The organism is Bacteroides sp. HF-162 (assembly GCF_015679285.1).
GTDB classification, from domain to species: Bacteria; Bacteroidota; Bacteroidia; order Bacteroidales; family Bacteroidaceae; genus Bacteroides; species Bacteroides uniformis.
The window spans coordinates 4,265,955-4,323,625 of the sequence record NZ_CP064937.1; the positions used below are offsets into that span (position 1 = coordinate 4,265,955).

Consider the following 57,671-nt stretch of genomic DNA (forward strand, 5'->3'; position numbering starts at 1 on the left):
AGTAATCAAGCCTGCTGCTTCACTATTGCCAATAGTATTACCAGTCTGGATTGACTTGGAATAGCTTGCAATTGCACCAAAACTAATCTTATTCAACCAATTTCGTGATTTCGTGTCCAGTAATACATTATTGTAATTCAAGCGTACATTGTAGCGTTCATAATCAGCATGTCCTTTAGCATAAATACCTTCTTGCTTTACATAACCGAAAGAAGCATAATAGGTAGAGTTGTCCGTACCTCCACTCAACGAAACCTTGTGGTTCATAATAGGAGCATTCTTGTTCTGTAGTTCCTTTTGCCAGTCGGTATTGACGCTGGAAACAGTCGGGAAATAAGGGTCTTTACCTGCATTGGCAGCCATTTCATTCATCAACATCTGATAATCCGCACTACCCAGCAAATCCACCTTCTTGGAAGGATTCTGAATACCATACGTAAATTCATAGTTCAAAGTAGCCTTCCCTTTAGTACCCTTCTTCGTAGTTATCAGCACAACACCGTTAGCACCACGGGCTCCGTAAATAGCGGCGGAAGCTGCGTCTTTCAGCACTTCAATAGACTCAATATCAGAAGGATTCAAATGACTGATACCACTTTCAGACGGCATGCCGTCTACTATATAAAGCGGATCGGAGTTGTTGACCGTACCGGTACCCCGAATACGAATCTTTGATTCCGCACCGGGCTGACCTGAATTAGAGATAATCTGTACACCGGAAACTTTACCTTTCAAAGCATTCTGAATATTTGTAGGATTACCTTTATCCAACTCTTCACTGGTAACACGGCTCACAGCAGACGAAAGTACACTCTTCTTTTGTACACCATAGCCTACTACAACTACCTCGTCCAGCAACTCAGAAGAATCAGTAAAACGGACTTTCAGATTTGTATCTGCAGCAGTCAGTTTATACTCAATAGGCTCATAACCGATAAAGGTGAAGACCAACACATCACCCACAGAAGCTTTCAGACTGAAATTCCCATCAATATCCGTCACAGTACCCACAGCCGGATTACTTTTCATACTGACATTAGCACCCGGAACCGTTTCTCCGGAAGGATCATAAACGATACCCTGCACATTAATTTGTTGTGCGAAGAGCTGCAAAGTGCAACTGAGAATGCAAAGCAGCAAAAGGACTCTTTTTCTTTTCATGATAATAGTATTAGTTTATAAAATAGAAAGTTATTCATATTGTATTGATACAAATTCCAATACTTCGATAAGCGAAATTACGTACTAAACAAGAAATGGAAGTTGAATATTTCTCATAAGGAGTTCATTTACTAACACATCCATAAAAAACGTTTTATTTTAAACTTAAAGTGATAAAGTTTAAACCCATAAAAAAACGGATACGTTTCTGTACGTACCCGTTTTCTTCCAAATCCATTGATTATAAAAAGTATTACCTTTCTAAAGTCCAGTTAATGGCATTTCTGAACATGGTCGTAAACCCTTCCGTTTCGTACAACTTACTACTATGCCCTATCTGGAAATAAACATTGCGTGCCTTTTTGCTTTCATTGACCCAAACCACCGGATGATCGCCCATCTTGATGTCCGATGCAGGCGTGTAGCTCGATTCGTCTACATTGGCTAGTACATGTACATTGGGGCGCGGACTCTTGTCATAAGTATACCACTCGTCATCGGGCACCACGAAAGAGGCCGGAACATCCTTCATTACCGGATGCTGTTTATCTTCCACAATCAGCGTACCGTCGGCCAGCGGAGCTATGTAGTTCTTGAAACGTACACCACCCATGAAATCAGAGAACCATTGCCACATGGGATAACCGTCAAACTCGCCCAGCAAAGTAGCATGATGGAAACCGATCCAGCCGCCACGGCCTTCTTCTATATACTTGACGAATGCATCTTCCGCTTCCTTCGGCCAAGTATAAGGCGGGAAATCCAATTGAATAACCAAGCTGAACTGCGACAAGTAAGCCTCTGTTACGTTCCTGGCATTGTTTATCTCGGTAATACTGAAATTCCCCTTTGCACCTTCGGCCGCCAACCACTTCAAGCCGGCATCCGTAAATCCTCCGTGCTGTCCACCACGTTCCGTCAACACCAGTACCTTCGCCTTGTGCGGCTTGCCCAATAGGTTTTCTGCTACCGTACGGCGCAAATCACCCTGCTCATTATCTCCGCTATAATCCCAATACATGCCTCCCAGCAAATCTTTATCCAGAATATACTGACACTTGATGGCAAGTGAACGGGGATTCTCAAAACCAAATACCAACGTATCATTCTTATCGGCCAGATAAGGCACTTGAGCCACCTCATCCCACTTTTCAGTATATTGGGTATCCGTATTCCCTACCTTATTATAGTCTTGGAAGCTGGGATAACCGTCACCTCCACGACCATAGAAGGGCATACCCATCACCAGCTTGGAAGGCGGTACGCCCGCTTTCAAGTGTGCAGTAACGGCACCGTCCGAAGTAATGTCACCGCTATGTCCTGACGGATAAAGCGCCGAATGGTGCTTGGGAGCAGAAGCCATGTCATAAGCCATGATATTCACAAAATCGACGGAAGGCAAGATAGCCTTGAAGTCAATGTAACGGGCAGAAGCTACGGTGGCAAGTGTCAGTTCCTTTTCATTGCCGATGGCAGCTCTGATATCCTGCATCAGAAGTGTAAAATTCTCCGTATCGTCCGGTGACGAGGATATATTTGCCATAGAGCTGGTGGGATATTCCCAATCGATGTCAATGCCATCCAAAGCGAACTTCTTCACCACACGGTCACAGTCCGCGGCAAAAGCACGGCGATATTCATCATTGGCAGCCATCTCACTGAAACGTCCGCTTCCCCAGCCGCCGATGGAAAGCAGCACTTTCAGTTCCGGCTTCTGTTTCCTCAAATCAACAATCTGTTTCAAACGTTCCTCATTATCAATCTTGACACCGTTAAAGCTCTCGTTTACATGACCGAACGCATAGTTGATATGCGTCATGTACTGCGGATCGGGCATCACCTCACTCCACGAAGTGACATAAGCAACCACAACCTTTGAATCGCGGGAAGCCGCAACGACCTCTTCTCCCGACTTAACGCTACCGCATGAAACCAATACGCCCAAAGCGGCAGCCATCATCATTTTAATTTTTTTCATAAGTACTATCTTTAATTACAAATTATCGCAGGTCTGACGGACCCGTGAACCTATCAATGCATAATACAGCATAAACGCTTCTCCAAAAAGAACGATGAACCATGACCATCTCCAGCCTCCAAGAACATCGGCAAGCACTCCTTGCAACAAGGGCAATATGGCACCGCCTACCACTCCAATCATGAACACACCGGAAGCCACCGAAGTGTATTTTCCCAAATGGGCAACGGACAAGGTAAAGATAGCTCCCCACATGATGGAATGGAACAGACCTACTGCCGTGAGCAGCCACGGATTATTCAGAAGAATGGCCAGTAGGGCGAGTAGTCCTGCCGATACCGTAGTAACCGTCAACTGCACGCGGGGAGAAATTCTGCTCAGGCTGCTCCCCACCAGGCGGCCCACAAGCATACCACCCCAATAGAGCGTAGCCATCAGTGCCGGAGAAGCATAATCCATCTCGATGGCGTACAGATTGATATTGGCCCCGATACAGACTTCCACTCCTACATAAAAGAAGATAGCCACCACGCCCAATGTCAGATGACGGAAGGACCATACACTTTTTTCCAGCTTTTCTCCCTTCTCTACCCTGGTTCCTTGGATATCGGGCAAAGACAATTTCATCAACAACAATACAATCAAAGAAATAACAGCCATCAATGCCAGGAACGGAACCATCAGCTGGTCAATCTGAATGTCCTCCATAGACAGACCGCCGAACACGACACCGGTCACGAAATAAGGAGCAAGCGTAGTTCCCACAGAATTGGCGGAACCGCCTATAGCCAAACGCTGAATGGACTGGGTACCCTTGACATGGCAAGCCGTCAGATAAGGATTTATAACCACTTGCAGAATGGTGGCCGAAGCCCCTACCACGAAAGAACCCAGTAAGAAAATCAAGAACCCTCCAGGGATAACATTATTTCCTGCATGCCAATTCGCTTCAGGAAAGTGTACTGTGAAATAGGAAGAGGCAAAGAACAAACCAAGTCCCACAATCATCACCAGCAATCCACGCATCAATGTTCCTTTATATCCGTATTTGCTAATCCACGACGAGCCTACCCCTCCACAAACCGGATAAGCAAGGAACCAGGAGAAAGTAATCAAAGTAGCAAAAGTATTTTTTAACCCGCCCACTTCCGAAAGAAAAGTTTCTTTCAGAGGACCCTGAAACTGAGTATTGGCAGTCGTAAGGAAACCTACAATAAAGAACAAGAACACCATCGTGATGAATGGCCCCATATAGTTTATTTGTTTTTCTTGTTGTGTCATAGTATTTTGATTATTAATTCAAATAATTAGTTATCAGCCGCCTGCAAGGCGACTTAGCAGTTAAGCATGCTTGCCGCCGCCTCATCCAGCAGAAATTCACAGTTGGGATGAAGCTGAAGGATGGAAGCAGGAACATCTGTTGTCACAGGCCCTTCAAGCATCCGCTTGACAATATCCGCTTTATTAGTCCCTTTGGCAACCAGTACAATCCGGCGTGCCTGCATAATGTTCTTTATTCCCAAAGTAGCCCCTCCCAACTCTTTATCGGGAGGAGTACCCGTTTCTCTACGGATGCGTTCTTCCAGTTCCACATTCATCCGGGTCACCCATGCTTCACCGCCAAAGGGAGATTCCGGCTGGTTGAATCCCAGATGTCCGTTCTCACCCAACCCTAAAATCAGCAAATCAATGCCGCCACGGTTCGCAATTTCCTGCTGGAAATCCCTGCATGACTGTTCAAAATCACCAGAAATGGTAGGCAGCATCAAGAAATTCTCTTCCTTGATGCCCAATGTATCCATCAACTCCATTTTCAGCATCGTGTAGCATGCTCCGGCATATTCGCGCGGCACATTCGTTACCTCATCCAATCCGAAGAAAGTAACGGTATCCACCTTAAACGGATATTTAGTATAGATTTCTCCCACCAACCGATGAAGATTACCGGTAGTACGTCCCGTCGAAAGTCCTATCACACTCTCCGGTTCATTCAACATCTGCCCGATGATGCGCCATGCAGCCGTGCAGTCAAACTCCTTTTCATTCTTTGTTATTGTTATTTTCATATTCTTAATCATTAATTCCTAATCACATGTTCATCGCCACCGCACCGGCCCCCAGAAGCCCGATAAATCCGGGATTCAGTTTCGTAATGACAACCCCGTTGCTGACAAAACGCATGGTCGTAGGATGAAGTTTCTCCAGAATCTTCTCGTGCATATACCCGTCGGCCACAATGCCTCCACCCAACACCACCGTGTCCGGGTCAATCACACGTACCAGATTCATGATAAGATTGGCAAGCGCCTCAGCTGCATTCTCCACCAGCACCGTACAGAGAGGGTCACCTTTCTGACTAAGTGCAAACACCTCACTCACAATCACCCGTTCCCCTTTTTCAGCCGGAATATGCAGGCCGGTCTCATACTGGTTGCGGAGCAGACGGGCACAATTGTCAAAACCTATGCCGGCAGCAATCGCCTCCACACAGTCCATCCGTCCACAACCGCATTTAATGCCTATGTTCACACCTACACGCACGTGTCCCACTTCGCCGGCATTGAAATGGCTGCCACGGATTTGTCTCCCATTTATCACCGTACCCACGGCAATGCCTGTACCTACATTTACGTATATAAAGTTTTTGGAAATTTGTCCGAATCCCCAGACACGTTCGGCTCTTGTAGCGCTCTTCACATCATTGTCTATATGGCAAGGCATGCCATATATATCCGACAGTTCCTTTGCCAACTCAATCCGCTGTGTCCTGCTCGGGTCAATCTGCAGCCAGACACCTTCGTTGGAATCTACACGCCCTATCAGCCCAACACCCATCGCTACCGGTTTCTGGTCATACCAGCCCACGGTACGGATATAATCATCGAGCGACGACTTGATGATTTCCAGCGCAGCCTGCTGATTAAAGTAACCGGAGTCATATTTCTTATACCTCAAAATGTTGCCACGGCTATCCATTTCGCCAATCAGCAACTTCGTGCCTCCTAAATCAAGACCTAAATACGTTTCCATTTTTTATATGCGTTTTTTAATATTGTTTACTGTCCACAATATTACGCACTATCAGGGAGACAAGGGTTTATTCTCTGACAAAAAAGGTTTAATACTTGTCAGCAGTGGTTCAAAAGCAGTCTTCATGGCTCTAAATTTTGCTGGGACTGGTACCAAACTGCTTTTTGAAGCATGTACTGAAATATTTCGGGTCAGAAAATCCGACCATATTCGCCACTTCCCCTATCGAATATTTCCGGGAAACCAGCAGCTCTTTTGCCTTGTTCAAACGGACAATGCGGATGAAGTCATTCGGTCCCTGCCCGGTCAGCGTCTTTATCTTATTGTAGACAGAAGTGCGGCTCATGCCCAGCATCCGGCAGAAGTCATTGATGGAGAATTCCGAATCGGACAACTCCTCCTCAATCACTTTCATAACCTTGTCCAGGAACTCCTTGTCCAACTGGCTGGTATAGTCTGTCTCTTCGGGCTGCGCATCCATCGCCAACACGGTTTCGCGCAAATGCTGCCTATTCTGAAGAATATTCCTGATACGCACTTTCAGCACAGACAAGTCGAAAGGCTTGATGATGTAGTCATTGGCACCGGCCTCCAGTCCGAAGATGATATTTTCCCTCTCACTCAGTGCGGTCAGTAATATAATAGGTATATGGCTTGTATCTACCGATGACTTCAGAATCCGACACAATTCATCACCTTCCAGTACCGGCATCACAATGTCCGAGATAATGATATCAGGATTGATTTCCCTTGCCGTCTCCAATGCCTTTCCGCCGTCGGGCACGGCAACTACCTTATATTCGGAAGACAAGCTGTCCACCAGATACTCCCTCATATCCGCATCGTCCTCCGCCAGAAGAAGGACATTCTTCCCGGCACGTTCCGTTTCTTCATGCACAGCCCCGGTAGCGGCCTGAGCTTCTTCCCGGCCGTCAGCCTTCGCTTCCACCGCCACGCTCGCCTTTATCCTCTGCGGGAAAGTTACCGTAAACGTAGTTCCCTGCCCTTCCACGCTACTGAAAGAGATAGTGCCGTGATGCTGTTTCACAATGCGGCGCGTAATCATCAGACCGATACCCGAACCGGTTTCCTCAAAGTTCATGGCATTCTGGGCTCTATAATATTCGTGAAAAATATTGCCCTGCTCCTCTTTCGGAATGCCGATACCCGTATCCTTCACTTCAATAGTCCACTTCTTTCTTGCAGTCTTCACCAGTATATGGATGACTCCCTTCTCTGTATACTTCAAGGCATTGGAGAGCAGATTGTCTATGATATGATCCATCTTCTCCCGGTCAATCCAAACCTTGGGCATATCCGGCTCCACCTCCAACTCTATCCCGACGCTCTTCTGCATGGCGGCTAAGTGAAACTCCGCCATTTTTTCCTCCAGATAAGCCTTAATGTCGTATGGAGAAACCTTCAGACACTCCTCGGCATGCAGTTCCGTTTTCTGCAACTCAAGCAGTTGAGTAATCATTCCCATCAGTTTTTCCACATTCTTCATAGCCACCGCAACGGTTTTCTTACCCTGCTCCGGAAGTCCCTCCTGCGCTTCGAGCTCGCTCAGCGGAGCCTTTATTAAAGTAACCGGTGTACGGATATCATGGGCTATACTGATAAAGGAACGTATCTTGTCCCTTATACGCCCTTCGTTCACCTTATGCCTCCTATACTGCACAAACATGCAGACAAAGACAGACAACAAAATGAAATAGATGAACAGCGCCCACCACGAAACCCAGTAAGGGTTATGAATGACAATGTCCAGACTTCTTTCTCCCACCTGTTGCCCGGTGTATTTATCAAATGCCCGCAAGCGGAATACATACTTACCGGACGAGAGATTCATATAGCTCACGTTCCGCACTGAATTGGAGTGTTCCCACTCTTCATTGTGATTTTCGAGCCTATACTCATACCTGATACGATGCGGGACTGCAAAGTTGATGGCAGAGAAGGAAATTGAGAAGGAGTTTTGATTATACTTCAAATCTATTTTCCGGGTATCATTGATATTCGTTTGCAAAAGAGAGCCTTTCATTCCCGCTTTGACCGATTCATAAAGCAGTTTAAAGTCTGTCAGAATCAGCTCAACGGGTGCATGAGTCCCCAAGTCCAAAGACGGGAGAAAGGAAAGAACCCCTTCTGCAGTACCGAAAGCAAGACATCCATTCTTCAACTTAAGGGCAGCATTCGGGTTGTAATATCCCCAGCTGACATCCAAAAAATCATTGGCACTGATGATAATATCCCGGGAGCAGTCCAAGCAATACAATTCCTTCTCCGTACTGAACCAGATACGCCCTTCGTTATCCTCCAGCAGGCTGTTGATGGAATTGGAAACCAGATTGTCATCTACGGTATATGCATGCGCCTCTTTCCCATCCGGACCAACACGTATAAGGCCTTCCCCGTCTGTCGCCAGCCAAATATCACCGGATGAGGACTGCATCAGGCAACGGACAGGATAATGCAGAGAGATGTCTCCAAACGTCTGATGCCACTGCGTGTCTCCCGACTTCTTATCAAAGACGGCCAACCCGCTGCAACCGGCAATCAGTAATGAGCCCCCCTTACCCGGCTTTATGTCACCTATGCAATCAATCGGGTAATATGTATAAGTATCCGTCCGTATATCGTAACGGGTAAACTCTCCTTCAATACCACCGAACCAGACATAATCCCCTTCCGCATAAATGGCATAAACATAGTCGGTGGCCATTCCCTTCTCCGGATGTGCATTTCTTTTCTCTTTCTTCTGTACCCGTCCGGTCTGTTTATCAATACAATAGACACCGATACCATAGCCACCTACCCAGATGTTTCCCCCGGAGTCTTCGGCAAGCGCCAATACCACTTTGCCACTATATTCCGTACCGTCCAGATAGTGGGTCCATTTGCGTGACCGAGGTTGATAGAGGCTGACGCCGTTGTTTGTACCATACCAATAATCTCCCTCCGAGTCCTGAAACATCACATTTACATGGTCCGACTTCAGGGAATTATCATTATTGCGTTCGTGCCTGATTCTATAGACATCCGGCATCTCCGGATCCAGATAGCTGATGCCATTCGTAGAAGTGCCAATCCATACAACTCCGGATTCATCCACACAAATATCGGATACCGTATTACCACTCAAGCTTTTGTCATCATCCCCGTTATTCATATAATGGTTCAAAAGTTCTCCGGTAGCGACATCCATGCAAAAAACACCTGCACCGTCGGCTCCCACCAGCAGCAAATTATCCTTTGTCCTTGCAAACGAACGGATAGGTACATGAGGAATCCGGTCATTCAAGGAATGTATTTGCCCTTCGGGACCGTCAAGCACAAATACGCCGTTTGAAAAGGTACCGATGAACAGCTTCGCTCCGAAGACATAGAGCGATTCCACATGCATCTCTGTATGCAGGTCAACCGGCCTCGTCTCAAAAGACGAAGAACCTGCCGCTCCTGCCTTCGTCAGCCGGAAGACACCCTTGTCGGTGCCTGCAAAAAACACTTCATCTTCCATTTGGACCATGCAACGGACAGATTGCCCCTTCAATCCGGCAAAAGACAGTCCTGCACTTTCTTCCCAAGAATAAAGCCCCTTCGACATACACAACCACAAACGGTTTTCGTCATCAAACAGCATATTATACAATACCGGAGAAGGCAGGTAATCGGCCAAGTCCACACGCAATTGGAAAGAGTCCGTCAGTTTGTTGTATGCATAGATTTTTCCATTCTTCAATGCAACCCAGACAATACCCTCCTTATCACACATCATGGTAGTGGAAGACTGGATATTGTCCCTGGAATCAACCATTCCGTCCAGCTTGTAATGCTTGATTTCATTCCCGTCATAACGATCTATCCCGACATGAGTATACACCCAGACAAATCCGGCTGAATCCTTGTTTATCTGGAATACTTGCCGACTGCCCAATCCCTCCTTGATACCCAAGGTGCGGAATGAACCGGCAAACAAGTCAGCGGACAAAAAAACGAACACCCATAACAGCAGAAATGTACATGCAACGGATTTATATGGAAACGGATATGGAGCAGACATAGGTCATATATTGTTTTTCGGATGCAATATTACGCATAAATATAAAAAAAACGGTCGAAAAACTATCCGAATAGGTTCGATTTCTATTACTTTTGCCTTCCGAAACCAACAAATCATGAGAAGCCATGCTCAGTAAGTTCAAATTAAACCAGCTCTATTTCAAGGACACACAGTTTGCCAACCTCATGACACGGCGCATTTTCAACGTCCTTCTGATAGCCAATCCTTACGATGCTTTCATGCTGGAAGATGACGGCCGCATCGACGAAAAGATATTCAATGAATACACTTCGCTCTCCTTGCGCTACCCTCCCCGTTTCACGCAGGTTTCCACTTGCGAGGAGGCGCTGACACAGCTGTCCTCCATCTCTTTCGACCTCATCATCTGCATGCCGGGCACGGGAGACAACGACAGCTTCGACGTGGCACGATACATCAAAAACCTGTATGAACAGATTCCGATGGTGATACTTACCCCTTTCAGCCACGGCATCACCAAGCGTATTGCCAATGAAGACCTCAGTCCCTTTGAGTATGTGTTCTGCTGGCTGGGAAACACCGACTTGCTGGTTTCCATCATCAAGCTGATAGAGGACAAGATGAACCTGGAGCACGACGTCAACGAAGTGGGTGTGCAGCTCATCCTGCTGGTGGAAGACGGCATCCGCTTTTACTCCTCCATCCTGCCCAATCTGTATAAATTCGTATTGAAGCAGAGCCAGGAATTCTCTACTGAAGCACTGAATGCCCACCAGCGCACACTGCGCATGAGGGGACGTCCCAAAATTGTACTGGCACGTACCTATGAAGAAGCCTTTGGCATCTACCAAAAATATAAGAATAATATATTAGGTGTCATCACCGACGTACGCTTCCCCCGCGTAGAACGGGGCGAGAAGGACGGACTGGCCGGTATCAAGCTCTGTGCCGCCATCCGCAAGGAAGACCCGTTTGTACCCCTTATCATACAGTCCAGCGAATCGGACAACGTAGCGTATGCAGCCAAATACGATGCCGCCTTCATCGACAAGAATTCCAAAAAGATGGATGTGGACCTGCGCCGTATTGTATCAGACAATTTCGGCTTCGGCGACTTTATCTTCCGCAACCCGGACACGCTGGAAGAGATTGCCCGCGTAAAGAATCTCAAAGAGCTGCAGAACATTCTTTTTGCTGTTCCGGCAGAATCATTCCTTTACCACATCAGCCGCAACCACGTCAGCCGCTGGCTCTACTCACGTGCCATGTTTCCCGTGGCAGAGTTCCTGCGGCCCATCACCTGGAATAGCTTGCAAGACGTGGATGCCCACCGTAAAATTATCTTCGAGGCTATCGTGAAATACCGCAAGATGAAAAACCAGGGAGTAGTGGCAGTCTTCAGGCGCGACCGCTTTGACCGATACTCCAACTTTGCCCGTATTGGCGACGGTTCGCTGGGAGGCAAGGGGCGCGGACTGGCTTTCATCGACAACCTGGTGAAGCATCACCCCGAGTTCGAAGAGTTTGAGAATGCCCGTGTCGCCATCCCCAAGACCATCGTGCTCTGTACCGATGTGTTCGACGAGTTTATGGATACCAACAATCTGTATCAGATAGCCTTGTCCGATGCCGACGATGACGTCATCCTGCGCTACTTCCTCAAAGCAAAGCTGCCCGACCGCCTGGTGGAGGACTTCTTCACCTTCTTCGACGTGGTGAAGTCGCCGCTTGCCATCCGTTCGTCCTCGTTGTTGGAAGACTCGCACTACCAACCCTTCGCCGGCATCTACAACACCTACATGATTCCCTATCTGGACGACAAGTACGAGATGCTGCGCATGCTGAGCGATGCCATCAAGGGAGTATATGCTTCGGTCTACTTCCGCGACTCGAAGGCATACATGCAGGCAACGAGCAACGTTATCGACCAGGAAAAGATGGCTGTCATCCTGCAAGAGGTAGTGGGCAACCAGTATGGTGACCGCTACTACCCCAGCATGTCCGGTGTGGCACGTTCGCTCAACTACTACCCCATCGGCGACGAGAAGGCAGAAGAAGGTATCGTCAATCTGGCGCTCGGTTTAGGTAAATACATCGTGGACGGTGGCATGACGCTCCGCTTCTCGCCCTATCACCCCAACCAGGTGCTGCAAACCAGCGAAATGGAGATTGCCCTCAAAGAGACTCAGACCCGCTTCTATGCCCTCGACCTGCGCAATGCCGGTCACGACTTCTCCATCGACGACGGCTTCAACCTGCTGAAACTGCACGTCAAAGAAGCGGAAAAGGACGGAGCACTGAACTACATAGCCTCCACCTACGACCCTTACGACCAGATTATCCGCGACGGGCTTTATCCCGGCGGACGCAAAGTCATCACCTTTGCCAACATCCTGCAACACGACGTATTCCCCCTGCCACGCATCCTGCAACTGGCTTTGAAATACGGAGAGCAGGAGATGCGCCGTCCCGTAGAGATAGAGTTTGCCGCCACCATGAGCCGCGAGAAGGACAAAACCGGCACCTTCTACCTGCTGCAAATCCGCCCGATAGTCGACACCAAGGAGATGCTGGATGAAGACCTTACCGCCATTCCGGACGACCAGGTACTGCTCCGTTCCAACAACTCATTGGGACATGGCATCATGAACGAGATACATGACATTATCTATGTGAAGACAGACGACTATAGTGCCTCCCACAACCAGGAGATTGCCTGGGAGATAGAGAAGCTGAACCAGCAGTTCCTGGACGAAGGCCGCAACTATGTCCTTGTAGGTCCCGGACGCTGGGGTAGCAGTGACACCTGGCTCGGCATCCCCGTGAAGTGGCCGCACATCAGCGCTGCCCGCGTGATAGTGGAAGCCGGACTGACCAACTACCGGGTAGACCCCAGCCAGGGAACCCACTTCTTCCAGAACCTGACCTCCTTTGGAGTGGGATACTTTACCATCAACGCCTTTATGAATGACGGCGTATACAACCAGGAATTCCTGAATGCACAGCCTGCCGTACACGAGACGAAGTACCTGCGGCATGTACATTTCCACCAGCCGATGGTGGTAAAGATGGATGGCAAGAAGAAACTGGGAGTGGTGCTGATGCCCGAAGAATAAATCAGTCCGTCAGCCGGTGCAGCACAATCATCACCACCTCTGCGGGAGCAAACATGCGGATGGCTTTCTGCGAAGTGCCGATGCCGTTGGTGACAATCATCGGGATGTTCTTTGAGTTGTACTTCAGCCCGGAGAGGAACCGCTGCCCGTAGTGCGAGGGGACTATCGGTGCATAAAGCCCGAACAGCGTCACCTGCCCGCCATGCGTGTGTCCGGCCAGGATGAGATCGGAGTTTGTCACCGGGACGTCCTCGGCATAGTCTGGCGTATGCGTCAGCAGGATTACGAAATCGTCGGGCGAAAGGCCGAGTGTGGGCGATGTGCCGTTCTTGCCCAAGTCGAAAGGATTGCGCACGCCCGCCACAAGAATCCGCTCACCGCCACGCCGCAGGGTGTCCACCTTATGCTCCAGCAGATGCATGCCATAATGCCTCATTTCGCGCACGATGTCGTCATAGCAAGCCTCGTAGTCATTGTTGCCAAGCACGGCATAGGTGCCCAACGGCGTCTTCACTTGCGCCAGGGCAGCCATGACGGGCGGCACGTACTGGCAGCCTTCGTGAAAGTCACCGCCAATCAGCAGCACGTCGGCCTTCTGGTCTATGAGCAGGCGGACCAGGTCCTTCAATCCCTCCTCCTTCAGCAGGCTTTTGTAGTGCAGGTCGGAGACAAAGGCGATGCGGAAGCCCTCGAAGGCGGCAGGCACGTCGCGATGCGTGAAGTCGTACGTCTTAATGCGGCTGACGCCCTTATAGGCCGAGCCTACGTGGGTGGTTTTCGATGTGATTCTTGTACCTCGCTGCACAATTACCTTTTGTACCGGTGCCGTTTTCTTTATCTGCTGTTTCTTTACCTCGCCCTTCGCCGGCTGGCGGCGGACATTACGCAAATCAGACTGGTCAAAGGTGAACATCGGCGAAAGGCGGGCAGGCAACCCGATAGTATCGCCAAGCTGCGTGCTGTCTGCCTGCATGACTGGCTGCGGCAACGACACGGTAATCATCCGCTTGGAACGGCAGGAAGACAAGAGCAGCAGAGAAAGAATGGATATGTAGACTAACTTCTTCATCATAAGTGGGTACAAATATAGGGATTTTCAGTATTTTTGCTGGCAGATGCCGAACTAAATTGGAACTACGATGAACGAGATTAAACAGAATTCACCCTACGCATGGTTTCTCGCCGCCCGCCCCAAGACGTTGACGGGAGCCATCATCCCGGTATTGCTGGGCAGTGCCCTTGCCTTCAGCGACGGACAGTTCAAGACCGCACCCGCCCTGCTGTGCGCCCTCTTTGCCTGCGGCATGCAGATTGCCGCCAACTTTATCAACGACCTCTTCGACTTCCAGAAAGGGACCGACCGTCGGGAAGACCGGCTGGGGCCGCAGCGCGCCTGCGCCGAAGGTTGGATTACGCCGGCAGCCATGAAAACCGGCATCGGCATCGCACTGACACTGTCGTGCCTGGCAGGGCTGGCAGTGCTGTTCACCGTCTGGGGGCAGCTGCCCCACGGAGGCTGGGAACTGGTGGTGCTGGGCGTGGTGTGCATACTGTTTGCTTTCCTCTATACCACGCTGCTCTCCTATCGGGGCTGGGGCGACGTACTGGTGCTGGTGTTCTTCGGCTTCGTGCCCGTATGCGGCACCTACTACGTGCAGGCCTATACGCTGAATATGGATGTGGTGGTGCTGTCGCTCGTCAGTGGCCTCGCCATAGACACCTTGCTGATGGTGAACAACTATCGCGACCGCGAGCAGGATGCCGTGAGCGGCAAGTGTACGCTGGTGGTACGCTACGGCAAGAAGTTCGGTGAGAATATGTATCTGGCACTGGGCATCGCCGCCGTGCTGCTCTGCTTCTGGTTTGTCTACACGGGCAAGCTGACTCCGCTGGAATTTATCTGGGCTCCCTGCGTCTATCTCTATATGCACGCACTGACGTGGCGCAAAATGATACAGATAGGTAGCGGTAAAAAGCTGAACAGCATACTGGGCGAGACGTCGCGCAATATGCTGTTCTTAGGATTACTGTTAGCGGTGGCGCTGAATTGAGAGGTTAGAGGTTAAGGATTAGCGGTTAGACCCTAATCCCTAAACCTTAACCTCTACCTCCATACATCTGTTCGTAATACTTCTGATAATCACCGCTGGTCACTTCTTCCACCCACGGCTGGTTGTTCAGGTACCATTCAATGGTCTTGACGATGCCGACCTCGAACTTCGTCTCCGGATACCAGCCCAGGGCATTGGTAATCTTTGTGGGGTCGATGGCATAACGCTGGTCGTGACCTAGGCGGTCTTTGACGAAGGTGATAAGGTCTTCGTTTATCCAGCTGATGTCAATCGTGCCGTCGGCGGCTTTTACTTGTTTCTTCAGCACTGCACGGTAACGGGGTTCTTCCTCCATCAAGCGGCGGACGATGGCAATAGTCAGCTTCACGATTTCAAGATTGGTCTTTTCGTTGTGACCGCCTACGTTGTAGACTTCGCCTTCCACACCCTCGCGGACAACCAGGTCGATAGCTTTGCAGTGGTCTTCCACGTAGAGCCAGTCACGCACGTTACTGCCGTCGCCATAGACGGGGAGGTTCTTGCCTTCGAGAATATTCTTGATGATAAGCGGAATCAGCTTTTCGGGGAAGTGATAAGGACCGTAGTTGTTGGAACAGCGGGTGATAGTGACGGGCATCTTATAGGTATCGTGATAGGCCATCACTACCATATCGGCACTCGTCTTGCTGGCGCTGTAAGGGCTGTGCGGGCAGAGCGGGGTTTGCTCTGTGAAGTAGCCTTCGGCACCAAGTGAGCCGTAAACTTCGTCGGTAGACACTTGATGGTAACGAACGCCTTTGCGCCAAGTGGGATAACCGGACTCGTCCTTACCCGTGACCCAGGCACGGCGGGCGGCATCGAGCAAGTTTTGTGTACCCAGGATGTTGGTCATCAGGAAAAGCTGGGGATTCTCTATGCTACGGTCTACGTGGCTCTCGGCAGCAAAATTCACTACGTAATCGAATTTATACTTGGCAAACAGTTCGTCGGCAAGCACGCGGTCGCAGATGTCACCTTTTACAAAAAAACAACGTTCATCGTCAATGTCATTGGCAATGGTGCCCAGATTGCCTGCGTAGGTCAAGGCATCCAGTATCACCACTTTAATATCATTATGTTTTGCCAGGATATATTTAATATAGTTGGCGCCGATAAAACCGGCGGCACCGGTTACGAGATAAGTCTTCATGAGAATTAAAAATTATAAATTAAAAATTAAAGTCAGCGGGCCTTTATAGGAGAACTATTCTCCTTCTCTTTTTGGGGAACAAAGAGTTCATCGCTTCGATTCAGCCAGTTCCATCAGGTATTTGCCATATTCGGTCTTGCCAAGCTGTTCACCCAAGCGATACAGCTGGTCTACATCTATCCAGCCCTTGCGCCAGGCAATCTCTTCGATACAGCTCACGCGGAAGCCTTGACGGTTCTGGATGGTGGCGACAAAATTGCTGGCTTCCAGCAGGCTGTCGCAATTGCCGGTGTCGAGCCAGGCAAAGCCACGGCCGAAGAGCTCCACTTTCAGCGTGCCCTCGTCCAGATAGAGACGGTTGAGGTCGGTAATTTCGTATTCGCCGCGAGCAGAGGGCTTCAAGGAGGCGGCTTTCTCTGTCACGGTGGAGTCGTAGAAGTACAGTCCGGGGACGGCATAGTTGCTTTTAGGATTGGCAGGCTTTTCTTCCAGCGAGACGGCTTTGCCGTTGGCATCAAACTCCACTACACCGTAGGCACGGGGGTCCTTGACGTAATAACCAAAGATGCAGGCACCCTTGTCTATGGAAGCGGCACGCTTCAGCATGGCGGAGAAGCCTTGACCGTAGAACATGTTGTCGCCCAGAATAAGGCAGCCCGGTCCGCCGTCCAAGAACTCTGCACCCAGCACAAAGGCTTGTGCCAGTCCGTTGGGATTCTCTTGTATCTTATAGGAAAAGGACATACCGAGTTCTTCACCGGTTCCCAGCAGCTCGCGGAACATGGGTAAGTCACGTGGAGTAGAGATAATAAGCACTTCGCGAATTCCCGCCAACATCAGTGTAGAGAGCGGGTAGTATATCATCGGCTTGTCGTAGACGGGCATTATCTGCTTGGAGATAGCCTTGGACAACGGATAGAGACGAGTGGCACTGCCACCTGCAAGAATAATTCCTTTCATATTTCAGTTCTTTTTCGGTGATACTTCAAAATGGAGAATAAAATAAGAAGGAGGACGATGCCCCACGGCTCTACTTGCTATTCGGGTACAAAGATAATGGAAAAATTCGATTAAGTGAAGGCTTGGTTTCATCTTTTTACTTCATTGCTTTGCTTACTCCGGTACATTGTTTTGCTTACTTCAGTGCGTAACGGCCGTCACCCCTTGATGAAACGGTCTTTACCTCAGCGTGTAACGACCTTTACCAAATAGTGTAACGGCCTTTACCCAATAGCGTAACAACCTTTACATTAGCATGTAACGGCTTTTACACTATAGCGCAAGCAATCGGTAAATACAATCCATTGAAAATAAACAAACTACATCATCGGTCAGCAAGTTCTATCACCTCCAAATCTTTAAACGTTCCCCCATCAACCGCAAAGCGTACCATCGTACGCACCTTATGGAAACCTTGAATGCCCGCAGCGCCCGGATTGATGTGGAGTACATCCAACGTCTTGTCATACTTCACCTTCAGTATATGCGAGTGCCCGCTGATGAACAGCTTTGGGGGACGCACCAGAATGCTGCCCTTGATGGAAGGGTCGTAGTTGCCGGGATAACCGCCGATATGCTTCATCAGCACCTCTGCCCCATCCACCGTGAAACGGAGAATCTGCGGATAGAGCTGCCGTATCTCCTGCCCGTCAATATTGCCATACACGGCACGGAAGGGACGGAAAGCCGCCAGCTTCTGTGCCACTTCCAGCGAACCGATGTCACCGGCATGCCATATTTCGTCACAGCCCTCAAAATATTGCAGGTACTTTTCATCCCAGTAGCCATGCGTATCCGATAATAAACCAACTTTTGTCATCTTTCCTTTGTTTATTAAGACAAAGGTAATTATATTTGGGAAGAATACAATGTGGTAATGTGCTAATATGCCACATTAACACCTTAACACCATGGACAACAGATATTTCAAACGTGACATCAGCTGGCTTTCCTTCAACTACCGCGTACTGCTGGAAGCGGAAGACGAGACATTGCCGCTATACGAACGCATCAACTTTATTTCTATATACTCTTCCAATCTGGAAGAATTCTACAAGATACGCGTAGCCGACCATAAGGCCATAGCCACCGGAGCCTCGCAAAGCGATGAAGAGACTATGCAGTCTGCCGCCGAACTGGTAGATGAAATCAACCAAGAAGTCAATCGCCAACTGGAGGAACGTATCCGCATCTACGAACAGAAGATACTGCCCGCCCTGCGGAAACATCACATCATATTCTATCAAAGCCGCAACGTAGAACCGTTTCACCGCGATTTTGTGCGCAGCTTCTTCCGCGAAGAGATATTCCCCTATCTGGCCCCGGTGCCCGTAAGCAAGGACAAGGTGATTTCATTCCTGCGCGACAACCGTCTCTATCTAGCCGTACGGCTTCATCTGAAAGGAGCTCCCGCCAGTTCTCCAAACCGCATCCAGTATTTCGTGATGAAACTGCCGTACAGCAAAGTGCCGCGCTTCATCCAGCTGCCCAAGGTGGGGAAAGACTATTATCTGATGTTCATTGAAGACATCATCAAGGCCAATCTGGATACCATCTTCCCCGGTTATGAAGTGGACAGCAGTTATTGCATCAAGATTTCACGCGATGCGGATATTCTGATAGACGATGCCGCCAATACCTCCGAAATCATCGAGCAGGTGAAGAAGAAGGTAAAGAAACGCAAGATAGGCGCCGTGTGCCGTTTTGTATACGACCGCGCCATGCCCCAGGACTTCCTCGACTTTCTGGTAGATGCCTACCGCATAGACCGCCGGGAGCTGGTGCCGGGAGACAAGCACCTCAACATGGAGGATTTGCGGCATCTGCCTAATCCCAACCAAAGCGTACGTCCCATCAAGAAACCCCAGCCCATGAAGCTGACCTGCCTGGACGAACGCGAATCCATCTTCCGCTATGTGGAGAAGAAGGACCTGCTGCTGCATTATCCCTACCACTCCTTCGACCACTTCATCCATTTTCTATATGAAGCCGTCCACGAACCCACCGTGCGTGAAATCATGGTGACCCAGTATCGCGTGGCAGAGAACTCCACCGTCATCAACACCCTAATAGCCGCCGCACAGAACGGAAAGAAAGTCACCGTCTTTGTGGAACTGAAAGCCCGCTTCGACGAAGAAAACAACCTCGCCACCGCCGAGATGATGAAAGCCGCCGGCATCAACATCATTTTCAGCATACCAGGACTAAAGGTACATGCCAAAGTAGCCCTCGTGCTACGCCGCGACAAGGAAGGGCGCAAACTGACAAGCTACGCCTACATCAGCACCGGCAACTTCAACGAAAAGACCGCCACCCTCTATGCGGACAGCGGACTATTCACCTGCAACCCGGTGATTGTAAACGACCTGCACAACTTGTTCCGTACTCTGCAGGGAAAGGAAAATCCAGTGTTCCACCGCCTGCTTGTGGCCCGCTTCAACCTGATTCCTGAACTGAACCGCCTCATCAATCACGAAATAGAACTGACCCGGCAAGGCAAGCAAGGACGGATTATCCTAAAAATGAATGCCCTGCAAGACCCCGCCATGATAGACCGCCTCTACGAAGCCTCGCAAGCCGGTGTAGAGATAGACCTCATTGTCCGCGGCATCTGCTGCCTCATCCCCGGGCAGGAGTACAGCCACAACATCCGCGTGACACGCATCGTGGATACCTTTCTGGAACATGCCCGTGTGTGGTACTTCGGCAACGGCGGCGCACCCAAGCTCTTCCTCGGCTCGCCGGATTGGATGCGGCGTAACTTGTACCGCCGTATCGAAGCCGTCACCCCCATTCTGGACCCGGACTTGAAGCAAGAGCTCATCGATATGCTATCCATACAACTGTCGGACAAACGGAAAGCCTGCTTTGTGGACGACCGGTTGCGAAACCGCTGGAAGTCGTCGCGACCGCAAAAGGAGAAGGTACGGTCGCAATATAGCTTTTACGAATACTTGAAACAAGGGATTAAGGATTAGCGATTAACGATAATTATCAATCGTCAATTATCAATCGTCAATCGCTTTGTAACATTTCTGTAACATGTATGACATTTCCCTGCAACACCAAACTCTTTCCTTTGCAGCCGGAAATAAAATACATGTCTATGGAAACAATTTATCTGGGTATCGTCATCTTTCTGTTCGTACTCGCGATTTTCGACCTCGTGGTAGGTGTCAGTAATGATGCGGTCAATTTTCTTCAGTCGGCTGTCGGAGCAAAGGCAGCATCTTTCAAAACCATACTGTTCATTGCAGGCATTGGCGTCTTCATCGGTGCGGCACTCAGCAATGGCATGATGGACATTGCACGACACGGCATCTATCAACCGGAGCACTTCTACTTTGCCGAAATCATGTGCATTCTGCTTGCCGTCATGTTGACGGACGTCGTGCTATTAGATGTCTTCAACACTATGGGAATGCCTACCTCCACCACTGTATCCATGGTGTTCGAACTGTTGGGAGGTACGTTCGCACTGGCGCTCATCAAGGTCTATAACAGCGATACATTGGGACTGGGCGACCTCATCAATACAGACAAGGCACTCTCTGTCATCATGGCCATTTTTGTATCCGTAGCCATTGCCTTCTTCTTCGGTATGCTGGTACAGTGGCTGGCACGTATCGTGTTCACCTTCAACTACAAGAAGAACATGAAATACAGCATCGCGCTATTCGGTGGTATAGCTGCCACCAGCATCATCTACTTCATGCTGATAAAGGGGCTGAAAGACAGCTCATTCATGACCCCTGAAAACAAGCAATGGATACACGACAATACCGCATTGCTGATAACCGGTTTCTTTGTATTCTTCACCATACTGATGCAGATACTGCATTGGTGCAAGATAAATGTCTTCAAAGTAGTGGTTCTGATGGGTACTTTCGCCCTCGCTCTTGCCTTTGCCGGCAATGACTTGGTGAACTTTATCGGTGTCCCCCTCGCAGGATATTCCTCATTTATTGACTATACAGCCAATGGTACGGCCGCCGGCCCCGACGGATTCCTGATGTCCTCACTCCTCGGTGCAGCCAAAACCCCGTGGTATTTCCTTATCGGTGCAGGCGCCATTATGGTTTATGCACTCTGCACATCCAAGAAAGCCCACAATGTCATCAAGACTTCCGTGGACCTTGCCCGCCAGGATGACGGTGAAGAGAACTTCGGAAGTACCCCGATAGCCCGCACGCTGGTACGCTTCAGCATGACCCTGGCTAACGGAATATCCAAAACGATGCCCGAAAGCAGCAAGCGGTGGATGAACACACGCTTCCAGAAGGATGAAGCCATCATAGCCGACGGCGCCGCTTTTGACTTGGTTCGCGCCTCCGTCAATCTCGTATTGGCTGGTCTGCTCATCGCCTTGGGAACTTCCTTGAAACTTCCCCTTTCCACCACTTACGTCACCTTTATGGTAGCCATGGGTACATCGCTTGCCGACCGTGCCTGGGGACGTGATTCGGCGGTATTCCGCATTACGGGTGTGCTCAGCGTAATCGGCGGTTGGTTCATCACTGCCGGAGCAGCGTTCACCATCTGTTTCTTCGTAGCACTGATTATCCATTTCGGCGGTACGGTTGCCATCCTGGCACTGATTGGTCTGGCAGTCTTCATGCTGATTCGTAGCCAAGTGATGTACAAAAAGCGCAAGGAGAAAGAAAAAGGCAACGAGACCCTGAAACAGTTGATGAAGAGTACGGACAACAATGAAGTCATCGAATTGCTCCGCAAGCATACCCGTGAAGAACTGGTGAAGATTATGGAATTCACAGAAGAGAATTTTGAACGTACCGTCACTTCCTTCCTACACGAGAATCTACGCGGACTGCGTCGTGCCATGGGCTCAGTAAAATTCGAAAAACAACTCATCAAGCAGATGAAGCGTACCGGAACACTTGCCATGTGCCGTCTCGACAACAATACCGTACTGGAAAAAGGACTCTATTACTATCAAGGCAACGACTTTGCCAGCGAACTGGTGTACAGCGTAGGCCGTCTTTGCGAACCTTGCTTAGAGCACATAGACAATAACTTCAATCCGCTGGATGCCATTCAGAAAGGAGAATTTACAGACGTAGCCGAAGACATCTGCTATCTGTTACAAGTATGCCGCCACAAGCTGGAAACGAACAATTATGATGAACTGGAAACAGAGATTCGCAAAGCCAACGACCTCAACGGACAGTTGTCTCACCTGAAACGCGAAGAGCTGCAACGCATCCAAAGCCAGAGCGGCAGCATCAAAGTCAGCATGGTATACCTGACTATGATACAAGAAGCCCAAAACGTAGTGACCTACACCATCAACTTGATGAAAGTAAGCCGCAAGTTCCAAGTAGAAAAAGAAGAGTTATAAGTTATAAGTTATGAGTTATAACGCATGGTACATAACATGCAACTTATAACTCATAACTCCTTAAGCCCCATCTTCTCTGCCCGTTGCAACATAAATGCACGGGCGGCTTCGTATTCATTGGGAATGATGCCGTCCAAAATGGCATCCTTAATGGCACTCTTCAAGGCACCTACCTGCTGGCAAGGAGAAAGGCCGAAAGTCTTCATGATTTCTTCACCACTGACCGGAGGCTGGAAATTACGGATACGGTCGCGTTCCTCCAAATCCTTCAGCTTCTGGCGTACCAACTGAAAATTATTAAGGAAGCGTTTCTTACGCTCCATATTCTTGGAAGTAATGTCGGCTTCGCACAGTGTCATCAGGTCGTCTATATCATCACCTGCCTCAAACAAGAGACGACGCACTGCCGAGTCGGTCACTACATCATCCGCTATCACAATGGGACGCATGTGCAGGCTCACCATTTTCTGCACATATTTCATCTTCTCATTCATAGGGAGCTTCATCTTGCGGAAAATATCAGGTATCATCTTCTCGCCGATGAAATTATGGTTATGGAACGTCCAACCCGCACGGGGTTCCCAACGCTTGGTGGCAGGCTTGGCTATATCGTGCAGAAGAGCTGCCCAGCGTAGCCAAAGATTATCAGTCTTCTTACTGATGTTGTCGAGTACTTCGAGCGTATGGTAGAAATTGTCCTTATGGGCGCGTCCATTGCGCGTCTCCACGCCTTGCAGCCTGACAAGTTCCGGGAATATCAGTTCCAGCAGACCACAGCGGTCCAGCTCAATGAATCCCTTAGACGGAATAGGTGACAAGATGATTTTGTTCAGTTCGTCTGCAATGCGTTCTTTGGAGATAATGGAGATGCGTTCGCGATTACGCTCCAAAGAATCGAATGTCCCATCGTCAATATAGAATCCCAGCTGGGTGGCAAAACGGACACAGCGCATCATGCGCAAAGGGTCGTCACTGAAAGTTATATCAGGGTCGAGGGGAGTCCGGATGGTCCTTTCCTTCAAGTCTCCAATACCGCCAAAGGGGTCGACCAACTCGCCATAACGCGCCCGGTTCAGACAAACAGCCAGTGCATTGATAGTAAAATCACGGCGGTTTTGGTCATCCTCCAATGTACCGTCCTCTACAATAGGCTTGCGGGAATCGTGTGTATACGATTCTTTTCTTGCACCCACAAACTCAACTTCCGTACCATAGTACTTCAATTGTGCCGTACCGAAATTCTTGAAGACGGAAACATGCGCCCCACGCCCCAGACGCTTACCCAGCGCCTCGGCCATGGCAATGCCACTGCCTACCACCACCACATCAATATCCTTGGAAGGACGTTGCAAGAAAATATCACGTACATATCCACCGACTGCGTAACATTCCAATCCCAATTCATCAGCCGTTTCGGATATCCGCTTGAATATATCATCACTAAAATATTGCTTCAGTTCTTCTGCCGTCAAATCTATCATAAATAATGCGCTAATGTAATGAATACGCAAATGTGTTAATGGCCTATTAGCACATTTGCACATTAAAATGCTGCAAAGATAAAGATATTATTTCTATTTTTGTGGACTCTAACTCCAAGAACAACAACTATGAAAAAAGTAATACTCCTTGCATGCCTATGCTGTACACTCTTCTCTTGCGAAGATGTGGAGAAGAAAGCCGGTGAAAAACTACAAGCTGCCCGCGAAGCGTTTGAACTCGGCAACTACAATGAAGCGAAGATTCTGATTGACAGCATCAAGATGCTCTATCCCAAAGCGTTTGAAACTCGCCGTGCAGGCATCGGCCTGATGCAGGAAGTGGAACTGAAAGAGCAGGAAAAGAGCCTGGTCTACTTGGACAGTATGCTTCAAGCCAAGCAAAAGGAATTCGACGCAATCAAAGGGAAATACGCCTTTGAAAAAGATGCCGAATACCAGAATATTGGCAATTACCTGCATCCCTCCCAAGTGATAGAAAAAAATCTGCACCGTTCTTTCCTCCGCTTCCAAGTAGACGAAAACGGAGTCATGAGTATGACTTCCATTTATTGCGGAGCCCATAATATCCACCATGTGGCCGTCAAAGTTACTGCTCCCGACGGCAGTTTTGCCGAAACACCCGCCGCCAAAGACAGCTACGAAACCACTGACCTCGGTGAAAAGATTGAAAAGGCAGACTTCAAACTGGGAGAAGACGGAAACGTCATGGGGTTCCTTTATCTGAACAAGGACAAGAATATCAAAGTCAACTATCAAGGGGAACGTCCCTATTCCATCACCATGACTGCCGCCGACCGCCAGGCCCTTGCCAGCGTCTACGAACTGGCACAACTGCTGTCATCCATGACGGAAATAAAGAAGAATATGGAAGAAGCCAATCTCAAAATCGAATTTGTAAAAAAGAAGATGGAAGAGAGAAAAGACAATGCACAAGAATAAAAAGAAGGAAACCGGATGATATATTCATTACTTAGTCATCCGGTTCCCTTTTTATTATCAGTAAAGCCTTACCAAACTAATTTAGGTAAATAACGGCTCAGACATGTACGCAAAGCAGACAGAGTGATGGGTTTTACCAACACTTCCGAGGCTCCGCACTCCAAGGCTTTTTCGCGGTCGGCAGTAAAGGCGTAAGCGGTCTGCATGATGATGGGAAGTTCCTTATCCTTCTTGCGAATAATCACCGTAGCATCCAGCCCGTTCATAATAGGCATTTTTATATCCATCAGAATAGCTTCCGCCTTGTTGCGATTCTCTTCGAACAAATTTACAATATCTTCACCATTCTTTGCCCATAGTATCTCGCATTTCTTGCCGATAATAGCCTTTATCAGTTTAAAGTTACTATCATCATCTTCCGCAACCAGAATAAGCGGACGGTAATCTCCTGACACTTTTTCTATTTCCATGACCTATGCGTTTTGTTTATATAGGGGCAAAGATATAAAAAATAATAGATTTGCACTATCTTTGCAGCTCATTAAAAAAATATATAATGATTTCTATAGACGGACTGGCCGTAGAATTCGGCGGAACTACTTTATTCAGTGACATATCTTTCGTTATCAACGAAAAAGACCGTATCGCCCTAATGGGTAAAAATGGAGCGGGGAAAAGTACATTATTGAAAATCCTGGCAGGTGTAAGACAACCTACCCGTGGAAAAATCTCAGCCCCCAAAGACAGTGTCATAGCTTACCTTCCACAGCACCTTATGACGGAAGACGGACGTACCGTATTCCAGGAAGCGGCGCAAGCCTTTGCCCACCTGCATGAAATGGAAGCTGAAATAGAGCGCCTCAACAAGGAACTGGAAACGCGTACCGACTACGAAAGCGACAGCTACATGGAACTTATCGAGAATGTCTCCGCCTTAAGCGAAAAGTTCTATGCCATCGACTCCACCAATTACGAGGAGGATGTGGAAAAAGCACTGCTCGGACTGGGGTTTGTACGCGAAGACTTCAACCGCCAGACCAGTGACTTCAGCGGCGGATGGCGCATGCGCATCGAGCTTGCCAAGCTGTTGCTGCAAAAACCTGACGTGCTGTTGCTAGACGAGCCTACCAACCATCTGGACATAGAATCCATACAATGGCTGGAAGATTTCCTTATCAGCAACGGAAAAGCTGTCATCGTCATCAGCCACGACCGTAAATTCGTGGACAACATTACCACCCGTACCATTGAAGTGACCATGGGACGGATATACGATTATAAAGTAAACTACTCCAAATACCTGGAGCTCCGCAAAGAACGCCGCGAACAGCAACAGAAAGCCTACGACGACCAGCAGAAGTTCATTGCCGAAACCAAGGAATTCATCGAACGGTTCAAAGGTACCTACTCCAAAACCCTGCAAGTGCAAAGCCGCGTAAAGATGCTGGAAAAGTTGGAACTGCTGGAAGTGGATGAAGAAGACACTTCAGCCTTGCGCCTCAAATTTCCTCCTTCTCCCCGCTCAGGCAATTATCCCGTCATCATGGAGGGAGTAGGGAAAAGTTACGGTGACCATGTGGTCTTCAAAAACGCCAACCTCACCATAGAACGGGGAGACAAGGTTGCTTTCGTCGGTAAGAACGGTGAAGGAAAGTCAACGTTAGTGAAGTGCATCATGAAGGAAATAGAACATGAAGGCACCCTCACGATAGGACACAACGTGCAGATTGGATATTTCGCACAAAACCAGGCCTCATTGTTGGATGAAAACCTGACCGTATTCCAGACCATCGACGATGTGGCAAAAGGAGAAATTCGCAACAAGATACGCGACCTGCTGGGTGCCTTCATGTTCGGTGGCCCCGAAGAGTCCATGAAGAAGGTCAAGGTGCTTTCCGGTGGAGAGCGCACACGCCTTGCCATGATAAAACTTTTGCTCGAACCGGTGAATCTGCTGATACTGGACGAACCGACCAACCATCTGGACATGAAAACCAAAGATATCCTGAAGCAAGCGTTACTGGATTTTGACGGTACCCTGATTCTCGTCAGCCACGACCGCGACTTCCTGGACGGACTGGTAAGCAAGGTATATGAATTTGGCAACAAACAAGTGAAAGAGCACTTGAACGGCATCTACGAATTCCTTGAAAAGAAGAAAATGGACTCCCTCCGCGAACTGGAACGATAGGCATCTGCTAAACCCGGCGTCCGAACAAATGGCCGATACATATTGTTTTCATTTTACTAAACACTTAACTAAGAGATATTAAAATGAAACAATATGATGCCATCATAATAGGATTCGGCAAGGGCGGCAAGTTATTGGCCGTCGAACTAGCCGAACGGAATTGGAAAGTAGCCATCGTGGAACGTTCCCCTCAGATGTACGGAGGAACATGTGTAAACGTAGGATGTATCCCTACCAAAGCTCTGATTCACGAATCGGAATATGCGGAAAAAAGATACTATGACGATTATAAGAACCAGTCCAAACTGTATGCACTTGCCGTGGCGCGGAAAGACAAGCTTGTATCCTTCCTGCGTGAGAAAAATTATGAAAATGTAAAAAACAAGCCTAACATAACCCTCTATGACGGAACAGCTTCTTTCTTGTCCGAAAATACAATCCGTATAGTCTCCGGCAAGGAAGAAACAATTCTTGAGGGGAAAGAAATATTCATCAACACCGGGTCTACCCCTATCCTGCCTGCCATTGACGGACTCAAGGAGAGCAAGTACGTATATACCAGTGAGACCTTGCTGCAATCGGACAAACTGCCCGCACACCTGCTCGTCATCGGCGGCGGTGCTGTCGGATTGGAGTTTGCCACTATGTATGCAGGCTTTGGAAGCCACGTCACACTGCTGGAAGCGGAAAACCGCTTTTTGCCTAAAGTGGACCGCGACATTGCCGCCTCCATGCTGGAAGCATTGCACCGAAAACGTATCAATGTCCGGTTGAACGCCCGTATCCAATCCGTGTACGACACAGCCGAAGGAATAACACTGACCTATACAGACAGTGCAAACGGCACTCCCTACTACTTGAAAGGAGATGCCTTGCTGGTAGCCATCGGCCGCAAGCCTATGACTGCAGAACTGAATCTGGAAAAAGCGGGTATACAAACAGACAAGCGGGGAGCCATCGTTGTCGACAACCAATTACGGACTACAGCCCCACACGTATGGGCCCTGGGGGACGCAAAAGGAGACGAACAGTTCGACTACTTGTCCATCGATGATTTCCGTATCATCCGTAACCAACTCTTTGAAAACAAAAAAAGGAGTACAAAAGACCGGTATCCAATCCCTTTTGCCATTTTCACCGACCCACCGCTGGCACATATAGGACTGACGGAAGAGGAAGCGATGAAGAACGGTTATTCCATACATGTGGCACGTATCCCTGCTGCCATGATTCCACGTGCCCGTACGCTACACAGCATAGACGGTATGCTCAAAGCTATTGTAGACATCCATACCGGACGGATTCTGGGTTGTACCCTACTTTGTGCCGATGCACCAGAAGTAATCAATACCGTAGCATCAATCATGAAAACGGGACAGCGTTACCATTTCCTGCGGGACTTCATTTTCACCCACCCCAGCATGAATGAGGGATTGAATATGTTATTCAAACCTTTTTAGCATTTTCTATTTGGTAATTAAGTCCTTAACCTCTATCTTTGCATCCGTCCAAAGATAGAGGAATGAAAAAGAAACAGTACATAACCTATATTCTTTTTTTCATCAGCTTGATAATGCTGGTGATACCCGTCATTCCCCACCATCATCATGCCGACGGAATGATATGCATGAAGAATGATATCACCGCCGATTGCTGCGGACACCGTCATAGCCCGGGCAACGAGCACTGCTGTTGCGACACGGGATGCATGACAACCCACTTTGTACAACAGACGCCCAGCTCTTCCAATGATGTGTGTTCACATCCGGATGCCTTGTGGGCAGTCACCCTACTCATTGAACCTTTTTCCAAGTTACTCATCCTACCCGAGTTTGATATAAGCAGGCAGGAGTGTATCTATTTGGAATCTCTTCATAGCACATTTATCATATGTGCTACGGGACTTCGTGCCCCTCCGTCTCTTCTTGCTTAACTGTTACCGGAACATCACCGAGACAGATTTCTATCCGGCATAAGGAACAATGCAATTTGGTTGCACGCCCTATGCCCTAATTTTGTATTCAAAATCAAAAAGTAAGAACAAATATCATCATGAAAAAAGTTATTTTCATGGGAGTCTTGGGATTATTCCTTTTAGGCTCCTGCAACAGCAAGTCCGGAGACAGCCACGAAGGACATAATCACGAAACAGAAGAGCACAATCATGACGGACATGACCACGAGGGACATGACCACGAACATGAGGGACACAACCATGAGCACGAAGAGCAGGAAAACCACGCCGGAGGAAGTGATGAAATCATCCTGCCACCGGCAAAGGCACAAGCTGCCGGCGTAGCGGTCAGCACTGTTGAACCGGGTAGTTTCCATCAAGTCATCAAGACCAGCGGCCAGGTGATGGCAGCCCAGGGAGACGAGAGCGTAGCCGTAGCTACAGTAGCAGGCGTGGTTTCCTTCAAGGGAAAAGTTATCGAAGGAATGAGCGTCAGCAAAGGTACTCCTTTGGTGGTATTGTCATCCAAAAACATGGCCGACGGAGACCCGGTGCAGAAAGCCCGGATAGCCTACGAAGTTTCCAAAAAGGAATATGAGCGTATGAAAGCGCTTGTAGGCAACAAAATCGTATCTGAAAAGGAATTCTCGCAAGCCGAACAGATTTATGAAAATGCCCGTATCAGTTACGAGGCAGTCGCAAAGAACCATTCGGCAAGCGGCCAGGCGGTTGTTTCTCCCATCAGCGGTTATGTGAAGAATCTGTTGGTGAAAGAAGGGGACTACGTCAGCGTCGGCCAGCCGTTGGTAAGCGTCACCCAGAACCGCAAGCTTTTCCTGCGTGCGGACGTATCCGAAAAGTACTATCCTTACCTAAACAGCATCGGTTCCGCCAACTTCTGTACTCCTTATAATAATAAGGTATATACATTGAAAGAACTGGGCGGGCGCATGCTTTCTTATGGAAAGGCTTCGGGTGAAAACGGATATTATGTACCCGTAACTTTTGAATTCGACAATAAGGGAGACGTTATTCCCGGCTCGTTTGTAGAAGTATTCCTATTATCCTCACCAATGGAGAACGTGTTGTCCCTTCCTCACAGTGCGCTGACCGAGGAACAAGGTAGCTTCTTTGTCTACCTGCAACTGGATGAAGAGGGCTACAAAAAACAGCTTGTCACCCTGGGTGCCGACAATGGCGAAAGTGTACAAATCCTTTCCGGCATAAAAGCAGGCGATCGCGTCGTAACCCAAGGAGCCTATCAAGTGAAGCTGGCATCGGCAACGAATGCTATTCCGGCACATAGCCATGAACACTAATCTCATGTACAATTTGACAATTTACAAAGTACCATTTCGTTATGCAGTATAAGGGTTACGTGACGAATGGGGAGTGTAAAGTCAGATAAACAAGAAATATTAGATAAAACAGCAAGTGCGGCTGACATTGCGCAGCCCAATTGTACATTGTAAATAGTAAATAAAAAGATGTTAAACAAAATAATTGGTTTTTCTCTTCAGAACCGCATCCTGGTGCTGGTAGCATCGGTGCTGTTGCTGATTGGCGGTACTTATACCGCCATGCATACGGAAGTGGATGTGTTCCCTGACCTCAATGCGCCGACCGTGGTCATCATGACCGAAGCAAACGGTATGGCAGCAGAGGAAGTGGAACAGCTGGTCACTTTTCCCGTAGAAACGGCTGTAAACGGTGCAACGGGTGTGCGCCGTGTACGCTCTTCCTCAACGAACGGTTTTTCTGTAGTCTGGGTAGAATTCGACTGGGATACAGATATCTATCTTGCCCGGCAAATTGTCAGTGAGAAACTGGCAGTCGTCAGCGAATCCTTACCGGCCAACGTAGGCAAGCCGACACTGGGCCCACAATCGTCCATTTTGGGCGAGATGCTGATTGTAGGTCTGACAGCAGATTCGACCTCTATGCTGGATTTGCGTACCATTGCCGACTGGACCATACGTCCCCGCCTGCTCTCTACGGGCGGTGTGGCACAAGTTGCCGTACTGGGCGGCGACATCAAGGAATATCAAGTGCAGCTGGACCCGGAACGGATGCGCCATTACGGCGTGACATTGAGCGAAGTGATGAACATCACCCGCGAAATGAACCTGAATGCCAATGGTGGAGTACTCTATGAATATGGCAATGAATATATCGTACGCGGCGTACTTTCTACCGACAAGGTAGACCAGATAGCCAAGGCCGTGGTGCGGAGCAACGGAGTCTCCGGCGCCCCTATCCTGCTGGAAGATATTGCCGACGTTCAAATCGGAGCCAAACTTCCTAAACTGGGTACCGCCTCGGAACGCGGTAAGCATGCCGTACTGCTGACAGTCACCAAGCAACCCGCCACAAGCACGCTGGAGCTTACAGACAAACTGGAAGCTTCCCTGCAAGACCTGCAGAAGAATCTACCGGCGGACGTAAAGGTTTCCACAGACATCTTCCGTCAAAGCCGTTTCATCGAAAGTTCCATCGGAAACGTTCAGAAGTCGTTGTTGGAGGGAGGTATTTTCGTTGTCATCGTGCTTTTCCTGTTCCTTGCCAACGTACGTACCACAGTCATCTCGCTGGTGACACTGCCGTTGTCACTGATTGCCTCCATCCTTGCCCTGCACTATATGGGCTTTACGATAAATACCATGAGCCTGGGAGGTATGGCTATCGCCATCGGTTCGCTGGTGGATGATGCCATCGTGGACGTGGAGAATGTCTACAAGCGTTTGCACGAAAACCGACTGAAACCTGCCGGCGAGCAACTTCCTATTCTGGAAGTGGTGTTCAATGCTTCGAAAGAAGTGCGTATGCCTATCCTCAATTCAACGCTGATCATCATTGTCAGCTTCGTACCACTGTTCTTCCTTAGTGGTATGGAAGGTAGGATGTTGGTACCACTAGGCATTGCATTCATCGTGGCATTGGCGGCTTCAACCGTTGTGGCACTGACCGTAACGCCGGTACTTTGCTCCTATCTATTGGGAAAAGAGAAAACGAAAAAACAAAATAACGAAAACAGCGATTCTGCCGTAGCACGCAAGATGAAGCAATGGTATGGTTCAGCACTGACTTTTGTATTGGGGCATAAGAAAGGGGTACTTGGAGGTATTATCGGACTATTTGTAGTGGCACTCGGCTGTTTCTTCACCCTGGGCCGCTCGTTCCTGCCGCCTTTCAATGAAGGTTCGTTCACCATCAATATCTCCTCGCTTCCGGGTATCTCCCTGGAAGAAAGCGACAAGATGGGGCACCGTGCCGAGGAGCTGCTGCTCTCCATCCCCGAAATACAGACCGTGGCCCGTAAAACGGGACGTGCAGAGCTGGACGAACACGCTCTGGGAGTAAACGTCTCTGAGATCGAGGCACCGTTTGAGTTGAAAGACCGCTCACGCAGCGAGCTCGTGGCAGAAGTCCGCGAAAAACTGGGTACCATTGTAGGGGCAAACGTGGAAATAGGCCAGCCTATCAGCCACCGTATAGACGCCATGCTATCCGGTACAAAGGCGAACATCGCCATCAAACTGTTCGGCGACGATCTGAACCGCATGTTCACTCTGGGCAATGAAATCAAGAGTGCCATCCAGGGTATTCCCGGTATTGCTGACCTGAACGTGGAACAGCAAATTGAGCGTCCGCAACTTGTCATTTCGCCCAAACGGGAAATGCTTGCCAAATACGGCATTTCACTGCCCGAATTTTCGGAGTTTGTCAATGTCTGTCTGGCCGGTGAAGCCGTTTCCCAAGTTTACGAAAAGGGAAAGAGCTTCGACCTGACCGTACGCGTGAAAGACGACCTGCGCGACGAAATGGAAAAAATACGCAATTTGATGATTGATACGGGCGACGGACAGAAAATTCCACTGAACTATGTAGCGGAAATCCGCTCGGCCATGGGTCCGAACACCATCAGCCGCGAGAATGTAAAGCGTAAAATCGTCATCTCCGCCAACGTGGCCGACCGCGACCTGCGAAGTGTAGTCAACGATATACAAGCCCAGGTAGACGCACAAATCAAACTGCCGGAAGGATACCACATCGAATACGGCGGACAATTCGAAAGCGAGCAGGCAGCAAGCCGCACGCTGGCACTTACTTCGTTCATGTCCATCGTGGTGATATTCCTGCTCCTCTACCATGAATTCCGTAATGTGAAAGAGAGTGCCATCATCCTTATCAATCTGCCGCTGGCATTGATAGGCGGTGTATTCGCCCTGCTCATCACAACGGGAGAAGTGAGTATCCCCGCCATCATCGGTTTCATCTCATTGTTCGGTATCGCCACCCGAAACGGAATGCTGCTCATCAGCCATTACAACCACTTGCAGCAGGAAGAAGGCTATGGCGTCTACGACAGCGTTATCCGCGGTTCGCTCGACCGTCTGAATCCAATCCTGATGACCGCCCTATCCAGTGCACTGGCACTTATCCCGCTGGCTCTCAGTGGCGACCTGCCGGGCAACGAGATACAAAGCCCGATGGCAAAGGTTATCTTGGGCGGCCTTTTAACATCCACGTTCCTGAACGGTTTCATCATTCCGATTGTTTACCTGATGATGCACCATAACCAACAACCTAAAACGTCAGACAATGAATAAAAGATTTTTCATATTCAGCGCCGCCATCCTCGCTTTTGCGGGGATGAGCGCACAAACGTCCGGCATTGATGCCGTGCTCCAGCAGATAGAGGCCAACAACAAGGAATTGCAGGCTAACTCCCACCTCATTTCCTCACAAAAACTGGAGAACAAGACAAACAACAACCTCCCCGACCCTACACTGTCATACGCCCACCTTTGGGACTCCAAGAACAGTGACGAGACAGTCGGCGAAATGGTCATCTCACAAAGCTTCGACTTCCCCACGCTTTACGCCACCCGAGGGAAGATGAACCGACTCAAGACAAATGCACTGGATGCACAAGCCACCGCCTTCCGCCAGCAGATATTGCTGCAAGCGAAGGAAGTATGCCTGGACATCATCATGCTGCAACGCCAGCAAGCCCTGCTCGACGAACGGTTAAAGAATGCAGAGGAGCTGTCGGCCATGTACACCCGACGTCTGGAAACGGGAGATGCCAATGCACTGGAAACCAACAAGATTAATCTGGAGTTGCTGAATGTACGCACGGAAGCCCGCATGAACCAGACGGCACTTAACAACAAACTGAAAGAGCTGCTTGTCCTCAACGGAAACCAGCCGCTCACACCGGGACGTCCCATGCCCGGTACCACACCCGACGCCCAAACACTCGGATTGACAGAATACCCGGCAGTGCCGTTGCCGGCCGACTTCCGCCCGCTGGCCGACGAACTGCTGGCTTCAGACCCCACCCTGCAATCCTTGCAGGGTGAAAGTTCTGCCGCCCGGAAACAGATTTCGGCAAGCAAGCAAGGCTGGCTGCCCAAACTGGAACTGGGTTACCGTAGAAATACCGAATCGGGGCATCCGCTGAACGGTGTAGTAGTAGGCTTCTCTTTCCCGCTTTTCGAAAACCGCAATAAGGTCAAGATAGCCAAGACACAAGCGCTCAACATTGACTACCAAAAGGAGAACGCCGCACTGCAAGCCAGCTCCGCCTTGTGGCAACTCTATGAAGAGGCCAAGAACCTGCACGCTTCCATGGAGGAATACGAGCGCACCTTCCATCAACAGCAAGACCTTTCTTTACTGAAACAAGCACTTATGGGAGGACAAATCAGTATGATTGAATACTTCGTTGAAATATCGGTTGTCTATCAAAGCAAGACAAACCTCCTGCAACTGGAAAACCAGTATCAGAAGGCAATGGCACAGATATACAAGAGCCGGTTATAAATAGAAAGAGCTGTCTGCGGTTGGCAGACAGCTCTTTCTATTTCAATATATTGTAGTTATAGTTTTGTGACTTTACCCATAAACAGAATAACTCCCGTACTCTTCTCCTTTATCAGGAAGATGAAAGGACGGTCCACATAGAACGGAATTACCGTACTTGGTCCGGGAGCGGCCACGTCCATTCCTCCGACAGTTACAGCCGCAGCTTCCGTCCCCTCTTCATTCACTTTCACATAAGTGAACTGTTGCAGCAAACTGATAAACAAATCCTCATCCGCCATTCCGGAAAAATCGGCCGATGGAGTAAAAGCCTCTTGCATTCCCATTGCCATCATATCGTCAATGAGTTCTTTATCATATTCCATTTCAAACCGGGGTAACTTAAGGTTCAAGGCAGAGCTTGATAAACTACTGTTCCATTCCCCCCAGCGCTCGTCATTCAGCTGCGGCAGGCACTCATCCAACGATTTTCCCTCTGCCGGCAAGAGCACCACCATACTGAAAGCCTCATTGCCGTAAGGCAACTCTGCCATTGAGAAATACTCATTCTCGGCATAGTTGAATCTCTCGTCACGAAGATTCATCATGTGTACAGTCGATTTGCTTCCGTCAGCATTCGTAAAAGCCTCTTCTGCCGTATCCGATTTTTTGAATTGATTCTTCCAAATCCCCTTGAAATAAAGCGCATTCAACAGATAAAGACGCGCCGTCTCCGGAATCTCATTCAAGACTTTGGGGATGCAATTATTCGTTTTCCCGGCACACCAGCCGTTTATAATGTCCGGAGCCTTGGGAGAGGCAAAATCCAGCTCCTGCACTTGCGCGTCATACATCTTTTTGTTTACGCTTACAAAGTCGTCATGAACACCGAACCCTTTCTTTATCCAGATGGAATTGGCAATTCCCAACTGTGTGGTATTGTCCAAATCGAGCAACGCCTCCACCAGCTTCTTATTATAGTTGTTCATTTCTTCCAACGAATAGCCCGAAAAGCCCAGGACATCTGTCATCTCAGATAGTGTGTTTCCCAACGCTCCATTGGCAATCATAGACAGACAGAGCGAAGCGCTCAAAGGAGAGATGAACAGATTGGGCTTTTCCACCTCAGTTTTACAAACCTGATTAAAGAAACGGAAAGCGAAATCCGTTCCTAAATCCATCATCTCCTGCTCGGCACGGGTCAAGGCAATGTCTTTGCGAGGCTTGGGTTGTGGTGAAGAGTTGTCGTCACTCTGGCAGGCTGCAAGGATACAAAGTAGGCTTAAGGCAGTAATCGTTTTTTTAAGCATAAGCAAATAGTATTAGTTTTAAAACAGTTATCTATATAGAAAATGCTTGAACAAACAAAATACTGCATTGAAGAAACAATAAAAAATAGTACATTCCTACTCTATTATTATACTGCAAAGTTCTGCATATATATTTGCAGTGTCACTGCAACAGCTCTGCAGTGCTACTGCAAAATATATACAGCAGCTTTGCAGTAACGTGATTGATTTCACCCGGTTATTGTTGCCAATTCCAGCACCCCTTCCGGCAAATATCCGCTGCGTATGCGCCATTCCTGGGGATAAAGATTATTGGCACGGTTACCTATATTCTTGACAAATCCTAGAGGTATCTGTTTGTAGGTGAGCAAGACAATGCCGCGCGGAGCAGTCTCCGAAAGGACAACAGCCTCCTTGCGCAGATAGCTGATGGCCTGCTCGCGGCCTATCTCTTCATGGGCAAAGGCATCCGGATTCAGTGCTATACTCATGGCGAGCCCATGAGCAGGCATCCAGTCTTTTCCTTTCAACTCGGCAACATCTACCCCAGCCTGCACGATACGGAGTGACGAACGCAAAGCCGACAGTTCGGAGAGATACGTTTTAGGGAAAGCGCTGACGTTGTTGCCATTGACGATAAATTCGTAATTATCCGGAACCGCAAACCACTCATGCAGTGCCGAAAGCTGTTCTTTGGAAACACCCGGAGTTTTCGCTCCTTTTCCTTGGGGTTTTCTTCCTTTTTCCCAGGATTTCACCTGCCCGGCCCAGGTATTCCCATCGCTCACGCCCGGTTTGCGGAGAACTGCCAAAAAGAATCCTTCCCCCTTCGTCCGATGGGGCAGGAAACGATAGGCGGGAAAGTCCTCTCCCGACAATAGATTACCCGTAATATTCCAGTCAGTAGAAATTTCCAACGGCAATACCTCCACCCCGAATTCATCCCGTATCCAACGGATGTTCTCTTCGTTTTCCTTTGTATTATAGGTACAAGTACTGTAGATGAGAATGCCTCCGGGCTTCAAACAAGGCCAGATATCCGTAACGATGCGACGCTGGCGCTGCCAGCAGATTTCCACATTCTCCCCACTCCACTCACTTACCGCAACGGGGTCTTTACGGAACATCCCCTCGCCAGAGCAGGGGACATCCGTCAATATAACGTCGAAGAAGTCCGTCAAGGAAGAAAAATCCGCCGGGTCATTATTAGTGACCACCACACCGGAATGCCCCCACTTCGTAAGATTCTCCGCCAATACCTGCGAGCGGTTGCGGATTACCTCATTGGCCACCAGCAGACTGCCTGCGGGCAACACGCTACGGGCATGCGTGGATTTCCCGCCGGGAGCCGCACAGAGGTCAAGCATCACCACCGGTCCTTCGCCCACATACCGCCTCAAAGCCTGCTCCACAAACATGGACGAAGCCTCCTGCACATAGTAGCAGCCTGCATGAAACAGCGGGTCGAAAGTGAATGTCAGCCGCTTGTCCAGATAGTATCCGGCAGCAGACCAGGGAACATGCTCCAAAGAGGAACGAAAAAGACTGAATGAAGATTCCGGTAATTTATCTTCATTCAGTCGGATACTGACCGGCTGCTCCCCTTCCAGGGCAGCAGCCAGCTTTTCATATTCTTCCACACCCAAGAGGGCGCGTGTATAATCGGTGAAAGATGAGGGTAACTCCATGCTTTGAACTGTTTTATGGCAGCAAAGATAGTGCAAAATACGTTTCACCAATCTACGGGGCTAAACAAAAAGCACGGTTCAATACTCTTTTTAAAAACTGAGTTTCACCCCTGCAAAATAGGAACGCGGTGCACCCGGTCCGTAGATATAACCGGAGTCACGGCTTGCCCCCTTGTCAAAATCTTTTTGATAAGAATTGAATATATTCTGTACACCGGCATTGAGCTGTAAACAGAACCCTTGGAAATCAATATCATAAGCCATCTTGGCCCCAAATTCAAAGAAGTCCGGACTCTTTACCAATACGTCTGCCTCACCGTTCACCTCCGAAAGCAGATGGGGAACGTACATTCGCCCGGTATAATTGCCATTCAAAGCTATTGAGAAGGCTTTAACCGGTGTACAGGTGGCTGTAAAGTAGCCATAGACGTTGGGGGTGCGCAATATTTTGTTGCTGCTACGCTCCTTCTCCGACAAATGCTCCTCATCCGCACTCCACTCTTCGGGAGAGTCGTAGATGCTACGTTGAAGCGTCAGCCCTGCCTGCAACTGGACCTTATCCTTATAGGCAATCTTTCCTTCCAATGTGCCGCCATACACTTTGGCTCCCGAACCATTGATGCGGGTCTGTATCAGATAAGCGCTACCGTCTGGGGCTTTCACCGGAGGCGTCAGGACAAACGGGTCGGAAAGTTTCGTGTAGAAGCCTTCCACCAATAGGTTTGCCTGGAAATCTCCGAAATAGTGGTACCAATCTACCGAAGCATTCAAACTGCGCGAACGCTCTTCCTTCAATCCTTTGGCACGGACAATGGATACCAGTTTACCTCCCACATTACTAATATGCAAATCCTCATCGAATGCCTGCGGAGCGCGAAAGCCTTCGGCGTAGCTGAAACGGATATTCACATCCTGGGTAGGATTATAACGGATATTGGCACGGGGACTGAAAACAGTCTTGTCCATGATGCTGTTTTTATCCACGCGCCCACCGATGAGGAAACTCCACTGCTCGTTCTTCCACTCATTCTGTGCGTAGGCGCTTGCTATGTTCACCACTTGGTGTAATGGATCGGGGGTATGTTTCTCAATCAGTTGTTGCAAGCGGTCGCCCGTTGCGGCAGGGTCTTCGGCCAAGGCAGCATCGCGGTACTTCTGCGCATCCGTCGCCTTGTCGTGCAGCTTGTCATGATTGAACTCAATACCTCCGGTCAAGTCGGCAGGCATGAACAAGCACTTGTCAAAATGATAAATATACTGGGCACCCAGCACACCGGTAAAGTCCGTAGTCATCCCATAAGCGCTGTAATAACTATCGCGCACGATATGCTGAGCCGAAGCATAGGTGCTGAACGTATGTTTCTGGTCCTTAGAGAAAGCTGTGAACTTGAGCCCACCCGTATTGATAGAGTGCTTCAGCTGCTCCACAAGTCCGGGTGCTCCGGTACCATTCAAGTCGGCATCCTCGGCTATATGGGGCGGCAAGCTGAAACCACTTCCGCCACGGCGGAATTCTTCCATATGATGGTATTCAAGGCTTAGCTTGGAATAGGCACTTGTCCGGTAGTAAGCATTCAGACCGATAGTCTGGTTCTTCAGTTTCGGCAATTCGGAGAAACCGTCTCCATTGGAATCCCAGGCCGAACGGTGCCTATTTTGTCCATACACATAAGCCCCCATCTTATTGTCCGAAGAGACAAGGGAGAGGTTCAAGGCCGTATTGTTATCGAACGAACCGGAACCGTCGAAATTGGAAATGGTATGCGAGAAAGAACCTGAATTACGGACCGGTTCCTTCGTAATGATGTTCACTGTTCCGGCAATGGCCGAAGAGCCGAACAAGGCGGAACCGCCTCCACGCACCACTTCCACACGCTCTATCATATTGGCCGGAATCTGCTCCAGCCCATACACACCTGCCAAAGAGGAGAAAATGGGACGCGAATCTATCAATATCTGGGTATATTTTCCATCCAGGCCGTTGATGCGTACTTGTGAGTAGCCGCAATTCTGGCAATCGGTCTCTACCCGCACACCGGGCTGAAAGACCAGTCCTTGCGACAAAGTATGCGAGTTTGTCTGTTCAAACAGTTTAGGAGTGACCACTTTGACCAAGGTAGGTGCCAAGCGCCGGGCAGTCTCGCTACGATTGGCAGTAACTACCACTCCATCCAGTGCCACCATATCTTCTTCCAATTCAAAGTTCTCCTCCAAGGTCTTGCCACGTTTCAGAACGACTTTGCGCTCCTGCGACTTATACCCTACAGCACTGACGGACAAGGTAAACTCACCTTCGGGCAGATTCTTTAGAAAATAGTGACCGGTGGCATCGGTCATGGTCCCGATGGTGGTGCCTTTCAGCGAAACTGTCATATAAGGCAAATGTTCCCTTGTACTTTTTTCTATTACATGACCGACAATATTGGCATCGGTACTCTTCAAATCTTCGGCATAAACGGTTGATGAGAGTAACAGACATACTGCTCCCACCACAAAAAATATATATTTTTTCATGTACTTCTAAAATAATATGTTAATCAATGAGGTTGACGCAATCCCACAACGGAATCGCCATAATCTATCGGATTCAAAGAAAGGAAGGGGGAGCGCGCAAACAGATGCCGCCACGAGGCTTTACACACTTAATGCATTCCGTGGCAGGCATGCTCAGTACACGCAACAAAACAAGTAAAACCGTCGCGGCAACCGGAAACGGCGGAAGGGAAGAGGAAACGAAAGAGGCAAGATAGAAAATGGTTTCCAACTGCACCTCTGTATGCTCATGCTGGCCCTTGAATGGATGGGAATGCACAATGATGACACCATTCACCACATGCGAGTGGGTAAACAGCGTAATCCCTCCCAGATAGGCAATGAACAGCAGAGGGAGGATATACTTCATTATATTCTTCAACTTCGTCATGACTTCCCAATAAAACAGATGTGCGAAGATAACAGTATTTACAATAAGAGACAACCCGGTTTATATATTTACCTCTATTTACAGTCACAAATACCTACTTCTTGTTATTCCAGGAAAAAGACAATAGAGCATTTCCATTAAAAATATCGTCTTATTTCCGGTTTTCTAAAAAAAATATCTTCTCTTTGCAACTTTATAAAGGTGACGATACGTCTAACCAACAAAGAAACAAATTAAAAGACCATAGATTATGAAACGTATCATTTTTGGATTAATGCTTGCCATGATGTTCTGCACACTGATGCAAGGCGCAAACAGAACCGTAACAGAGAACGACGGTCAGGGGAACAAGAAAAGAGTCATCGAATTGAGGGACACTGTCATCAATGGAGAAACCGTAACAGACACACTCAGCATCATGACTTATGAAAACGGTACCGGCAGTAGCGATGCTCCGGAAAAATGGAGAACCCACCACAACAGCAGTATGGACTGGAACGGGTTCGACCTCGGAAGCAAGACTTCGGAGACCGTGATTGCCGTAACAGCCATCGTCTTTGTATTCGGACTGCCGCTACTCATCATATTCGTAGTATTCTTCTTCCGCTATAAAAACCGGAAGGCCAAGTACCGCCTGGCAGAACAAGCTCTGGCCAGCGGACAGCAACTGCCTGAAAACTTCTTCAAAGAAGCCGCAGCAACAGACATCCGTAGCAAAGGCATCAACAACATATTCGTCGGCATCGGCCTGTTCATCTTCCTTTGGGCCATTACCGGAGAATTCGGTCTCGGATGTATCGGCTTACTCGTCATGTTCACCGGCTTCGGACAATTGGTGATTTTCTACAGCCAACAGAAGAAGAACGAAGAAAAATGAGTCAACTCAATGACATATCGTTAGTCGCACAGGTCGTGGTGTTTCAAAACACCAAGGCCTTCGACCGGTTGGTGAAGAAGTACCAGTCGTCCGTACGGCGGTTCTTCCTGCACCAGACCTGCGGCGACAGCGAGTTGAGTGACGACTTGGCACAAGATACGTTTATCAAAGCCTATACAAACATCGCTTCGTTCAAGAATCTATCCAATTTCTCGACCTGGCTCTACCGTATTGCCTATAATGTTTTTTATGACTATATTCGCAGCCGGAAGGAAACAGACGGTTTGGATACGTACCAAGTGGATGCTCAATGCAGCACACTGCAGCAGGACGTGGGGCAGCACATAGACATTTACCGTGCCCTCGCCACACTGAAGGAAATGGAACGCACCTGCATCACGCTCTTCTACATGGAAGACCAAAGCATCGAAAAGATTGCAGGTATCACCGGATGTCCGGCGGGAACGGTAAAAAGCCACCTCTCGCGGGCGAAAGACAAAATGGCTTCCTACTTAAAACAAAATGGTTATGATGGAAAATAATGATAAACTCCTGACTTCATTCTTTGCCGAACACCGGCAGGAAATAGCCGATAACGGATTCAGCCGCCGCGTACTGCGACACTTGCCTGACCGTAGCCACCACTTGGCACAGATATGGGCAGCATTCTGCTTCACATTGTGCCTCGTACTATTCGTTGCCCTTGACGGAGTGCAGCTGATACTGGACACCTTGCGCGAGACCTTTGATTCTGCCATCCGGAGCGGAGCGTCAGAGCTTGATCCCAAGTCGTTAATCATTGCCGGAGTAGTATTGCTCTATTTCGGTTACCGAAAGATTGTATCCATGGCATAAATACATATCCGTGCCCGGAGAAAGAGGACATGCACTACTCCAACAAAGTCTTGGCTCTTATCTTATCCAATAAGGTAAGGGCTAATTTTTTTTTTAAACGGACAGACATATATCAACAAGAAATTGTATCTTTGCCCACTCAGAAAACTAAATAAGAGGAGAAAGTTTTGAGAAAGATTCTATTCATCACATTATTCGTTTTTTCTATTGGGAATATCGAAGCGCAAACAACAAGCGATTCCATCGTCATGAATTACTTGAAGGAAATGGGCGCTCCCGTTACTTACAACAATGAAGTGAAATTACTGATGACCGGTCATGACAAGTTCGTCGACCTCTTCGAGAATATCCGCCATGCCCGGCATCATATCCATCTGGAATATTTCAATTTCCGCAACGACTCCATAGCCAATGCCTTGTTCAGCCTTCTGGCAGAGAAGGTCAAGGAAGGGGTTGAAGTCCGCGCCATGTTCGATGCCTTCGGTAACTGGTCCAACAACCAACCATTGAAGGAACACCATCTGAAATCCATCCATGCCCAAGGCATCGAAATCGTCAAGTTCGACCCTATCACTTTTCCCTGGGTAAACCACGCCATACACCGCGACCATCGGAAAATAGTAGTAATTGACGGAAAGATAGGTTATACCGGTGGCATGAACATCGCCGACTACTACATCAACGGATTGCCTAAAATCGGTAAATGGCACGATATGCACATACATCTTGAAGGAGATGCCGTGCGCTATCTGCAAGGCATCTTCCTGACCATGTGGAACCGGGAGACGGGACAACACGTTGGAGGTCCCGCCTATTTTCCGGACACTCCGCAACTGCCCGACAGTATTGCCGAAGAAATAGCCATCGTAGACCGCACGCCACGCGAAACACCACGCTCCATCAGCCATGCCTATGCAGCTTCCATACAAGCCGCACAGAAGAATATCCGAATCGTGAATCCCTATTTCGTTCCGACCAAATCAATCCGCAAGGCAATCAAGAACGCACTGAAAAAAGGTACTGAAGTGGAAATCATGATACCTGCCGTGTCAGACATAGCCTTTACACCGGATGCCTCATTCTATATAGCACATAAGCTGATGAAGAAAGGAGCCAAGATATACCTCTTCAACGGCGGCTTCCACCATTCCAAGATAATGATGGTAGACAGCACTTTTTGCACAGTAGGTACCGCCAATCTCAACAGCCGCAGCCTGCGCTACGACTACGAGACAAACGCTTTCATCTTCGACCCCAAGACCACCAATGAACTGAATGCCATGTTCGAACGAGACATGCAAAACAGTACGCTGCTCACTCCTGAAGTCTGGAAAAAGCGTTCCGGATGGAAGAAATTCGTAGGCTGGGTGGGAAACTTGATGACCCCCTTCCTCTAAGTTTTTAATTTTTAATTATTAATCTTTAATTAATTCCCCTACCTTTGCGTTCGGATAAAAACAGAGCATTACATCATGAAACAATATTTAGACCTGCTGAACCGCGTACTGACCGAAGGCGTAGAGAAAAGCGACCGTACGGGTACCGGCACCATCAGCGTATTCGGCCACCAAATGCGTTTCAACATGGATGAAGGCTTCCCCTGCCTTACTACCAAGAAGCTGCATCTTAAATCAATCATATACGAACTGCTATGGTTCCTCCAGGGAGACACCAATGTGAAATATCTCCAGGACAACGGTGTACGTATCTGGAACGAATGGGCAGACGAAAACGGCGACCTAGGACATATCTACGGATATCAATGGCGCTCCTGGCCGAACTATAAAGGCGGATCCATCGACCAGATCAGCGAAGCTGTAGAAACCATCAAGCACAATCCCGACTCACGCCGGATTATAGTCAGCGCATGGAATGTAGGCGATTTGGACAACATGAACCTCCCTCCCTGCCACGCTTTCTTCCAGTTCTATGTCGCCAACGGACGACTGAGTCTGCAACTGTACCAGCGTAGTGCGGACATTTTTTTAGGAGTGCCCTTCAACATCGCTTCCTATGCCCTGCTCCTGCAGATGATGGCACAAGTTACCGGACTGAAAGCCGGGGATTTCATCCATACCTTAGGAGACGCCCATATCTATCTGAACCATTTGGAGCAGGTAAAGCTCCAACTATCTCGTGAACCGCGGGATTTGCCGCAGATGAGAATCAATCCTGATGTGAAAAGCATCTTCGACTTCAAGTTCGAGGATTTCGAGCTGATCAACTATAACCCGCATCCGCATATTGCAGGGAAAGTGTCAGTATAAATCCTATAATAAAAAGATAGAAAGAGAAAAGAATTTTACACACATATGATTAGTATTATCGCCGCAGTAGATAGAAAGAGAGGTATCGGTTATCAGAACCGATTGCTATTTTGGCTTCCCAATGATTTAAAGCGTTTCAAAGCCCTCACCACGGGAAATACCATCATCATGGGCCGAAAGACCTTTGAATCTCTCCCCAAAGGCGCGCTTCCCAACCGCCGCAACGTTGTTCTGTCCACTCAAAAAGATTTGCTCTGTCCCGGTGCAGAAGTTTTTCCCTCACTGGAAGAAGCACTGAACAGTTGCCAACCCAACGAACACGTCTACATCATCGGCGGTGCAAGTGTTTATCGCCAGGCATTCCCCTTTGCGGATGCCCTCTGCCTGACCGAAGTGGATGCAGAAGCCACTCAGGTGGACGCCTACTTTCCCGAAGTCGCTCCGACTGTATGGCAAGAAAAAAGCAGGGAGTCTCACCCCGCAGATGAGAAGCATCCCTGCCCTTATGCATTCGTCGATTATATCCGTCGGTAGAATCAATCTTCCTCTTCTTCTACCGTTATAGGCATCTGCCGCTTGATGGCTTCGTGAAAAGAAATCAAGGTTTCCGTACGCGCCAGTCCCAGCGGCTGCAACTTATCATGTATGATGCTCAGCAAATGATGGTTGTTGCGGGCATAAAGCTTTATGAACATATCATACTTGCCCGTTGTAAAATGGCATTCCACAATCTCGGGAATAGCTTCCAATGCTCTCGTTACAGCATCGAAGGAAGCAGGATCCTTTAGGTAGATACCGATATAGGCGCATGTTTCATATCCTATCTTCTCCGGATCAATCACATATTCAGAACCTTTCAATATACCTAAGTTTGTCAGCTTTTGAATGCGCTGATGAATGGCTGCTCCCGATACATTACAAGCTCTAGCCACTTCAAGGAAAGGAATGCGTGCATTATCGGCTATAAGTTTTAAAATCTGTTCGTCTAAAGTATCCAACTGATGATGTCCCATTTCAAATTCTAATGATTAATAAATTACTATATCTCCCGCATATCTATACGGCAACATGCAAAGTTAGCTATTTTTTCGCCAATAAAAATACGGTTTATAACTTTTCTTACAAAAAAAAGAATAATACCGCATATCAGGCATTTCAAAGCGTATACGCAAATTCCATCTCGCACGACTGGAAAATTGCAGATGAGCTTTAAAGATATTATCTTTGTCGTAGCAATAATAATGAACCGTTATGAAAAAGTATTCCTTATTCCTATTATGCCTGATGGCAGCAATATCCTTGCATGCCCAAAGCTTTGCCGATTATTTTGCCGATAAGACCCTACGTATCGACTATATCTTTACCGGAAATGCAGCCAAACAAGAGATATGCCTGGACGGACTGTCTTGTCTCCCCTCTTGGGCAGGAAGGAAGCATCACTTGTCTGAACTGCCCCTGCAAGGAAACGGACAAATCATTATGCGGGATGCTGCCAATGGCAACGTAATCTACAAAACATCCTTTTCTTCGCTCTTTCAGGAGTGGCTGGAAACAGATGAAGCCAAAGCAGTAACCAAAGGATTCGAAAACACCTTCCTCCTTCCCTATCCCCTTCGTCCTGCAGAAATAGAAATAACACTCCTTGACCCGCGTAGAAATGTACGGGCAAGCATGAAACATACGGTCAGTCCCGACGATATCCTAATACAGCAGAAAGGTACTGCCCACATCACACCACATAAATATCTGCTGCAAAGCGGCAATACAGACAAATGCATCGACGTAGCCATCCTTGCAGAAGGATATACTCCCGAAGAGATGCCGGTATTCTACAAAGATGCAGCCATTGCCTGCGAAAGTCTGTTTGCCCACGAACCCTTCCGGTCCATGAAAAAGTACTTCAACATTGTAGCAGTGGCCAGCCCCTCCGAAGACAGCGGAGTAAGTGTACCACGCCTCGGAGAATGGAAACGGACAGCATTCAGTTCTCATTTCAGCACATTCTATTCAGACCGGTATCTGACAACCTCCCGTGTCAAATCCATACACGATGCGCTGGCTGGAATACCGTATGAACACATCATCATCCTTGCCAATACGGAAGAATATGGCGGCGGTGGAATCTATAATTCCTATACCCTTACTACCGCCCACCATCCAATGTTCCGCCCCGTTGTGGTACATGAGTTCGGGCATAGCTTTGGCGGACTGGCCGATGAATATTTCTATGACAATGACGTGATGACAGATACCTATCCATTAGATGTGGAACCCTGGGAACAGAATATCAGCACGAGAATCAATTTCACCTCCAAGTGGGAAGACATGCTTGCACAAGGAACTCCCGTTCCTACTCCCTCTTCTGAAAGTGGAACATATCCCGTAGGTGTATATGAAGGAGCCGGCTATTCTGCCAAAGGCATCTACCGTCCGGCAGACAATTGCCGCATGCGTACCAATGAATATCCCACTTTCTGTCCTATCTGCCAACGAGCTATCCGCCGCATCATTGAATTTTATACAGAATAAGAACAAACTAAACTTAAAGAACTTATGATCAGACTTCAACGTATTACAACAGCTGACACAGACTTGTACAGCTATATGGAGAAATTAATGACTCAATCGTTCCCTTCAGAGGAGTACCGGGAACTGGAGGAATTGCGCAAGTATACAGATACCAAAACGCACTTCTATAACAATATCATCTTTCATAACAACACCCCGGTAGGCCTCATCACTTACTGGGATTTTGGACATTTCTACTATATAGAGCATTTTGCCATTGACCCCGCACAGCGTAACGGCGGGTATGGAAAGAGTGTACTGAACCATTTGTGCCAACTCTTAAAACATCCCATCGTCTTGGAAGTGGAAATACCCCAAGAAGAAATGGCTAAACGCCGCATTAACTTCTATCAACGGCAAGGATTCTCCTTATGGGAAAAGCCCTACCAACAACCACCCTACAAAGCAGGAGACAACTACCTACCTATGCTCATCATGGCCTATGGAGATATAGAATGTGGAAAGGATTTTGACTCTGTAAAGGAACACATCTACTGCGAAGTATATAATGTGAAATCTTAAAAATCCAATATACTTAAAACAATAAAGGTCGTTTCATTTGTTGAAACGACCTTTATTATATCTTAAATCAACTCTTACTGACGCGGTTGCGCAGAATAGTTAATCTTCAAAGCATAAGCTTGACGAAGAGCTTCCTTGATATCTGTTACGATACCCATTTTCGTATCTTGGTCAACTTTCAAAGACACTGTCATCTGTGGCTGATCTTCTTCTTTCATACTGGCACGTTCACCAATAATATAATCTTGAATTTCAGCAACTTCAGCATAACTGTCGTTCAACTGGATACGGCTCTCATTACCTAACTTCTTACGAAATTCGGCAGTAGGTTTTCCTACGTAGATAAACGTAACCAACGACTTCTTCTCCAGTTTCTCCAATTCCGTAGCTTGCGGAACCTTAAACTCAACCTTTAATGTTACCTCACGCATCGTTGTCACAATCATGAAAAAGAACAACAAGGTGAAGATAAGGTCAGGCAGAGAAGAAGTGTTCAACGCCGGCATCTCACGTTTACCAGTCTTATTAAATTTTCCCATTACTTCTTTTCTCCGTACTTTTTAGGTTCTGCCTCAGAAATTCTCTGAGGATAAATTTCACGAATTGCATCTTGCTGTTCTTGATCCAACTCAGCATAATTTTTCTGCCACTTCTCTTGAGCCAATTCATCACGCAACTCATTATAAGCTGCTACCAACTCATTCTGTACAGCCATATATGCCTTATAGGAAGAACCGCGGTCACAACGCAAAGAAACCACATGATTTTCCGTTACTTGAACCGTACCGAAGAAAGCAACATTCTTTGAAATCTTTTCCGGCTTCGTTTCATCATTGTACGGATTGGCAATGAATTCTTTTGTTTTCGCACGCAATTGGTCAACTGTAATATAATCATTCCCACACATTAACTGGTCCTGCATATTTAAGAAGACTTGCAGAACATTACGTTCTTTCTTCTTCTGGTCCTCAATCTTCTGGTCTTTTTCCGGTGGAGGCGGCAAACGTCTTGCCAAACCACGGTCAGTATCCATAGATGTCGTGATCAAGAAGAAAATCAGCAACAAGAATGCAATATCCGCTGTAGAACTTGAGTTAATATCAGGAACTTTTCTTTTTCCTTTTGCCATTGTAATTACTCTTTAGATTGATTTACCTCAATCGGTTATGATAATTTCTTCTTAATGCTACTAAAAATGATTGCCAAGATTGTACCAGCAAACAAGATATAGATAGAATAGAGGAACATATCAGTAAGCTTCAACCAGAAAGGAACATTTTCAGTTCCGCTATAACCCGGAATAACGAGTGGCTCTTCACTACCCATAGCCCAAGAAATAACAACAACTGCAACCAATATAACCAAACCGATCAAAGATTTCAACGCTGCTCCCGGATTATCTTTCAGTGCAGATCCAAATTGGAACACAACACCAACCACGGTAGCAATAATAGCTATAAAGAACAAGACATACATCAAATAAATCAATGCGTCTGTCTGAGCCGGTTGCCACATTTCTGCGTCAACACTCATCAATACTGCATCGCCCTGAGCATCTCCACCGAAGTAGAACAAGCCTAACACTACCAAGATGATAGCGAACATGACATACAGTACGTAGTATGATACTTTATATGATAACTTAGCCATCTTAATTATTTTTTGTATTTCAAGTCATATTTGATAACCATATCCAACAGTGAGATAGAAGAATCTTCCATTTCACTTGTCAAAGCTTCAATCTTAGACAAGATATAGTTGTAGAATACCTGCAGAATCAAAGCAACGATCAAACCGAAGATAGTAGTGATCAAGGCAACCTTCATACCACCTGCTACAACCGTCGGAGAGATATCACCTACCTGCTGAATCTTATCAAATGCCTGCACCATACCGATTACAGTACCCAAGAATCCCAAAGACGGAGCCATAGCGATGAACAGTGTAATCCAAGAGCAACCTTTTTCCAAGTAACCAGCTTGTACACCACCATAAGATACTACAGACTTTTCTACTACGTCAATACCTTGGTCAATTCTCATCAGACCTTGATAGTAGATAGAAGCAATAGGACCTCTTGTGTTACGTGCGATGTCTTTAGCAGCTTCAACGTCACCTTTTTCCAAAGCAGCTTCGATAGCAGACAAGAACTTCTTTGTATTGATTTCAGCCAAACTCAAATAAATGATACGTTCAATACAGAATGCAAGACCGATAACCAATGCGATAGCTACCAAACTCATGAAAGATGCAGTACCTTCAATGAACTTTGTTTTAATCTCTTTGTGGATACCACCTTCTGCAGCTTCCATAGCGGCAGGAGCAGCAGCGTCAGCAGCAGGTGCTACAGCTGCTTGTTCAGTTTGTTCAGCTGCAGGAGCATCTTGAGCCTGAGCAAGTTGAGTTGAGCCAAATGTTAAGACTCCCATCACAGCAACAATTGCAAATAACTTTTTCATTGTGTGTCTAATTTTTAAGATTAATTAATTAATTTGTTTATTTATTATAATTTGTTGTTTTATCTCCATTTTATCACATTGCGGAGAGACGGGGATTCGAACCCCGGATACCCTTTAGGGGTATACACGCTTTCCAGGCGTGCCTCTTCAACCACTCGAGCATCTCTCCAATAGACGCCTTTTCTGAAATCGGGTGCAAATTACAAAAAAAATGCGAACCACAAGCGTTTTCAGCTACAAATGTATTCTTTTTTTTGTTGTTCTGCCTCATTCTCCCCGTTTTATATTAAATAAAATCTCAAAATTAATAAACTTTAAAATCTTAAAGAGCTTATTTGAGCATTCCGAACACTTTTAAAGCGTTATCAGAAGTAACCTGAGCCACCTTTTCAGGAGAATTCCCATAGATTCCGGCCACCTTTACCAAAGTATCCTTAACATATGCGGTTTCGTTCCTCTTGCCTCGATTGGGAACCGGAGTCAGATAAGGGGAATCGGTTTCCAGCACGATACGTTCCAAAGGAATATTCTTCAAGACTTCGGGCAAAGTTGATTTCTTGAAAGTCACCACACCATTTATTCCTATCATGAAATCCGCAAATTCCATAATCCTGCAGGCCTCTTCCGAGGTCCCCGTAAAACTATGGAAAATTCCTTTCAAAGGAGTCTGCCGATAAAGTTTCAACACATTATATATATGGTCGAACGCTTCCCTACAATGCAGCACTACCGGCAAATCGTATTCCAAAGCCCACTCAATCTGCCTGCCCAACGCCCTTTGCTGTTCTCTGAGAAAAGTCTTATCCCAATACAAATCCATACCAATTTCACCAACTGCAACAAATTCGTTCGATGAGGCCAGCTCCCGGGCCACTATATCCAACTCCTTTTCATAATCCGCATCCACAGACGTGGGATGCAACCCAATCATTGGATAGCAATACCCCTTATATTCACGACACACCCGAAGCATAGGCTTTATGGTGGTACTATCGATATTGGGCATAAAAATATGCGTGACTCCTGCCTCACGGGCACGGGCCATCACTTGGGGCAAATCCCCTGCAAACTCTTCTAAAAAAAGATGGGAATGTGAATCAATCAATCTCATTCTTCAACTTACTCTTTGCGTTTTTCACCAGTACGATAATAATAGATTATTCCATAATCACGGCATAAATCCAACCGTTTCTCATTAGGAGTAACCTCCTCAAATTTTTTTTCCACCTGGTTCCATATATGCAGAATCAACTCATCCGCTTCTGCACGCATCGAAGCCAAGGTGTCCAAACTGCGGGCTGTTAAAAATTGAAGATTCTTTTGTTTCTCATAACTATCCATGAAAATATCATAATGCACCCTCACTTTTGCAATCGTAGGGTTATAAATGGGAATTCCTCCCTGAGATATACGCTTGTTTTCCCCATCCACGATTTTACGCCCCCACTCTGCCAAAGCAGGCTCTGTCGATAAATCAGGCACATTATTGTTGCTTGTGTCCAAACCGTAATATTCCTTATGAGCAATACGCACTTCAGAACGGATGACAGCTAAATTCAACACCTGGATAAAATGAGAAATATACAGACGGGCAGTCTTTACATTAGCCTGATGCTTACGTCCCGCCCGAGCCTGCCGCTCAAAACAGTCGGCATAATAAGCTTGCGCAGCTTCAAACTTTGTAAGAAAATTCCGCGCATCAGTCAACGCCTTCAAAGATACGGCCAAATCATACACATTACATATATCACCCTTGACGACCACTGCTTTCAGCGCCCGTATTCTCGCTTGATCTGTATTAGGCAATCTTCTATAAGGCATTTCTCCCGGATTTAAGTTACACTTCCCGATGCATCAAGTTAGCCATCAAGCTCTTCAATTCTTCCTTCTTTTCATCCGCCACGTTCACCGCCAATAAACTTTCCATTGCGCGCTCACAATACTCTTCCATTTTTTTCTCACACAACTCCTTGACACCAATCTGGTTATACAGTTCCGTCACCGCAGCAACCTTCTCCTCCGGATTGAATGAAACAGCATCCACCCAAGCATTCAAATAAGTCAACTGGCCTTCATCCGCATGTTCAAAAGCCTTTATCAGCATGTAGGTCTTTTTATTGCACAGAATGTCACCTCCAATATTCTTTCCAAAGACGGCAGCATCACCATAAACATCCAGGAAATCATCTTTCAACTGAAAAGCGACACCCAAGTTCATGCCAAAATCATACAACAGCTCCGCATCTTCAGAAGAAGCCCCTCCCAAAAGAGCACCAATCTTCAGACTTGCAGCCAACAATACCGAAGTTTTCAGACGAATCATTTCCAGATACTCCTCTGCCTTCACATCTTTCCGATGTTCAAACTCCATATCCAGCTGTTGCCCTTCACAGATTTCAAGTGCGGTCAAGCTAAATATATCCATCACTTCTTTCAAATGTTCAACCGGGCATTGAGCCATAAACTGATAAGCCAATACAAGCATTGCATCCCCCGAAAGAATGGCAGCATTGTCATCCCAGACTTTATGTACTGTATCCTTGCCACGGCGACGGTCTGCACGATCCATCAAGTCGTCGTGCAAAAGAGTATAATTATGATACACTTCAATACCCATTGCAGGATTAAAAATACGGGTAATATCCTCCTGATACAGATTGTAGGCCATCAACATCAATACCGGACGGATTCTTTTTCCACCCATGGACAGCACATAGGTAATGGGAGCATATAAACCTTGAGGAGTACGGGTAAACTGCAATTCTGCAATATGAGAATTTATTCTTTCTAAAAGCTCGGAAGCTGTAAACATGACATTTTCAGAATTTAGGAAATAGCGGATAATGAAAAGAGGCTGCATTCCGGCAGCCTCTCCCACTTATAGATATTTTATTACTGCAATCTAAACATTACAGGTACAGTATACTTAACGCGAACGGGTTTACCACGCTGCATACCGGGCTTCCACTTCGGCATACCCATAATCACGCGGACAGCTTCTTTGTCCAAATACGGATCAACACCTCTCAAAACTTTAGCATCTACAATACTACCATCCTTATTAACCACGAACTGTACAGTTACACGACCTTGAGTTCCGTTTTCCTGTGCAATAGTAGGATATTTGATGTTCTTGCTCAGATACTGCATCAGACCAGCCATACCACCATTCGGAAATTCAGGCATCTGTTCTACCACTTCGAAAATAGTCTGTTCTTCCGGTTCTTCTTCTTCCACTGCTACGGGAACATATTTAATTTCCACAGCCTGGTTCAATTCTTCAGAAGATACGATAGCAGTTTCTTCCACGTCAGCATCGTCCTCAACAATAGTCAAGGTTTCTGCAATTGCAGGAGCTTCGGGGGGCGGAGGAGTAACCTGCTCCGGTTGTTCCGTAATAGGAATAATTTCCTCTTCAAATACTAAGTCGGCAACAGCCTGGCTCGTATCAATCTTGATGTCACGCTTTGTCCACTCGAACGCAACAAACATGAAAGCGAGCACAATCACATAACCGACAAGCAGCCAAGTCGACTTCTTACTCTCCAAGTCTGCCTTAGGTGATTTCTTAATTTCCATAATTTATAATATAATTTTAGTGTTTCTCATTTGGGGCAAATATAACACTTTTCCCAAGAATGTTCACGCACTGCTGTTTTTTTTTACACAATAGGCGCTCCATTTTCATTTTTTTAATCCTTCAAAAGCCTCCATGTGCTTTTGTGCCACAAATGTAACGAGATATTTTAAAAATACCGTATCTTTGGCAAGAATTTTAAATGAAATATTGAAATTTTCTGTTTTGCAGGTGTTATACCTATATAACTATAGTATAAAAGTCATGAGAAAGATAACAATAGCAATCGACGGCTTTTCCTCTTGTGGAAAAAGCACTATGGCCAAAGACCTCGCCCGCGAAATCGGCTACATATATATAGATAGCGGTGCCATGTATCGGGCAGTAACATTATATAGTATGGAGAATGGTATTTTCCAAGGTGACCGCATAGATACCGAAAAACTTAAAAGTCTAATAAAGGATATACATATCTCTTTCCGCCTGAACCCCGAAACCGGACGCCCGGACACCTACCTGAACGGAATAAATATAGAAAACAAAATCCGTACCATGGAAGTGTCTTCACGTGTCAGTCCCATTGCAGCATTGGATTTCGTACGCGAAGCTATGGTGGCACAGCAACAAGAGATGGGCAAGGCCAAAGGCATCGTTATGGACGGGCGCGACATCGGCACTACCGTTTTCCCGGATGCCGAGCTGAAAATTTTTGTAACTGCCAGCCCCGAAATACGGGCACAACGCCGCTATGATGAACTGAAGGCCAAAGGGGAAGAAGCCAGCTTTGACGAAATTCTGGAAAATGTGAAACAACGGGACTATATTGACCAAAACCGGGAAGTAAGTCCGCTGCGCAAAGCTTCTGACGCTTTATTGTTGGACAACAGCCACCTGACCATTTCCCAACAAAAGGAATGGCTGGCCGAACAATTCGAACGGGTTATAAAGGAGAAGAACTGAACCGGATATGGCAAAAGTAGAAATAGACGAAGGCTCCGGCTTCTGTTTCGGAGTTGTCACCGCAATAAACAAGGCAGAAGAGGAACTGGCGAAAGGAGGAACCCTCTATTGTCTGGGAGACATCGTGCACAACAGCCGTGAAGTGGAACGCCTGAAAGCAATGGGACTGATTACCATCAACCATGAGGAATTCAACCACCTCCACAACGCCAAGGTGTTGCTTCGCGCTCATGGAGAACCCCCCGAAACTTATGACATTGCCCGCCGCAACAATATAGAAATCATTGACGCAACCTGCCCGGTCGTACTCCGCCTGCAAAAGAAGATAAAGCAAGAGTATGTCCAGGAAGACGGCCAAGACAAACAAATTGTCATCTATGGCAAAAATGGACACGCCGAAGTACTGGGACTGGTAGGTCAAACTACGGGAAAGGCCATCGTTATTGAAAAGCAGGAGGAGGCAAGGAAACTGGATTTCAGCAAAGACATCCGGCTCTATTCCCAGACCACAAAATCTCTGGACGGATTTCAAAACATTGTAAAATACATAGAGGGACACATCTCACCGGAAGTTACTTTTGAATCATACGACACTATCTGTCGACAAGTAGCAAACCGGATACCCAATATCCGAAAATTTGCCGCTTCCCATGATTTAATATTCTTTGTCAGCGGTAAAAAAAGTTCCAACGGCAAGATGCTGTTCAGTGAGTGTAAAAAAGTCAATGCCAATTCACATTTGATAGACAGTGCCGAAGAAATAGATAGTTCTCTGTTAGCCGGTGCCAATTCCATCGGTGTCTGCGGAGCCACTTCCACCCCTAAATGGCTGATGGAAGAAATTTCAGAAGCCATAAAGTCAAAACTTAAATAACAGTTTGTCATCCTTTTGGAACAGCAAATTAACGTAATTTATTAGTCACGGCCTCAGCTTTTTCCTTATCTTTGCGGCATGAAAAAATAGTCCAAATCTATTTTTCATCATGATTATTAATACTAAACAAAAAGATTGTTATGGGAACAGTTAAGTGCATTGGTATCTTGACATCAGGAGGTGATGCTCCGGGAATGAACGCAGCCATACGTGCCGTGACACGTTCGGCTATTTACAACGGACTTTCAGTTAAAGGTATATATAGAGGTTACAAAGGTCTGGTAACCGGCGAAATCAAAGAATTCAAAAGCCAAAATGTCAGCAACATCATCCAGCTGGGTGGTACAATCCTGAAGACAGCCCGCTGCAAAGAGTTCACGACTCCCGAGGGCCGCCAGATTGCTTACGACAACATGAAGAAAGAAGGCATTGACGCCTTAGTGATTATCGGAGGCGACGGTTCGCTGACCGGTGCTCGTATCTTTGCACAAGAGTTTGACGTGCCTTGTATCGGGCTGCCGGGAACTATCGACAATGACCTTTATGGAACAGATACCACTATCGGCTACGACACCGCGCTGAACACGATCCTGGATGCTGTGGACAAAATCCGTGATACAGCCACTTCCCATGAGCGCTTGTTTTTCGTAGAAGTCATGGGACGCGATGCCGGTTTCCTCGCTCTGAACGGCGCCATCGCCTCCGGAGCAGAAGCAGCCATTATCCCGGAATTCAGTACGGAAGTAGACCAACTGGAAGAATTCATCAAGAACGGTTTCCGGAAATCCAAGAACAGCAGTATCGTACTGGTAGCCGAGAGTGAACTGACCGGCGGTGCCATGCACTATGCAGAGCGTGTAAAGAACGAATACCCCCAATATGACGTACGCGTAACCATCCTCGGTCACTTGCAACGCGGTGGTAGTCCTACGGCACACGACCGTATCCTTGCCAGCCGTCTGGGCGCAGCCGCCATCGACGCCATCATGGAAGGACAGCGCAATGTCATGATAGGCATTGACCACGATGAAGTGGTATACGTTCCTTTCACGAAAGCCATCAAAAATGACAAACCCATCAAGAAAGACCTTGTAAATGTACTGAGAGAACTGTCGATCTGATGACAGCCAGTTCAGATACCCCATAAACAGAGAAGGCGCCATATGCGCCTTCTCTGTCTTTTTACAACCATTTCTTCACTATACTTTCCGTCCTCTCCCACAGTTCTTCCATCTGTACATGCCGGGTATACTTCTCCGAAAGAGACTTGGGACGGCAACTGGCATTCAATGTACCCGTACGTTTACCGGCATCCTCATCCAGCAATAAGCTGACAGCCGTTGCAGCTCCCTTACGGGGAGTACGGATGAAAGGCCTGAAAAGTATATCTGTCAGCGGGTCAAACCACATATGCATGGTAATGATATTGGTAGACACAATCCCTGGATCAGCCGCATTCACAACAATACCTTTGTGCTTGACACGACTGGCCA

At 47.6% G+C, this 57,671-nt stretch carries 48 protein-coding genes and 1 tRNA gene (2 of these 49 cut by a window edge); 22 read left to right on the forward strand and 27 right to left on the reverse strand.

The window, feature by feature from the left end:
- From ITJ87_RS18035 to ITJ87_RS18060, 6 genes are all read right to left on the reverse strand, one after another.
- On the reverse strand, positions 1-1,161 hold the 5' portion of the coding sequence (locus tag ITJ87_RS18035) for a TonB-dependent receptor (protein WP_117964136.1). 1,950 nt of this gene lie to the left of the window's left edge; 1,161 of the gene's 3,111 nt are visible here — the first part of the coding sequence; it begins with the start codon at positions 1,159-1,161; its stop codon lies beyond the left edge, outside the window.
- A gap of 253 nt (positions 1,162-1,414) precedes the next feature.
- Entirely contained in the window at positions 1,415-3,139 is a 1,725-nt protein-coding gene (locus ITJ87_RS18040) for a glycosyl hydrolase family 18 protein (protein WP_117964135.1), read from the reverse strand.
- Between the two features lie 15 nt (positions 3,140-3,154).
- On the reverse strand, positions 3,155-4,420 hold the full coding sequence (locus ITJ87_RS18045; RefSeq protein WP_016272970.1) for an MFS transporter: 1,266 nt from the start codon (positions 4,418-4,420) through the stop codon (positions 3,155-3,157).
- Positions 4,421-4,473: 53 nt separating this feature from the next.
- Complete coding sequence (locus ITJ87_RS18050) at positions 4,474-5,205, reverse strand: 6-phosphogluconolactonase (protein WP_117964134.1); 732 nt, start codon at positions 5,203-5,205, stop codon at positions 4,474-4,476.
- A 22-nt stretch (positions 5,206-5,227) separates the two neighbouring features.
- Entirely contained in the window at positions 5,228-6,169 is a 942-nt protein-coding gene (locus tag ITJ87_RS18055; RefSeq protein ID WP_035449096.1) for an ROK family protein, read from the reverse strand.
- Positions 6,170-6,299: 130 nt separating this feature from the next.
- Positions 6,300-10,232, reverse strand: coding sequence for a two-component regulator propeller domain-containing protein (locus ITJ87_RS18060; RefSeq protein ID WP_117964133.1), 3,933 nt, complete (start codon positions 10,230-10,232; stop codon positions 6,300-6,302).
- A 125-nt stretch (positions 10,233-10,357) separates the two neighbouring features.
- Between ITJ87_RS18060 and ITJ87_RS18065 the strand changes: the two genes are divergently transcribed.
- Positions 10,358-13,327 (forward strand): PEP/pyruvate-binding domain-containing protein, encoded by a 2,970-nt coding sequence (locus ITJ87_RS18065; RefSeq protein ID WP_005827042.1) that lies wholly within the window; start codon positions 10,358-10,360, stop codon positions 13,325-13,327.
- A 1-nt stretch (position 13,328) separates the two neighbouring features.
- Here the strand turns inward: ITJ87_RS18065 and ITJ87_RS18070 are convergent, their stop codons facing one another.
- Positions 13,329-14,396: a metallophosphoesterase gene (locus tag ITJ87_RS18070; RefSeq protein WP_034523237.1), complete on the reverse strand. Its 1,068-nt coding sequence runs from the start codon at positions 14,394-14,396 to the stop codon at positions 13,329-13,331.
- A 70-nt stretch (positions 14,397-14,466) separates the two neighbouring features.
- Here ITJ87_RS18070 and menA point away from each other — a divergent pair, with 70 nt between their 5' ends.
- A complete protein-coding gene (menA, locus tag ITJ87_RS18075; protein ID WP_005827044.1) occupies positions 14,467-15,378 on the forward strand; it encodes a 1,4-dihydroxy-2-naphthoate octaprenyltransferase in 912 nt (303 codons plus the stop codon).
- Positions 15,379-15,424: 46 nt separating this feature from the next.
- On the opposite strand, the gene rfbB is transcribed toward menA, so the two are convergent.
- The 3 genes from rfbB to ITJ87_RS18090 form a co-directional block, all read right to left on the reverse strand.
- Positions 15,425-16,567, reverse strand: a complete 1,143-nt coding sequence (gene rfbB / locus ITJ87_RS18080; protein WP_117964132.1) for a dTDP-glucose 4,6-dehydratase — start codon at positions 16,565-16,567, stop codon at positions 15,425-15,427.
- An 87-nt stretch (positions 16,568-16,654) separates the two neighbouring features.
- Positions 16,655-17,527, reverse strand: coding sequence for a glucose-1-phosphate thymidylyltransferase RfbA (rfbA, locus tag ITJ87_RS18085; RefSeq protein WP_005827046.1), 873 nt, complete (start codon positions 17,525-17,527; stop codon positions 16,655-16,657).
- Between the two features lie 364 nt (positions 17,528-17,891).
- Positions 17,892-18,386 carry a metallophosphoesterase gene (locus ITJ87_RS18090; protein WP_005827049.1) on the reverse strand — a complete coding sequence of 165 codons (495 nt, stop codon included), beginning with the start codon at positions 18,384-18,386 and terminating at the stop codon, positions 17,892-17,894.
- 91 nt (positions 18,387-18,477) lie between these two features.
- On the opposite strand from ITJ87_RS18090, the gene ITJ87_RS18095 reads away from it, so the two are divergent.
- Positions 18,478-20,544, forward strand: a complete 2,067-nt coding sequence (locus tag ITJ87_RS18095; RefSeq protein ID WP_005833067.1) for an RNA degradosome polyphosphate kinase — start codon at positions 18,478-18,480, stop codon at positions 20,542-20,544.
- A gap of 128 nt (positions 20,545-20,672) precedes the next feature.
- Positions 20,673-22,925: an inorganic phosphate transporter gene (locus ITJ87_RS18100; protein WP_034522753.1), complete on the forward strand. Its 2,253-nt coding sequence runs from the start codon at positions 20,673-20,675 to the stop codon at positions 22,923-22,925.
- 50 nt (positions 22,926-22,975) lie between these two features.
- On the opposite strand, the gene ITJ87_RS18105 is transcribed toward ITJ87_RS18100, so the two are convergent.
- Complete coding sequence (locus ITJ87_RS18105; RefSeq protein ID WP_117964131.1) at positions 22,976-24,406, reverse strand: CCA tRNA nucleotidyltransferase; 1,431 nt, start codon at positions 24,404-24,406, stop codon at positions 22,976-22,978.
- A 129-nt stretch (positions 24,407-24,535) separates the two neighbouring features.
- On the opposite strand from ITJ87_RS18105, the gene ITJ87_RS18110 reads away from it, so the two are divergent.
- Entirely contained in the window at positions 24,536-25,366 is an 831-nt protein-coding gene (locus ITJ87_RS18110; protein ID WP_117964130.1) for a hypothetical protein, read from the forward strand.
- A 68-nt stretch (positions 25,367-25,434) separates the two neighbouring features.
- Here ITJ87_RS18110 and ITJ87_RS18115 read toward each other — a convergent pair whose 3' ends face one another.
- Entirely contained in the window at positions 25,435-25,836 is a 402-nt protein-coding gene (locus tag ITJ87_RS18115; protein WP_117964129.1) for a response regulator, read from the reverse strand.
- Between the two features lie 86 nt (positions 25,837-25,922).
- On the opposite strand from ITJ87_RS18115, the gene ITJ87_RS18120 reads away from it, so the two are divergent.
- From ITJ87_RS18120 to ITJ87_RS18145, 6 genes are all read left to right on the forward strand, one after another.
- Positions 25,923-27,557, forward strand: coding sequence for an ABC-F family ATP-binding cassette domain-containing protein (locus tag ITJ87_RS18120; protein ID WP_117713857.1), 1,635 nt, complete (start codon positions 25,923-25,925; stop codon positions 27,555-27,557).
- Between the two features lie 83 nt (positions 27,558-27,640).
- The gene (locus ITJ87_RS18125) at positions 27,641-29,017 is read left to right on the forward strand and encodes an FAD-dependent oxidoreductase (RefSeq protein ID WP_117964128.1); all 1,377 of its coding nucleotides are present in this window, start codon (positions 27,641-27,643) and stop codon (positions 29,015-29,017) included.
- 62 nt (positions 29,018-29,079) lie between these two features.
- Positions 29,080-29,490 carry a DUF6769 family protein gene (locus ITJ87_RS18130; protein WP_005827068.1) on the forward strand — a complete coding sequence of 137 codons (411 nt, stop codon included), beginning with the start codon at positions 29,080-29,082 and terminating at the stop codon, positions 29,488-29,490.
- 119 nt (positions 29,491-29,609) lie between these two features.
- A complete protein-coding gene (locus tag ITJ87_RS18135; RefSeq protein WP_057255758.1) occupies positions 29,610-30,830 on the forward strand; it encodes an efflux RND transporter periplasmic adaptor subunit in 1,221 nt (406 codons plus the stop codon).
- A 168-nt stretch (positions 30,831-30,998) separates the two neighbouring features.
- Positions 30,999-34,121, forward strand: coding sequence for an efflux RND transporter permease subunit (locus ITJ87_RS18140; protein ID WP_117964126.1), 3,123 nt, complete (start codon positions 30,999-31,001; stop codon positions 34,119-34,121).
- Positions 34,114-35,340: a TolC family protein gene (locus ITJ87_RS18145; RefSeq protein WP_117964125.1), complete on the forward strand. Its 1,227-nt coding sequence runs from the start codon at positions 34,114-34,116 to the stop codon at positions 35,338-35,340. The genes ITJ87_RS18140 and ITJ87_RS18145 overlap by 8 nt, the downstream gene beginning before the upstream one ends.
- Before the next feature lie 56 nt (positions 35,341-35,396).
- Here the strand turns inward: ITJ87_RS18145 and ITJ87_RS18150 are convergent, their stop codons facing one another.
- From ITJ87_RS18150 to ITJ87_RS18165, 4 genes are all read right to left on the reverse strand, one after another.
- On the reverse strand, positions 35,397-36,629 hold the full coding sequence (locus ITJ87_RS18150) for a serpin family protein (RefSeq protein WP_005827075.1): 1,233 nt from the start codon (positions 36,627-36,629) through the stop codon (positions 35,397-35,399).
- A gap of 209 nt (positions 36,630-36,838) precedes the next feature.
- A complete protein-coding gene (locus ITJ87_RS18155) occupies positions 36,839-38,296 on the reverse strand; it encodes an rRNA cytosine-C5-methyltransferase (RefSeq protein ID WP_117964124.1) in 1,458 nt (485 codons plus the stop codon).
- Between the two features lie 90 nt (positions 38,297-38,386).
- Positions 38,387-40,810, reverse strand: coding sequence for a TonB-dependent receptor (locus ITJ87_RS18160; protein ID WP_117964123.1), 2,424 nt, complete (start codon positions 40,808-40,810; stop codon positions 38,387-38,389).
- A 73-nt stretch (positions 40,811-40,883) separates the two neighbouring features.
- Complete coding sequence (locus tag ITJ87_RS18165) at positions 40,884-41,219, reverse strand: hypothetical protein (protein ID WP_117964122.1); 336 nt, start codon at positions 41,217-41,219, stop codon at positions 40,884-40,886.
- Positions 41,220-41,469: 250 nt separating this feature from the next.
- On the opposite strand from ITJ87_RS18165, the gene ITJ87_RS18170 reads away from it, so the two are divergent.
- The 6 genes from ITJ87_RS18170 to ITJ87_RS18195 all read left to right on the forward strand — a co-directional run bounded on the left by ITJ87_RS18170 (position 41,470) and on the right by ITJ87_RS18195 (position 45,752).
- On the forward strand, positions 41,470-42,096 hold the full coding sequence (locus ITJ87_RS18170; RefSeq protein WP_117964121.1) for a DUF6249 domain-containing protein: 627 nt from the start codon (positions 41,470-41,472) through the stop codon (positions 42,094-42,096).
- The gene (locus ITJ87_RS18175; protein ID WP_117964120.1) at positions 42,093-42,638 is read left to right on the forward strand and encodes an RNA polymerase sigma factor; all 546 of its coding nucleotides are present in this window, start codon (positions 42,093-42,095) and stop codon (positions 42,636-42,638) included. Before ITJ87_RS18170 ends, ITJ87_RS18175 begins: the two co-directional genes overlap by 4 nt.
- Positions 42,625-42,951 (forward strand): DUF5056 domain-containing protein, encoded by a 327-nt coding sequence (locus ITJ87_RS18180; protein WP_117964119.1) that lies wholly within the window; start codon positions 42,625-42,627, stop codon positions 42,949-42,951. Before ITJ87_RS18175 ends, ITJ87_RS18180 begins: the two co-directional genes overlap by 14 nt.
- Positions 42,952-43,166: 215 nt before the next feature.
- Complete coding sequence (cls, locus tag ITJ87_RS18185; RefSeq protein ID WP_255425205.1) at positions 43,167-44,348, forward strand: cardiolipin synthase; 1,182 nt, start codon at positions 43,167-43,169, stop codon at positions 44,346-44,348.
- 75 nt (positions 44,349-44,423) lie between these two features.
- The gene (locus tag ITJ87_RS18190; protein ID WP_117964117.1) at positions 44,424-45,218 is read left to right on the forward strand and encodes a thymidylate synthase; all 795 of its coding nucleotides are present in this window, start codon (positions 44,424-44,426) and stop codon (positions 45,216-45,218) included.
- A gap of 45 nt (positions 45,219-45,263) precedes the next feature.
- Entirely contained in the window at positions 45,264-45,752 is a 489-nt protein-coding gene (locus ITJ87_RS18195; protein WP_117964116.1) for a dihydrofolate reductase, read from the forward strand.
- 2 nt (positions 45,753-45,754) lie between these two features.
- Here the strand turns inward: ITJ87_RS18195 and ITJ87_RS18200 are convergent, their stop codons facing one another.
- Positions 45,755-46,231, reverse strand: coding sequence for an Lrp/AsnC family transcriptional regulator (locus ITJ87_RS18200; RefSeq protein ID WP_005827104.1), 477 nt, complete (start codon positions 46,229-46,231; stop codon positions 45,755-45,757).
- 238 nt (positions 46,232-46,469) lie between these two features.
- On the opposite strand from ITJ87_RS18200, the gene ITJ87_RS18205 reads away from it, so the two are divergent.
- Entirely contained in the window at positions 46,470-47,747 is a 1,278-nt protein-coding gene (locus ITJ87_RS18205) for an IgA Peptidase M64 (protein ID WP_117964115.1), read from the forward strand.
- A 24-nt stretch (positions 47,748-47,771) separates the two neighbouring features.
- The gene (locus tag ITJ87_RS18210; RefSeq protein WP_117964114.1) at positions 47,772-48,308 is read left to right on the forward strand and encodes a GNAT family N-acetyltransferase; all 537 of its coding nucleotides are present in this window, start codon (positions 47,772-47,774) and stop codon (positions 48,306-48,308) included.
- A gap of 74 nt (positions 48,309-48,382) precedes the next feature.
- Here the strand turns inward: ITJ87_RS18210 and ITJ87_RS18215 are convergent, their stop codons facing one another.
- From ITJ87_RS18215 to ITJ87_RS18255, 9 genes are all read right to left on the reverse strand, one after another.
- Entirely contained in the window at positions 48,383-48,847 is a 465-nt protein-coding gene (locus ITJ87_RS18215) for a biopolymer transporter ExbD (RefSeq protein WP_025833345.1), read from the reverse strand.
- Positions 48,847-49,437 carry a biopolymer transporter ExbD gene (locus ITJ87_RS18220; RefSeq protein WP_117600035.1) on the reverse strand — a complete coding sequence of 197 codons (591 nt, stop codon included), beginning with the start codon at positions 49,435-49,437 and terminating at the stop codon, positions 48,847-48,849. The genes ITJ87_RS18215 and ITJ87_RS18220 overlap by 1 nt, the downstream gene beginning before the upstream one ends.
- Positions 49,438-49,472: 35 nt before the next feature.
- Positions 49,473-49,958, reverse strand: coding sequence for a hypothetical protein (locus tag ITJ87_RS18225; RefSeq protein WP_117600034.1), 486 nt, complete (start codon positions 49,956-49,958; stop codon positions 49,473-49,475).
- A gap of 5 nt (positions 49,959-49,963) precedes the next feature.
- Positions 49,964-50,767, reverse strand: a complete 804-nt coding sequence (locus tag ITJ87_RS18230; RefSeq protein ID WP_117964113.1) for a MotA/TolQ/ExbB proton channel family protein — start codon at positions 50,765-50,767, stop codon at positions 49,964-49,966.
- An 81-nt stretch (positions 50,768-50,848) separates the two neighbouring features.
- Positions 50,849-50,936 (reverse strand) — tRNA-Ser (locus ITJ87_RS18235).
- Between the two features lie 162 nt (positions 50,937-51,098).
- Complete coding sequence (locus tag ITJ87_RS18240; RefSeq protein ID WP_117600032.1) at positions 51,099-51,878, reverse strand: TatD family hydrolase; 780 nt, start codon at positions 51,876-51,878, stop codon at positions 51,099-51,101.
- An 8-nt stretch (positions 51,879-51,886) separates the two neighbouring features.
- On the reverse strand, positions 51,887-52,588 hold the full coding sequence (locus tag ITJ87_RS18245; protein ID WP_117964112.1) for a hypothetical protein: 702 nt from the start codon (positions 52,586-52,588) through the stop codon (positions 51,887-51,889).
- A gap of 16 nt (positions 52,589-52,604) precedes the next feature.
- Positions 52,605-53,579, reverse strand: a complete 975-nt coding sequence (locus tag ITJ87_RS18250) for a polyprenyl synthetase family protein (protein WP_117600078.1) — start codon at positions 53,577-53,579, stop codon at positions 52,605-52,607.
- An 80-nt stretch (positions 53,580-53,659) separates the two neighbouring features.
- A complete protein-coding gene (locus tag ITJ87_RS18255) occupies positions 53,660-54,346 on the reverse strand; it encodes an energy transducer TonB (RefSeq protein WP_117600030.1) in 687 nt (228 codons plus the stop codon).
- A gap of 262 nt (positions 54,347-54,608) precedes the next feature.
- Here ITJ87_RS18255 and cmk point away from each other — a divergent pair, with 262 nt between their 5' ends.
- The 3 genes from cmk (at position 54,609) to pfkA (ending at position 57,299) form a co-directional block, all read left to right on the forward strand.
- On the forward strand, positions 54,609-55,304 hold the full coding sequence (gene cmk / locus ITJ87_RS18260; protein ID WP_117964111.1) for a (d)CMP kinase: 696 nt from the start codon (positions 54,609-54,611) through the stop codon (positions 55,302-55,304).
- Between the two features lie 7 nt (positions 55,305-55,311).
- Complete coding sequence (locus ITJ87_RS18265; RefSeq protein WP_117964110.1) at positions 55,312-56,178, forward strand: 4-hydroxy-3-methylbut-2-enyl diphosphate reductase; 867 nt, start codon at positions 55,312-55,314, stop codon at positions 56,176-56,178.
- 140 nt (positions 56,179-56,318) lie between these two features.
- Complete coding sequence (gene pfkA / locus ITJ87_RS18270; RefSeq protein ID WP_005827137.1) at positions 56,319-57,299, forward strand: 6-phosphofructokinase; 981 nt, start codon at positions 56,319-56,321, stop codon at positions 57,297-57,299.
- Positions 57,300-57,360: 61 nt separating this feature from the next.
- Here pfkA and ITJ87_RS18275 read toward each other — a convergent pair whose 3' ends face one another.
- A protein-coding gene (locus ITJ87_RS18275) for an SDR family oxidoreductase (RefSeq protein WP_117964109.1) crosses the window boundary here: on the reverse strand, positions 57,361-57,671 show its 3' portion. 529 nt of this gene lie beyond the right edge of the window; only the last 311 of its 840 coding nucleotides appear in the window; its start codon lies beyond the right edge, outside the window; the stop codon is at positions 57,361-57,363.

Bases quoted from the DNA above. Each gene is read 5' to 3' on its own strand.
- menA (WP_005827044.1), top strand. From the start codon at position 14,467: ATGAACGAGATTAAACAGAATTCACCCTACGCATGGTTTCTCGCCGCC.
- ITJ87_RS18130 (WP_005827068.1), top strand. From the start codon at position 29,080: ATGAAAAAGAAACAGTACATAACCTATATTCTTTTTTTCATCAGCTTG.
- ITJ87_RS18240 (WP_117600032.1), bottom strand. From the start codon at position 51,878: ATGAGATTGATTGATTCACATTCCCATCTTTTTTTAGAAGAGTTTGCA.
- ITJ87_RS18210 (WP_117964114.1), top strand. From the start codon at position 47,772: ATGATCAGACTTCAACGTATTACAACAGCTGACACAGACTTGTACAGC.
- ITJ87_RS18125 (WP_117964128.1), top strand. From the start codon at position 27,641: ATGAAACAATATGATGCCATCATAATAGGATTCGGCAAGGGCGGCAAG.
- ITJ87_RS18105 (WP_117964131.1), bottom strand. From the start codon at position 24,406: ATGATAGATTTGACGGCAGAAGAACTGAAGCAATATTTTAGTGATGAT.
- ITJ87_RS18090 (WP_005827049.1), bottom strand. From the start codon at position 18,386: ATGACAAAAGTTGGTTTATTATCGGATACGCATGGCTACTGGGATGAA.
- ITJ87_RS18265 (WP_117964110.1), top strand. From the start codon at position 55,312: ATGGCAAAAGTAGAAATAGACGAAGGCTCCGGCTTCTGTTTCGGAGTT.
- ITJ87_RS18135 (WP_057255758.1), top strand. From the start codon at position 29,610: ATGAAAAAAGTTATTTTCATGGGAGTCTTGGGATTATTCCTTTTAGGC.
- ITJ87_RS18040 (WP_117964135.1), bottom strand. From the start codon at position 3,139: ATGAAAAAAATTAAAATGATGATGGCTGCCGCTTTGGGCGTATTGGTT.
- ITJ87_RS18180 (WP_117964119.1), top strand. From the start codon at position 42,625: ATGATGGAAAATAATGATAAACTCCTGACTTCATTCTTTGCCGAACAC.
- ITJ87_RS18140 (WP_117964126.1), top strand. From the start codon at position 30,999: ATGTTAAACAAAATAATTGGTTTTTCTCTTCAGAACCGCATCCTGGTG.
- ITJ87_RS18115 (WP_117964129.1), bottom strand. From the start codon at position 25,836: ATGGAAATAGAAAAAGTGTCAGGAGATTACCGTCCGCTTATTCTGGTT.
- rfbB (WP_117964132.1), bottom strand. From the start codon at position 16,567: ATGAAGACTTATCTCGTAACCGGTGCCGCCGGTTTTATCGGCGCCAAC.
- ITJ87_RS18230 (WP_117964113.1), bottom strand. From the start codon at position 50,767: ATGAAAAAGTTATTTGCAATTGTTGCTGTGATGGGAGTCTTAACATTT.
- ITJ87_RS18055 (WP_035449096.1), bottom strand. From the start codon at position 6,169: ATGGAAACGTATTTAGGTCTTGATTTAGGAGGCACGAAGTTGCTGATT.
- ITJ87_RS18100 (WP_034522753.1), top strand. From the start codon at position 20,673: ATGGAAACAATTTATCTGGGTATCGTCATCTTTCTGTTCGTACTCGCG.
- ITJ87_RS18250 (WP_117600078.1), bottom strand. From the start codon at position 53,579: ATGTTTACAGCTTCCGAGCTTTTAGAAAGAATAAATTCTCATATTGCA.
- ITJ87_RS18145 (WP_117964125.1), top strand. From the start codon at position 34,114: ATGAATAAAAGATTTTTCATATTCAGCGCCGCCATCCTCGCTTTTGCG.
- ITJ87_RS18225 (WP_117600034.1), bottom strand. From the start codon at position 49,958: ATGGCTAAGTTATCATATAAAGTATCATACTACGTACTGTATGTCATG.
- ITJ87_RS18190 (WP_117964117.1), top strand. From the start codon at position 44,424: ATGAAACAATATTTAGACCTGCTGAACCGCGTACTGACCGAAGGCGTA.
- ITJ87_RS18160 (WP_117964123.1), bottom strand. From the start codon at position 40,810: ATGAAAAAATATATATTTTTTGTGGTGGGAGCAGTATGTCTGTTACTC.
- ITJ87_RS18065 (WP_005827042.1), top strand. From the start codon at position 10,358: ATGCTCAGTAAGTTCAAATTAAACCAGCTCTATTTCAAGGACACACAG.
- ITJ87_RS18245 (WP_117964112.1), bottom strand. From the start codon at position 52,588: ATGCCTTATAGAAGATTGCCTAATACAGATCAAGCGAGAATACGGGCG.
- ITJ87_RS18120 (WP_117713857.1), top strand. From the start codon at position 25,923: ATGATTTCTATAGACGGACTGGCCGTAGAATTCGGCGGAACTACTTTA.
- ITJ87_RS18175 (WP_117964120.1), top strand. From the start codon at position 42,093: ATGAGTCAACTCAATGACATATCGTTAGTCGCACAGGTCGTGGTGTTT.
- ITJ87_RS18060 (WP_117964133.1), bottom strand. From the start codon at position 10,232: ATGTCTGCTCCATATCCGTTTCCATATAAATCCGTTGCATGTACATTT.
- ITJ87_RS18070 (WP_034523237.1), bottom strand. From the start codon at position 14,396: ATGAAGAAGTTAGTCTACATATCCATTCTTTCTCTGCTGCTCTTGTCT.
- ITJ87_RS18255 (WP_117600030.1), bottom strand. From the start codon at position 54,346: ATGGAAATTAAGAAATCACCTAAGGCAGACTTGGAGAGTAAGAAGTCG.
- ITJ87_RS18155 (WP_117964124.1), bottom strand. From the start codon at position 38,296: ATGGAGTTACCCTCATCTTTCACCGATTATACACGCGCCCTCTTGGGT.
- rfbA (WP_005827046.1), bottom strand. From the start codon at position 17,527: ATGAAAGGAATTATTCTTGCAGGTGGCAGTGCCACTCGTCTCTATCCG.
- ITJ87_RS18095 (WP_005833067.1), top strand. From the start codon at position 18,478: ATGGACAACAGATATTTCAAACGTGACATCAGCTGGCTTTCCTTCAAC.
- ITJ87_RS18050 (WP_117964134.1), bottom strand. From the start codon at position 5,205: ATGAAAATAACAATAACAAAGAATGAAAAGGAGTTTGACTGCACGGCT.
- pfkA (WP_005827137.1), top strand. From the start codon at position 56,319: ATGGGAACAGTTAAGTGCATTGGTATCTTGACATCAGGAGGTGATGCT.
- ITJ87_RS18205 (WP_117964115.1), top strand. From the start codon at position 46,470: ATGAAAAAGTATTCCTTATTCCTATTATGCCTGATGGCAGCAATATCC.
- ITJ87_RS18045 (WP_016272970.1), bottom strand. From the start codon at position 4,420: ATGACACAACAAGAAAAACAAATAAACTATATGGGGCCATTCATCACG.
- ITJ87_RS18165 (WP_117964122.1), bottom strand. From the start codon at position 41,219: ATGACGAAGTTGAAGAATATAATGAAGTATATCCTCCCTCTGCTGTTC.
- ITJ87_RS18195 (WP_117964116.1), top strand. From the start codon at position 45,264: ATGATTAGTATTATCGCCGCAGTAGATAGAAAGAGAGGTATCGGTTAT.
- ITJ87_RS18170 (WP_117964121.1), top strand. From the start codon at position 41,470: ATGAAACGTATCATTTTTGGATTAATGCTTGCCATGATGTTCTGCACA.
- ITJ87_RS18220 (WP_117600035.1), bottom strand. From the start codon at position 49,437: ATGGCAAAAGGAAAAAGAAAAGTTCCTGATATTAACTCAAGTTCTACA.
- ITJ87_RS18110 (WP_117964130.1), top strand. From the start codon at position 24,536: ATGAAAAAAGTAATACTCCTTGCATGCCTATGCTGTACACTCTTCTCT.
- ITJ87_RS18215 (WP_025833345.1), bottom strand. From the start codon at position 48,847: ATGGGAAAATTTAATAAGACTGGTAAACGTGAGATGCCGGCGTTGAAC.
- cmk (WP_117964111.1), top strand. From the start codon at position 54,609: ATGAGAAAGATAACAATAGCAATCGACGGCTTTTCCTCTTGTGGAAAA.
- ITJ87_RS18150 (WP_005827075.1), bottom strand. From the start codon at position 36,629: ATGCTTAAAAAAACGATTACTGCCTTAAGCCTACTTTGTATCCTTGCA.
- ITJ87_RS18200 (WP_005827104.1), bottom strand. From the start codon at position 46,231: ATGGGACATCATCAGTTGGATACTTTAGACGAACAGATTTTAAAACTT.